Origin of the sequence: Tenacibaculum haliotis (genome assembly GCF_025215075.1) — a bacterium.
GTDB classification, from domain to species: Bacteria; Bacteroidota; Bacteroidia; order Flavobacteriales; family Flavobacteriaceae; genus Polaribacter; species Polaribacter haliotis_B.
This window is the reverse complement of sequence record NZ_JAOBTH010000026.1, coordinates 173,015-230,685: the sequence shown is the minus strand read 5'-3', so window position 1 is coordinate 230,685 and position 57,671 is coordinate 173,015. Positions and strand designations below refer to the sequence as shown.

Sequence of the window (57,671 nt, the reverse complement as noted above, 5' to 3'; positions counted from 1 at the left end):
TGTAATTACTCTTTAAGTCACTGTTTATTTTAAATGGGAAGACCAATTACAAGACGCAAGCCAGGAGACCTGCCTAGATTTTAAATAATTCAAACTTTCGGGATAAAGGTTTAATATATTTATGAAAACAATATTAAGTATCTTCTTGTTATTTTTTGTTAATACTCTTTTTTCTCAAAAAGACACAATTTCTGTCAATAAACTTAAAGAAGTTATTGTAAACGGAAAAATAAGAACAATTGGAAAACGTATTGGTGCAGAGTCAATTACAATTGATGAAAAACAAGTAGTTAAAAATCCAATTAATTTTACAAATCTTTTACGTTACAATAGCCCTATTTCATTTAGAGATTATGGTAATGGAGGAGTTAGTACAGCTAGATTTAGAGGAACTTCAGCTTCTAATACATTAGTGTTATGGAATGGGATACCGATTAATGCAATTGGTAGCGGACAAACAGATTTTAATTCTTTATCAGCCAATATTAGTGATAATATAATTGTTCAAAGTGGAGGAAATAGTACCGAATTTGGTTCGGGAGCTATTGGTGGAACAGTTCGTTTAAATGATGAGTTAAATTTTAAAAAGCATAAAAAGTTCCATTTATTTTCTTCTTTCGGAAGTTACAATACAACGTCTAATTTTTTTAAAAGCTCTTTTGGAGATGAAAAATGGAGTGTAAAATTAGCTTCTACAGTTAATTATTCTGATAATGATTATACTTTTATTGACGATAGATATAAAGATACTAATGGTAATTTATTAAAAAACGAAAACGGAACTTATAAAAATTATGGTGTTAGTTTTAATATAGCTCATAAATTTAGTTCAAAAAACACATTAGCCTTTTACACAACTGGCTATTATGGTAATCGTTTATTTTCAGACGGATTACCTAATCCATCAGCAGGTAGTGAAAGAAATGAAGATTTTAATCAACGTAATTTATTACAGTGGAATTATAGTTATTCATCACAATTTAAACAACTAATAAATATTGCCTATTTAACACAAGAGTATCGATATTATGATAATAAAAATGCTAACGATTTTAGCTTTGGGAAATCTAAAACCATCCACGCTAATTATTCATTAACCTACAAACCTTCTAACATAATATCTTTTAATTATAAAACAACTTTTGAAAATATAACAGGTAGTAACTCTCAAATAACTACTAAAAAAAGAAATTCAGTAGCTTTTATAGGAAATATAAAATATAAACCGTTTGAAAAGTTACTTACAAACTTACAAGTAAGAAAAGAATTAAACTCTGATTTTAATGTGCCAACTTCAATATTTATCGGAAGCGAATATAAAGTATCTCCAAAATTTACTGTTTTAAGTAATTTTTCTACAAATTATAGAACACCTACTTATAATGAGAGTTATTGGCCTATTGTAGGTAATTTAAATTTAAAACCAGAAAATTCACTTCAGGGAGAAATAGGTATTTCATATAAAAATAAAAACGTAGTATTAAAGTCAACAGCATTTTATATACATACAAATGATAAAATTTTGTGGTTACCAGCAGGAGGTAGCAATTTATGGATACCAAAAAATGTAAGTGACGTAATAAATAAAGGTGTAGAATCATTTATCAGTTATCAAAAAAAAATAGGAGAACATACTCTTAATATTTCATCTAATTACACTTATACAAAAGCAACAAATAAAGAAACGTCTAAAATATTACCATACGCTCCTTCGCACTTATTAAATTTTACAACTAATTATACATATAAAAAAGCAACTATTTTTTTACAAGGTTTATACCAAAGTAAAACATATACGAACGAAACAAATTTAAATTTTTACTCTTTAGATGCGCTTAGTGTACAAAATATAGGCTTTAACTATAATTTATCAACAAAAACAACAAAACTTCCAATATTAGGACTAACCGTAAATAATATATTTAACAAAGTGTATTATTTTTCAAATTTACGCCCTATGCCTGGTACAAACTTTAACATCAATATAAATTACAAATTTTAAACAAAATGAAAATTACAAAATTAATTTTACAACTTTTTTTAGTTAGTATACTTATTACTTCTTGTTCTGATAATGAAAAGATAGTAGAAGTACTAAAAGACGAATACACCAAAGGAATTATAATTAGCGCAGAGGGTGTTTTTAATGATAAAGATGGTTCAATTTCTTATATAAACAATGAATTAACTGAATCTCAAAATTTTATTTACGCAGGTAAAAATGGATCTTTATTAGGAGGTTTAATACAATCAATTACGTTTACAGATACAGATGCTTATATTATTTTAAATGATGTGAATACAATTGTAGTTGCAGATAGATATACTTTTGAGAAAAAAGGGCAAATTACTACTGACTTAAAAAATCCTAGATACATGACAATTGTTAATGGAAAAGGATATGTTACGAATTGGGGAGAAACAAAATGGGGAGATGATATAGATGATGATTATGTAACAGTTATTAATTTAAACACATTAGAAGTTGATTCTAAAATAGATGTAGCTATTGGTCCAGAACAAATATTAAATAAGAACAATAAATTATACATTTCACATAAAGGAGCTTATGGTTCAAACAATATTGTTTCTGTAGTAGATTTAAATGCTAATAATAGTATTTCAACGATTACTGTTGGTGATAATCCAGATGAAATGGTTTTTGACAATGCAGGTAATTTAATTGTTTTATCGGAAGGTAATACAACTTATGATGCAGATTGGAATGTTGTTGATAAAACAGCATCTGCTATTTCTTTTATTGATTTATCAAGTAATACTATTTCTAAGAAATTAGAATTTCCTTCAATGGAAAGCGCTGCTCTTATGACATACCAAAATGGAAAAGTATATTATTATAAAGGAGCAGATAGTAAAGTATATACAATTGATGAAAGTGCTACAGTTTTAGCAACCGAAGGTATAGATGTAGGAGGTATTTATGGAATGAATGTTAGAGATAATAATCTTTTTACTGTTAGTTACGAGTTTTCTACAACTACAACTTTATCTAAATTTAAAGTTCATGATTTAAATACAAAGTCAGAAGTTTATACTTCTTTAGTAGGTATTGGAGCCTCAAAAATTTATTTTAATAATTAATTACAAACAATATTACCAGTTTATAATTTAAGGGAGAATTGCAAGCATAAACATAGAAAAAGAAAAAAAGTCTACCAATTTTAAGGTAGACTTTTTTTATAAAAATTTTTCTCGTATTTCTTTTGATGGTACTGAGCACATATCTTTTTTACCAAACCATTTATAACGATTTTTAGCAATAAAATCATATACAACATTTCTGATAACTTCTGGGAAAATCCACAAAAGATAAGATGTTTTCCATAACCCATTAAACTGATTCATAATTTTTATAGCCGCAGTTGATTTTATATAATAAGCAATACCTGGTTTATATAAAATAATAGAATCAATTTTTAAAGTATCAATAGCTAAATTTGCTATAATTTCTTTACCTATATCAGATTGTAAAGACGCAAAAACAAACTTGTTTTCAGTATCGTGTTTAATAATCATTAATATCGATTTATTACAAAAATTACAAATTCCGTCAAATAAAATAAGTTGCTTATCCTTAGGTAAATCAATCATTTAAGTAGTTTAATTAAAATTAAAACAAAAATATAGATAATTAGTGTAACATTATCAAACAAGAAGCGTCTAGTAAGAAAGTAAATAAAGATTTCAAGAAAAAATCAATATTTATTTTGATATAAAAATTAACCAATACTATGATTAAAATAGAAAACCTACACAAATCTTATCCAATAGGAAAAGACTCACTTCATGTTTTAAAAGGATTAGATTTACATATAAAGGAAGGTGAATTTGTATCGATTATGGGATCATCAGGTTCTGGAAAATCTACCTTATTAAATATTGTAGGTTTATTAGATACTCATGATGAGGGAAAGTATTATTTAAATGGAGAGTTAATTGAAAATTTAAATGAGAAAAAAGCTGCCATCTTACGTAATAAATTCTTAGGATTCATTTTTCAATCATTTAACTTAATATCATACAAAACGGCGTTAGAAAATGTTGCTTTGCCATTATATTATAAAGGTGTTGCAAGAAAAGAACGTTTAGAAATTGCTTTAAATTACCTTGAAAAAGTAGGGTTAAAAGATTGGGCACATCATTTACCAAATGAACTTTCGGGTGGTCAAAAACAACGTGTAGCGATTGCAAGAGCATTAGCAACCAAGCCAAAAGTGGTATTAGCCGATGAGCCAACAGGAGCATTAGATTCTTCTACAACAGATTCTGTTATGGATTTGTTACAAGAAATTAATGATGAAGGAATGACCGTTTTTGTAATTACGCACGAAGAAGAAGTCGCAGAGCAAACCAATAGAATTGTTCGTTTAAAAGATGGTGTTATTATTAGTGACGAGTATACCAATGCTAAAGCAATATAATTATGTTTGATTTAGATACTTGGAGAGAAATTTTTCAAAGCATTAGCAAAAATAAACTACGATCTATATTGTCAGGTTTTACGGTTTCCTTTGCTATTTTATTATTTACCTTACTTTTTGGTATTGGTAACGGACTTCAAAATACGTTTAAAGAACAGTTTGCATCAGATGCAACAAATTCAATTTATATTAGTTCAAACAGAACTACTAAAGCTTATAAAGGGCATCAGGTAGGAAGAAAAGTTCAATTTAAAAATGATGATTTTGAATTTTTAAAAGAAAAGTACTCTGATAAAATTCAAATGATTAGTCCGCGTATCCAAAGAGGATCAAAAGTTGTATATAAAACAGAAGAAGACAATTATACAATTAGAGGCGTATATCCTGAATATGATATTTTAGAATCTGCAGAAATAACAGAAGGACGTTTTTTAAATTTTAGAGATTTAAAAGAAAGATCTAAAGTTATTGTTATTGGGCGTATGGTTGAAAAAGATTTATTCGGTCAATTAAGTGCTTTTGGTAAGCAGTTAAACATTGGCGGAATTATGTATAAAGTTATCGGTGTTTTTTCTGATCCAGGAGGTGATAGCGATGAACGATACATTTACACACCATTTACCACAATGCAACAAATTTATGGAAATAACGACCATATAGGTGATTTTGGATTAACATACGATCCTAAATTAAGTATTGATGAAGCTATTGCATTTGGAAGTCAAATGCTTCGTGAATTAAAAAAGAAACACGAAATAGATCCAAACGATCAAAGAGGAATTAGAGTAAACAATTATGCATCAGATAATAAACAAGTATCAAGTATGATGGTTGGTTTAGGTATTTTGATATTGATAATTGGTTTAGGAACTTTAATTGCAGGAGTGGTAGGTATTAGTAATATTATGGTATACGTTGTAAAAGAACGTACTAAGGAATTAGGAATTAGAAAAGCCATAGGAGCTAAACCAAGTTCTATTATAACAATGATTATGTTAGAATCAATTTTAATAACCGCTTTAGCAGGATATTTAGGATTGGTAATTGGAGTAGGTATTTTAGAACTCGTTGGACCAAGTTTAGAAAAGTATTTTATTTTAAACCCAGGAGTATCAAAACCAGTTGTAGTAGGAGCTACTATAACATTGATATTAGCAGGAGTTATTGCAGGGTATTTACCAGCAAAAAGAGCAGCACAAATTAAACCAATAGTAGCTTTAAGAGCAGATTAATTATGAAATTTCTATTTGATAAAGATGTATGGCAAGAAATTTACGAAAGTATTCGTAAAAATAAAACCAGAACTGCAATTACAATTTTTGGAGCTTTTTGGGGGATTCTACTTCTTGTAGGATTATTAGGAGCCGCCAAAGGAATTGAAAACGGTTTTAACAGCATGTTTGGTGATTTTGCAACCAATAGTGTTTTTATGGCGGGTGGTAGAACATCAAAAGCTTTTAAAGGTTTTCAGGAAGGAAGACAAATTCAGTTGACAATAGATGATGTTGAAAAAATTAAATCAGAAATTGAAGGAATAGAATTTGTAGTACCAAGAAATGCTACGGGTGGTTTAGTTGTTAAAGGGATAAGAACGGCAAATCTTACTATTTTTGGAGATTATCCTTTGTTAGATAAAGTTCAAAAGAAAAACTTAATTGAAGGTCGTTTTATCAATCAAAATGATATCAACGAAAACAAAAAAGTTTGTGTTATTAGTGATGATGTTTATGAACAATTATACGATAAAGAAGAAGAGGTTTTAGGTACTTATTTAAAAGTAAACAATATCGGTTATAAAGTCGTAGGTGTTTATAAACCAGGTAGAATTGGTGGTGGTGGTAACAACATACATATTCCGTTTAGTACCTTCCGTTTAGTCTATAATTCGGGTAACAAATTTCAATGGATGATGGTTACTGGTAAAGCAGGTTTTGATATTGAGCAAGTTGAAACAGATGTTAAAGGATTATTAAAAAACATTCATAAAATTCACCCAGATGATAGCCGCGCTTTTAACGGGTTTAACTTAGGTAAAGAAATCGCAAAAGTAACAGGGTTTTTAACTGGAATGCAGTTTTTAACATGGTTTGTTGGTATTGCAACATTAATTGCAGGAGTTTTTGCTATTGGTAATATTTTATTAATTACGGTAAAAGAACGTACCAAAGAAATAGGTATTCGTAGAGCATTAGGAGCAACACCTATAAAAATACGTCAACAAATTATATTAGAATCAATTTTCTTAACATTATTAGCAGGTTCATTAGGTATTATTGCTGGTGGGTTAATTTTAATGTTGATTGATTCAGCAGATATTTTAACAAATCCAACAGTAAATATTCCAATTGTATTAATAGCCTATGCAGTGTTAATAATATTAGGAACTTTTATTGGATTTATACCAGCATACATGGCTACAATTATACAACCAATTGAAGCATTAAGAGAAGAATAAAAAAGTCAATTAACAAGAATATAAATAAAAACAAATGAAAAAAGTAATCATCTTTGGCGGAATAGCGTTAGCATTAATCGTAGTGTTAATATGGTTTGGAAAGAAGAATAGCGCTTCACCAATAGAGTATAAAACAGAAAAAGCATTTAAAGCAACTATCGTTAAGAAAAGTGTAGCTACTGGTAAAGTAGTTCCTTTAGAAGAAGTTGAAATTAAGCCTCAAATAGCTGGAATTGTAGATAAGATTTTAGTTGAAGAAGGAGCAATTGTAAAAGCAGGAGATTTAATAGCAACTGTAAGAGTAGTACCAAATGTAGCTTCATTAAATAGAGCTAACGGAAGTGTTAAAAACGCAAGGCTATCTTTTAATAATGCAAAAGTTCAATTTGATAGAAATAAAAAACTTTTTGAAAAAGGAGTAATTTCTCGTCAAGCATTTGAAAACTCTGAATTGAGTTATAACAATGCAAACTTATCTTTATCGAACGCAAGATCTGATATGGATATCATCAAAAAAGGAACAACCTCTGGTTTAGGTAGTGCGGCAAATACAAGTATTAGAGCTACAACTTCTGGTATGATTGTTGAAATTCCTGTTAAAAAGGGATATCAGGTTACTCAAACAAATGATTTTAATGCAGGTACAACAATTGCTCGTATTGCAGACATGACTAAAATGATTTTTGAAGGTCAAGTTGATGAATCAGAAGTAGGTAAGTTGGTTAAAGGAACAAATATTGAAGTAGCTTTAGGAGCTATTGAAGATAAAAAATTCCCAGCTGTATTAAACTTTATCGCTCCAAAAGGAACAGATGAAGGAGGAGCAGTTCAATTTAAAATTAAAGCGGATGTTACTTTAGATGATTCTCATTTTATTAGAGCGGGTTATAGTGCAAATGCTGAAATAGTTTTAGCAAGAAGAGATAGTGTTTTATCTATAAAAGAAGCGTTATTACAATTTGATAGAAAAACTGAAAAGCCATATATTGAAATTAAAACGGGAGAACAGAAATTTGAAAGAAAAGATATCAAATTAGGATTATCTGATGGAGTAAATGTAGAAATACTTGAAGGTGTAACTGCAGAAGATGAAATAAAAGTTTGGAACAAAGTTTCTAAAGAAGAAGATAAAAAAGAGAATAACTAAAATTAGTTAGTATTCAAACATAAAAAAAGCAACTCATTTGAGTTGCTTTTTTTATATATAAAATATTTAATTATCCTTTATAAAAAGGTAATTTAACCACCTTTGCAGGAATTTGTTTTTTACGAACCTGAATAAAAATTTCAGAATCTACTTTCGAAAGTTCTTTAGTAACATATCCTAAACCAATCCCTTTTCCTAATGAAGGGCTCATTGTACCAGAGGTAACACGACCTATTTTAGTTCCATCAGCATTAACAATATCATAATCATGACGAGGAATACCACGTTCTGTTAATTCAAAAGCAACTAGTTTTTTAGTAACACCAGCTTCTTTTTGAGCTTTTAAAGCTTCAGCATTTACAAAGTCTTTCGTGAACTTTGTAATCCAACCTAAACCAGCTTCTAAAGGAGAAGTAGTATCATCAATATCATTACCATATAAACAATATCCCATTTCTAAACGCAAGGTATCACGAGCTGCTAAACCAATCGGTTTAATTCCCCAATCAGCACCAGCTTCAAAAACTTTTTTCCAAAGTTGTTCAACATCTTTGTTTTTAACATAAATCTCAAATCCTCCAGAACCTGTATAACCTGTTGCAGATACAACTACGTTTGGTATTCCAGCAAAATCAGTAATTTCAAATGTATAAAACTTAATAGTAGATAAGTTTACAGACGTTAAAGATTGCATTGCTTCAACAGCTTTTGGACCTTGAATAGCTAATAAAGACCAATCGTCAGAACGATCTTCCATTTCAACTTTTAAATCGTTGTGCTTAGAAATCCAATTCCAATCTTTTTCAATATTAGAAGCATTTACCACTAACATATACTCATTTTCGGCAATCATATAAATAATTAAATCATCTACAATTCCACCATCTGCATTTGGCATACAGCTATATTGTGCTTTACCAGGTACTAATTTAGAAGCATCGTTAGTCGCAATTTTCTGAATTAAAGCCAACGCATTTTCTCCTTTTAAGAAAAATTCTCCCATATGACTTACATCAAAAACACCAACTCCTTTTCTAACAGTTTCGTGTTCTATATTGATACCTTCATATTGTACAGGCATGTTGTAACCAGCAAACGGAACTATTTTAGCGCCTAAAGCTTCATGAATATGTGTTAATGCAGTATTTTTCATTTTAATGTTGTTTGTTTTATAAAAAGTACTGCTAAAATATTGAAAATATGACAAACAAATAGTGTCATTCAATTTAATATTTTAAGAAGTAAATAATCAAGAAGAGTAGTACATTTGAGGAGTCTTAAATAACTAGTAATGAAGTTTACCAAAAAAACGATTTCTAATATTGTATTTGTAATTATAATAGGTTTGCTATTGTATCCGCCAACCAAAGTATATTTTATAAGGTTGATTTCTTTTTCACCTTCGGTTATTACTGATGATAAACAAGAAAAATTAACGGATTACAAGTGGAACTTAAAAGGATTAAATACGGCGAATATTGATTTTAATGAAACCAAAAATAAGGTTGTTTTCATAAATTTTTGGGCAACTTGGTGTCCTCCTTGCATTGCAGAAATGCCAAGCATTCAAAAATTATATGATGATTATAAAGACAAAGTAACCTTTGTTTTTATAAGTAATGAAGATTGGAATACGATTAATGGTTTTTACATCAAAAATAATTATAACTTACCAACCTATAATACGTTGAGTAAAACTCCAGGGCAATTAAAAAGTAATTCGATTCCTGCTACTTTTATTATTGATAAAAAAGGAAACATTGTTACCGATAAAAAAGGTGCAGCAAATTGGAATAGTACTAAAGTTAGAGAATTATTAGACGAATTAATCAAGTAGAAACTTTACTTTTGTTGTTTTAAACATACTATGAGTCAAGAACAACCCAATAATCCGCTTCACGGAATAAAATTAGCAACCATGTTAGAAGAACTGTATTTAGAATATGGTTGGGAAGAATTAGGTGAAATTTTAAAGATTAATGCTTTTAAAAATAATCCTACTTACAAATCTGGTCTAAAGTTCTTAAGAACTACTCCTTGGGCTAGAACTAAAGTTGAAAACTTATATTTAGAATATATTAGTTAATTTAAGTCATACTATTATTTTTAAGCGTCATTCCGAATTTATTTCGGAATCACATCTGACAGGAAGCTTGTCATTTGTTATGAGAACCTGAAACAAGTTCAGGTTGACGTATTTGGTCTATCGTTAATAACGAATAATTAAGAATAATCTTCATTTAGAAGTGAGAAGTTAATTTAAGTCATAACTATTATTTTTAAGCGTCATTCCGAATTTATTTCGGAATCACATCAGATAGGAAGTTTGTTATTTGTTATGAGAACCTGAAACAAGTTCAGGTTGACGTATTTGGTCTATCGTTAATAACGGAATAATTAAGAATAATCTCCATTTAGAAGCTAAATAACTTCGTCTTTTAAAACCAATTCACTCCAATCTTTTGGATTTTCAAGCATCGGAAAATGTCCTGTGTTATCTAACCAAAACAATTCGTTATTAGGAATTTCGTTCTGTAATTGTGTAGCAATAGCTTTTACAGCAATAGGATCGTGTGTTGCCCAAACAATTTTTGTTGTAATATTAGTTTGTGTTAAAGCACCAATCCAACGATGCCAAAAATAATAACGTTCGTTAATGTAGTTACTTAATAAATGTATCACTTTTCGCCCGTTATTATGGTTAATTTGAAACCACATTTCGTTTAATTCCTCTTGAGAAACCTTAGATTTATCAAAATAAATATTCCTGACATTTCGATTAAAAAGAGCTTGATTCGCTAATTTAGCAACCCATTTCCCTGTGATTTTACTTTTTAATAATTTCTGAATTGTACGAAGTTTAGCTAATTCAATATGCATACTTCCGTTACATAAAATTAACTTGTCTATTGTAATTTTTAATTGATTTTGGTTGCTTCGTGCGATAATTTCGGTAGCAATACTTGTACCGTAATCGTGTGCTAATAAAGTAACATTTTGTAAGCCTAATTTTTCCCAAAGTAATAAAGCAATATCCGTTTGCTCAATTAAAGAATAGGAATAATCTAACGGTTTATCAGAAAAACCAAATCCTAAATGATCGTGAATAATCATTCGATATTTTTTAGTTAAATAAGGCAACGCCTTATAATAATCAAAAGAGGAAGTAGGGTACCCGTGTAAAATGATTAATGTTTTATCATGATTTCCTTCATCAATAACAAAAATATCTCGATTGTTAATTCTAATAATATTTCCTTTTGCTTTCCATTCTAATGAAGTCATAAATACCTTTATTTTTCTGTTTACAATGTAGTGATTTTTGTGTAGTTTTGATATTAGATGAAAAAGTTAAAAACGTATATAATACCTATCTTACTATTACTGATAGTTTCTTGTGCCAAAACTCCAAAAGAAAGAGTTTTAACAATGAAAGACGTTTTTCCTCCTCAGAAGAATACAGATTCTACTTTTGTTTTTTCTTTCGATACAATATATGGTTTTAATGATGTTCTTGAAAAGTGTAAGTATTATGAAAAGATAGTAAGTAGAAATCAATTTATTAGATTAAATAATAAAGATTTACCTATTAATCTAAATCGAGTTATTTCGTGTCATTTAACTACATTTTGTCCTAAATTGAAAAACACACTTTGGTTAGAAGGGAATTTTGAAGAGGATGAAACATCAGTTTTTTATGGTAAAGACCAGGTTTTGACAGTTGAAATTTTAGATGATTATTTACGGAAACAGTTATTAAATTGGGGTAAAGATTCAAGATATAGTGATAATCCTAATAAAAATTTAATCATTATTAGATATCGTAATTTTGAGAAAAAATCAAAAGATAGAATATCTAAAGTATTAGATACGATTTCAGTTTCATATTTTAATTTCATCAAGAGTTTTCACAAATTAAATATAGATTCTTTAAAGAGAGTTTATCCTCTTCAGATATTATTAGAACCAGATTTTAGGTCTTTTGATATAGAAGGAAATATTATTCATCATAAACCACCTCCACCAGCACCTATAGAAATAGTAGAATAATGACATATTTCATCGACGTTATATTACCAATTCCGTTAAAAAAAACATTTACTTATTCGGTAAATGAGGCAGAGTTTTCATTCCTTAAAAAAGGAATGCGCGTGGCTGTTTCTTTTGGTAAAAGTAAAATTTATACAGCGTTGGTGTTTAATATTCATGAAAATGCACCAGAATTATACGAGGCAAAAGACATTCATCAAATTTTAGATGAAAAACCTATTGTAACAGAGCCTCAATTAAAACATTGGGAATGGATTTCTAGTTATTATATGTGTTCTTTAGGAGACGTGTATAGAGCAGCATTGCCATCGGCTTTTTTATTAGAAAGTGAAACGATTATTTATAAAAACGAAACTTTTACTGATGAAACAAGTTTAACTGATGAAGAATTTTTAATTTTTGAAGCGTTACATAATCATTCACAATTAACTATTCACCAAGTATCGGATATTTTAGGTAAGAAAACGGTGTTACCTATTATTGATGGATTGATAAACAAAGAAGCTGCTTTTATTAAAGAAGAAATTTACGAAACCTATAAACCCAAATTGGTGAAATATGTTCGTTTAAATTCGAAATACACCTCAAACGAAGCTTTGCAGAGTTTGTTAGAAGCGCTTTCTAGAGCAAAAAAACAACGAGAGGCAGTATTGACTTATTTTCAGTTATCAGTTTCTAAAAAACCAATAAAGAGTAAGGAATTAGAAGACAAATCAAGCACTTCATCCGCAGTTTTAAAAGCGTTGGTTGACAAAGATATTTTTGAGTTTTATGAAATTCAAACAGATCGAATTAATTTTAAAGGTGAAACTAATGAAATAAAAGAATTAAACGAATTTCAGCAGCAATCTTTTAATGAAATAAAAACATCTTTTGAAACTCAAAATGTAACGCTTTTGCACGGAGTTACCGGTTCTGGTAAAACAGAAATTTATGTAAAACTGATAAAAGAAGTCATTGCAGAAGGAAGGCAAGTATTGTTTTTATTACCCGAAATAGTTTTAACAACACAAATAATTACCCGTTTACAACGTTATTTCGGAAGCTTTATATCAGTGTTTCACTCAAAATATTCGATGAATGAGCGTGTAGAAGTTTGGAATAATGTATTAGAAAACAAACCCAAAGCGCAAATTATTTTAGGAGCTCGTTCTTCAGGTTTTTTACCTTTTAATAACTTAGGATTAATAGTTGTTGATGAAGAGCACGAAAGTTCGTATAAACAATTTGAGCCTTCGCCTCGTTATAATGCACGAGATTCTGCCATCGTTTTAGGGCATTTACATCAAGCAAAAGTATTATTAGGTTCTGCAACACCATCCTTAGAAAGTTATTTTAATGCAAAACAAAATAAATATGGTTTTGTTGAACTAAATAGGCGTTTTGGTAATATTCAATTGCCAAAAATTGAGTTGATTGATGTAAAAGAAAAACATCGAAAAAAGGAAATGAAAGGTCATTTTTCTGATCGTTTATTAAAAATGATTACCGAAGCATTGGATGAAAAAGAACAGGTTATTTTGTTTCAAAATCGTCGCGGATTTTCACCTGTTGTAGAGTGTACCACTTGTGGAGTTTCTCCCGAATGCCCAAATTGTGACGTGAGTTTAACGTTTCATAAGTTCCGACGTGAATTAAAATGCCATTATTGTAGTTATCAACGATCAATGCCTAATAGTTGTGGAGCTTGCGGTAGCGCGACACTAGACACGAAAGGTTTTGGAACCGAACAGATTGAATTAGAACTAAAAGAACTTTTTCCGAAGTATAAAATTGGAAGAATGGATTTAGATACTACTCGTGGTAAATATGGATATCAAAAAATAATTGGCGCTTTTGAAGCGCAGGAAATTGATATTTTGGTAGGAACACAAATGTTATCAAAAGGACTAGATTTTGAAAACGTATCGTTAGTAGGTATTTTAAGTGCCGACTCTATGCTTAATTTTCCAGATTTTAGAGCGCATGAAAGAGCTTATCAATTAATGGTACAAGTATCAGGCAGGGCAGGGCGAAGTAAAAAACAAGGTAAAGTAGCCATACAAACATATAATCCGTATCATCAAATATTACAACAGGTTTCTACGACAAATTATACAGAAATGTATAAAGAACAGTTACAAGAACGTTGGCAATTTCAATATCCACCGTATTATAGAGTAATAAAAATTACATTAAAACACAAAGATTACAATCGAGTAGAAAATGGGGTGAATTGGCTAGCAAAGTCGTTACAAAATGTGTTTCAAGAAAATGTTTTGGGTCCAACAGCTCCGGCTGTTTCTCGTGTTCGAAACTTATATATTAAAAACTTAGTAATTAAAATTCCGCCAAAACAATCGTTAGGAAAAACCAAAGAGCAAATAACTAAAATTAGAAATACTTTTGAAGCGGTTAAAGATTTTAGACCAATCCGTTTTATTATTGATGTTGATGCGTATTAAAAACCAATTTAAGTAATTTTATAACATTTCAACAAGTTGGATGTTATTACCACAAGTGTCATTTAAAATTGCATATTTTACAGTTCCGGCCTCGGTTGGTTTTACACTAAATTCAACTCCAAGTTTTATTAATTGTTCGTATTCCTCATCAAGATTGTCAACATTAAACTGAGTGTACGGAATTCCTGCTTCCATTAACGCATCTTGAAAAACTTCAGAAGGTTTAAAGTGAATTGGAGCAGGCTCTAATGATAATTCTGGTCCCTCTAACGCATCTTTAGAAACTACAGTTAACCACCTGTTTTCACCACCTACTGGGATGTCGTGTTTTTTTACAAAACCCAATTTTTCGGTATAAAATTTTAAAGCTTTTTCTTGATTACGAACGGGAATACTAATTAGCGCTATTTTCATTTTTTATTGTTTTTTATCCTAATTTTTTCTCAAAAATTCGATACTTTTTATAAATTGTATGTTCCATGCGCTCCATAACAGCGCGCATTTTTTTGTTATCTTCTAAAATTAAATGACTGTCTAAAATAGTCAATCCATTTTCTTTAGCCGATTTATACATTGATTGCGCCATTAAAGCAATTAATCCGGAGTTTTGTAATTCTTCACTGACACAACCTAACAATAAATTAAGTTGATTGGTTTGTTTAAAAGCTCTGAGGATATGAATAAATCTGAAGGGAAATAACTTTCCATTTGCCTTTTTAAATCCGTTACTTATATCTGGCATCGCCACAACAAAAGCAACTACTTTACTGTTAGTGTCAACAACAACTTTTATATACTGAGGTTTAAGTAAAGGTAAAAAACGTTCAGAAAACTCTTTAGATTCTATATCTTCTAACGGAGCAAAGCCATAAATGTTTTTATAGGTTGAATTTATTAAATCAAACACTGGTTTTACATACGGACGAACATGTTTCGATTTTTTAAACTCTAATACTTTAAAACCTCTTTTTATAACTCTTTCAGCTATTTTAGTATAGATTTCAGGTGTTTTTTCAGGAATTTGAGCTCTGTATTGAAAAATATCTAGTTTTTTATTAAATCCATTTTGTTCGGTAAAACCTACCATATATTGATAATTATGATTGGTAACCATAACTGTTACCGGATCTTTAAAACCTTCAATTAAAAACCCTTGGGGATCTTTATCAGAAAAACCTAAGGGTCCAATAATTGTGTCCATTTTTTTTTGTTTCCCCCAATCTTCAACTGCTTTTATTAACGCATTATAAACAATTGAGTCGTTATAACATTCTAAGCTGAAAAAGCGAACATTTTTTACGTTACTTCCTTTGTTGTAAGTATGGTTTATAATCCCCATAATTCTACCAACAACCTCATTATTTTTAAAAGCCAACAACATTATGGTATCACAATGCTCAAAAGAATGATTTTTGTTTTTATCAAATACCTTCCATTCATCTGAAATTAAAGGAGGTAACCATTCTTTATGCTCTTTATGAATTTTAAAAGGTAAGTGTATAAACGTTTTTAAATCCTTTTTAGAGGTAACTTCTTTAAGTTGAATCATAAATTGGTTAAAATTTGGGTTTCTTATTGTAAATGGGAATTTTATATAAGACTGATGCTAAATATAACATAATTGGTGCAAATATAATTCCGCCAATAACATCAATAGCATAATGGGCTTTTATGTATACTGTAGATAAAATTAAAAGAATAACAAAAGGGATGGTTATTCTAAAAAATAAAGGAACCTTTTTTCTTAGAAGTATTAAAATAATGATTGAAATTCCGACATGTGAACTTGGAAAAGCTGCCGTAGGTTGTTCTGCATTAGCTTGTATAAAATGCATTATTTTATCGAAAATAAAAGCGACAGGTAAGTCTTTTTCTGGAGAGGATAAATAAAACTGAGGTCCAGCAGAGGGCACTACTCCGAAGAATAAATAAAATAAAAGCATAGCAGCTGAAAACTTAAAAATTAACTCGGTTGTTTCTTCTTTAAGCTTGTAATATGCAATAATTACAAATGCTGTGATTAATAAATAGAATGAGAAATAACCAAAATACATTAGTTCACTAAAAAACTTGTGTGATAGTATTTCAGAGAATGCTACACTTGGTTGAAATCCGAATATTAACTGATCTAAATCTATTAATTTTTGATCTAAGTTCTGCCAAATAAATTTATTATAAAAAACAGTTTCAGAGTAAAAATAACCACCAATAATTATAGGGTAGATATTTCTAAGTAATTCTAATATATTCGATTTTATTTTTGAATTTAAAAAGAGTAAGCTGATAACTCCTAAAACAATGAATCCTCTAACCAGTAACAAATTAAAAGAGTTTGTAGATTGATTCCATGAGAAAAATAAGAGGATAGTGGTTATAAACACATATCCGAAGAAAAGGAAATCAATTTTTTTGAGCACGTAATTAATTTTAGACTAAACTAATATATTATATTTTTTAGAAGTTTCTAAAAATACAACTACTTTATTCCCATCCAAGAATTAAATGCAGCTGTATTTTTTTGACTCGTTTTTAAAGAATGAGATTTTAGCTGAATAGCGACAGTGTTTTTAGTATAACGATTTATTTTTTCAATAAAAACCCTATTAACAATCTCACTCCTATTAATCTTAAAGAATAGTGTAGGGTTAAATATTTCATGTATTTCTTTAAGAGAAGTTTGGTTTAATAAGTGTTTTTTATTGGCTGAATCATAAGCAAAAAGAACTCCGTAATCTGATTGAATAAAAACAATATTTTCTACTTTTAAAAAGTAAATACCATTATTAGATTTTACAGGAATAAAATCTTTATAAACGGGTTTTAACTCTAACTTACTCTGATAATAGGCATCTAATTTATTAAAGATATCAGTCTGTTTAATTTCCATTTTGTTTTTCAAAGACATATACTTGTACCATGCTTTTTCAAAGCGAGCAAACGAATAAGGTTTTAGTAAGTATTCGATACCGCTAGTTTCAAAAGCATTCATCCAAAAAGTATCATAAGCTGATATGAAAATAATTGGTGCATTAATTTTAATTTGGTTATAGATTTCAAAAACATTACCGTCACGTAATTCAATATCTGAAAAAATTAGATCAACATCAGGATTTGTTTCAAAAAAAGAAAGAGTTTCTTTTGTAGTTTCAATTTCTTTTACAATTTTATATGATACTTCAATTTTATCTAAATAGTTTTTAAGTTTCTTTCTAGCAGGAACTTCATCTTCTATAATTACTATTTTAAGCATCGTTATTTATTTTAATAAGTGGTAATATAATAGTGAAATAATCATCAGAATCTTTAATAGTAATAGGGTTATTTGTGAGTAGTTTAAATTGTTCATTTAGGTTTTTTAAGGCTATACCATTATTTCTTTTATTTCTACTTTCTTTATCTATTTTGTTATTAGTAATTTTAATTCCGTTTTCTATTGAAATATTTATAATTACAGGCTTCTTAAATGTCCCTAGGTTGTGTACAATAGCATTTTCTACCAATATTTGAAGGCAAAATGGAGGAACGATGAGAGTTGAATTTTTTATATCATTTTGGATAATTAATTGATAATATCCTTGGTATTTTTTCTCCATTAACTCAAAATAATTTTGAATAAATATTAATTCTTCTTTAATATAAATAAGTTCTCTGGTTGAGTTTTTAAGAACATAACGATATAATTCTGAAAAATGGTTTAAAAAATTAGATGCTTTTTCTTGGTTTTCTTCGATAAGTTGATCTAAAATATTTAAATTATTAAAAAGAAAATGTGGATTTAATTGTGCTTTAAGTTGCTGTATTTTACTTTTAGAATTGCTAATTTCATAGGCATTTAGTCTCTTTTTATAATTCTTATTTTCTTTAAAATATAAATAAGCTAAAGAAAAACCTCCAAAAACTATAAAGTCAATAATTTGTGTAAAAATTCTATAAGTTATTTGATAGGAAGAGCTATAGTTTCTTGGAATAGTATTAAAAATGAACGAAATAAAAATGCCAAAGATATTTATGATAAATATATAACAGATAAAACTTATACCAAAAAATCTTAAATAACTCCATACAGACGGCGTTTCTTTTTTTATGTTATTTTTAGTTTTTCTTTTAATAAAATCGGTAAAAATAAAAATAATAAAACCGTCTATAAAAACCCAAAAAGGAGCATCAGGATGAAAAACAAAATTATTCCAAGAGGTCGCAAAACCTATTTTGTTTTTAAGAGTTAATACCCAGCTAAAAATAAACAAGAAAACAATTAAAGTTTGATTTTTTTGTAGGTATTGAATTGTTTTTTTCATAATTATACTGGTAAATATATAAAGTTTTGGTAAATATTTTAGTGAAAATATTTACCAAAATTATAAGCTTTATTTTTTTGTTGGCCATGAGTTTATCATATTACCTTTTTGATCAAACATTTCTAAGCGAACATTATTTTCAGAATCAATACAAAACATTGCTCTCATTTGTCCTTGATCATCATAAAGAAACAATCCGTTCGGACGACCTTTACCACGGTTACCAAGCTCAAGTCTTTTGGTAATACCAACCAAGCCTTTTTTTACATATTCATTATATTTTTTTCTCCTTATTTTTTTATCTTTTATTGCATTTAATTCTGCCCAAACTTTAGCTGTGTTTGTTTGGTTTGAGTTTTCTGGTAAATCGTTAAAAACTAATGAACTTTTAATACTTCTTTTTCCATTTCGTTTTACATCAGTATTTAACAGTTGTATTGCTTGATCACCATCATATTTGTCAAAAGTAAGTGATAAACCAGCACTATGTCCGTTTTCCTTTTTATTTCCATCATAAATAAACCCTCCACATTCAATACCGTCTTCATTAAAGAAAAGCATACCTGCGCGTTTTTTACGTTTATTATTTGTTGCTCTGTTATTTATAGAATCCTTTCCATTCGGAAATTCTTGTACATTCGTAATAATCATCTTTGTAGTACCATCTTTTTCTACAATATTAATACGTTCTACGTCAATAGTGCCAAATTTTTGATTCTTAGAATGTTTAAAAGAAACAAAAACAAACATAAGAATACCTATTGCTAGAATAAATGAAAATGTTCGTAAAAAAATTAATTCTCTTTTTATGTTTTTCATGATAATTAGTTTTTAAATTATATCACAAAACTAAAGGAGAGGTAACGTTCTGTAAAACTGTTTCTGATGAATGCAGGAAAAACGGAATTAAACTAAGGAATAATAGAAATAAAGGGAATGAGAAGTGTGACAAGACTTAGCCAAAATGTGTAATGTTTATAATAATTTACTGATAAATTATCACCTCAAAAAATTGAGGTAAGACATATTTTTTCTTTTTTTTTAAATTAATGTGTTATTAAAAATTTCTAATATCAACAATATCTCCGCTTTTTAATTGGTTTTCAGTATCTACTTTGTAAATAGTTTTAGCTACAAATTCAGGCGTATATAATTCGTTATTTTCTTTTAAATCAACAAAACGTTGCAAGCTCTTAAAGTCAGTTTTATTAGTACTTCTAATTTCAGATTGCATATTGGTATCTACAACGCCAGGATATATAGCATTACATTTTACACCATTTTCTACTTCAATCTGTTCCGTAGCAATAGCTTTAGTCATCATGTCTATGGCAGCTTTTGACGTACAATATATAGACCAACCTTGATACGGACTTTTCGCAGCTCCCGATGAAATATTAATAATCTGTTTTTTACAACTTAGCTGCTCTGTTAGTTTGATAAATAAACTAGATAATATAAGCGGAGTAGTAGTGTTTAATTGAATTGTTTTAGAAATATCGTTTGGATTTAAATTTTCTAGATTTGATATTTTTCCTAAACGTCCAGCATTATTAATTAAAGTAATTGAGGAAACATTGGTGCTAACAATTTCTTTTAAAAGAGCAGTGAAAGTGTTTTCTGTTTCAGTAAGATTCGATAAGTCTATAGCAATATTAGTTATATTTTCTAAACCAGAAAATGTTCTAGCTAAAGAGTATACTTTGTAGTTTTCTGTGGTATATTTATTTGCCAATGCTTTTCCGATTCCTTTACTTCCGCCTGTAATAATTATGATGTTCATAAAGTAAAAATACAAAATGATATGTTATTACAAGGAAGAATAACGAAGTAATCTTTTTACTAGAGAAGGTTAAATAGCAGTTTAAGGAAGTTTATTTTGTTGATATAAAGAGATTGCTTCACTGCGTTCGCAATAACAAAGTGTTATCTGAAAAATTCTTTCGAGTTTTCCCAATGAACATCCATTTCACCTAAAGTCATGTCAGAAAGTTCTTTGCCTTCTTTTTTAGCTGCTGCTTCTAAATACTGAAAACGATTGATGAATTTCTTATTCGTTTTTTCTAAAGCATTTTCGGGATTCACTTTAATAAAGCGTGCGTAGTTAATCATAGAAAATAAGACATCTCCAAATTCCTTTTCGATGTTTTCTTTATTTCCTGCTTTTATCTCTTCGTTGAGTTCAGAGATTTCTTCTTGTACCTTTTCCCAAACCTGTTGTGGTTCTTCCCAGTCAAAACCAACACCGGCAACTTTTTCTTGAATTCGGCTTGCTTTTACCAATGCAGGTAAACTTTTAGGAACACCTTCTAAAACCGAAGTTTTACCTTCTTTTAACTTGAGTTTTTCCCAGTTTTGTTTTACTTCTTCTTCATTTTTTACTTCAACATCACCATAAATATGTGGATGACGGTGTATTAATTTATCAGCAATAGAATTGGCAACATCGGCAATATCAAAAGCTTGTTTTTCGCTACCTATTTTAGCATAAAAGACGATGTGTAGTAACACATCGCCTAATTCTTTTTTTATTTCTTGTAAATCATTGTCTAGAATTGCATCTCCTAGTTCGTAAGTTTCTTCAATAGTTAAATGACGGAGACTTTCTAAGGTTTGTTTTTTATCCCACGGACACTTCTCACGAAGTTCATCCATAATATCTAACAAACGGTTAAAGGCGTCTAATTGCTGCTTACGAGTATTCATGATTTATTTTTCTTCTTCGGTAGTTGCTACTTTATCTAAAGAACTAAAGTCAAAATCAGACTGTGCTAAAGTATTATACCATTGAATTACCTTTTTAATGTTAGAAGCATACACACGTTCTTCATCATAACCTGGTAAAATTTCACTAAAATAAGCTGTTAATTTAGCAGCACTTTCTTTGTGAGAAATTCCTTCTTTACCATCTTCTTTATCAGCCATGTTTTTAAGAACTTTCGCTAAAGGTACTTCTTCTTCGTAGGTATAAATAGCAATGTTTTCTAATAAACTTACATTATGAGTAGCTGTAATAGGAAAACGTTTTCCGTCTACAATAGATTTTACGATTACCCCTGTTTTTGTTTGAGATAAAATTTGAAATAATCCTGGTTTACCAGTAACTGCAATAATTTTGTTAAATTCCATATTATAATATTTTAATGTCTTATTAGACTATTTTCTTTTGGCATTAGGAAAACGCATTCTGTAACCAGCTTGTACTTTTCCTTTTGATATGTTTTCTAATTTCTTTTTAATCAATCTCTTCTTTAAAGAAGAAAGTTTATCTGTAAATAAAACACCATCAATATGATCGTATTCATGCTGAAAAACACGCGCAGCTAAACCGCCTAAAACTTCAGTATGCTTTTCGAAATTTTCATCTTGATATTCAATCGTAATTGTTTCTTGACGAAAAACATCTTCACGAACATCAGGAATACTTAAGCAGCCTTCGCTAAAAGCCCATTCTTCACCTTCTTCTTTAATTATTTTTGCGTTTATAAAAACACGATTAAAGGTTTCTAAAACTTTTCTGTCTTCTTCTGATAAATCTTCATCATCTGCAAAAGGAGAAGCATCAATTAAAAACAAACGAATGTCTTTTCCTATTTGCGGAGCAGCTAAACCTACACCTTGTGCATTGTACATTGTTTCTTTCATATCGGCAATTAGTTTTTCTAACTGCGGATAATCTTTATCGATCTCTTTTCCTACTTTACGTAATACGGGATCTCCGTAAGCAACAATGGGTAAAATCATGTTTTTATTTTTTTTAACGAATGCGAAAATACAAAGAATCGTTTTGCAATAAAATTATTTGTTGTACAAATATGACTGTAAAATGATTGTAGCACTTATTTCGTCTACTAAAGCTTTGTTTTGACGTTGTTTTTTATTCAGTCCGCTATCAATCATAGTTTGAAAAGCCATTTTAGAAGTAAAACGTTCATCTTCTCTTTTTATTGATATATCAGGAATAGCTTTTACTAATTTCTGTAAAAAAGGTAAAATTAAAGCTTCACTTTCACTATCAGAATTGTCCATTTGTTTTGGCTTTCCAATAATAAATAGCTCAACGTTTTCTTTTTTAATGTACTCTTTTAAAAACGGAATTAACTCTTTCGTGTTAATAGTTGTTAATCCTGAAGCAATAATTTGTAATTCATCGGTAACAGCAATACCTGTTCTTTTTTTTCCGAAATCTATAGCTAAAACTCTTCCCAAATTAGTTTGTTTTTATGCAAAAATACAGATTTTAAACATGCTACAAGCATCTGTTTAAAAAATGTATCTTCGCATTATATTGAATTAGAGATTTTATATTTGTAAAAAATTATAGAAATGACAGAATTACAAGATATTATAGAAAAAGCATGGGATAATCGTGATTTATTAAAAGAAGAAAACACGATTAATGCAATTAGAAAAGTTGTTGATTTATTAGATGCTGGTGAGTTACGTGTAGCAGAACCAAAAGCCAATGGATGGCAAGTAAACGAATGGGTTAAAAAAGGAGTGGTATTGTATTTTCCTATTCAAAAAATGGAAACTTTAGAAGCTGGTATTTTTGAGTATCATGATAAAATTCCGTTAAAAAGAAATTATAAAGCAAAAGGTATACGTGTTGTGCCAAATGCAGTTGCAAGACATGGAGCTTATATTTCTGCAGGAACGATTTTAATGCCTAGTTATGTAAATATTGGTGCTTATGTGGATGAAGGAACGATGGTGGATACATGGGCAACAGTAGGTTCTTGCGCTCAGATTGGTAAAAACGTACATTTATCTGGCGGAGTAGGAATTGGTGGTGTTTTAGAGCCATTACAAGCGGCACCGGTAATTATAGAAGATGGAGCTTTTATAGGTTCTCGTTGTATTGTTGTTGAGGGAGTAAGAGTAGAAAAAGAAGCTGTTTTAGGAGCCAATGTTGTATTAACAATGAGTACTAAAATTATTGATGTAACTGGTGGTGAGCCTATTGAAACAAAAGGAGTTGTTCCAGCACGGTCAGTAGTAATACCTGGTAGTTATACAAAGAAATTTGCTGCAGGTGAGTACCAAGTACCTTGTGCATTAATTATAGGTAAGCGTAAAGAAAGTACCAATAAAAAAACTTCTTTAAACGATGCTCTTAGAGAGTATGATGTAGCGGTTTAAAAATATATTTTATGCAAATAGATGCAGTTTTAACTTGGGTTGATAGTTCAGACGAAGTATGGAGGAATAAGATAAATCAATATTTAGACAAAAAAATTGATTGGAAAAATAAAAAAGAGTCAACAAGATACAACTCTATAAATGAAATAGAAATATCTATTACTTCTATACTTAAATTTGCAAATTTCATAAAAAACATATATGTAGTTACTGATAATCAAAAGCCGGTAAATTTTGATAAATTAAAAATAAAAGCTTTAGCTTTAAATGTTAATTTAGAACTTATAGATCATAAAACTATTTTTAGAGGTTATGAAGAGTACCTACCTACTTTTAATTCTCAGACGATAGAAACAATGCTTTATAGGATCCCAAATCTTTCAGAGCATTTTATATATTTTAATGATGATTTTTTCTTAATAAATAAAACTCAATCTAATGATTTTTTTAAAAATTCTTTCCCTGTATTAAGAGGTAGGTGGAAGGATTTTGATGAAAATGTATGGTACCAAAAAATGTTATATTATAGAAAAAAGAAAAGGGTGTTTAGTTACAGGCATGTAAAGGAAGATTCTGCAAAATTAATAGGATTTGATAAGTATTTTGATATTAATCACACACCATACCCTTTAAGAAAATCTACAATTGAAAAATTATTTGATAAAAAGCCAGAATTACTAGAAAGAAACCTAAAATATAAGTTTAGACATAAAAATCAATTTTTGCTTCAAGGTATAGTAAATCACATAGAGCTAAAAAATAATTCTTGTTTTTTGAAAAGTGATTTGGCTTTGTTCTACACGCATAGGTATAGTTGGTTTAGTATATTAAAAAAAGTATTTAAATCTGAATTAAGAGGTGAAAAAGTATTATTCTTATGTTTGCAAAATTTAGAAAATGCTAGTAGTATTAAATTGAAGTTTTTATTAAAATGGATAGATAAAAAATTAGATTCAAATTTTGTACAAGAACTTTAAAAAATGGAAGTAGCTGTTAAAAACATTTCAACAACGTATTATTGTTACTATAAAGTAAATAATTAGATGTTTTATTCTAATTCATAGAGTGAAATCTTTTTTATATTGAATGCTACTGGAAATACTAGGAGTAATGTAACAATTAGAAATAACTAATACTTTATTAATTATTAAGTTTTATAGAGAGCAAGATAAAACTATAAATTTTTCAATTGAAAAACCAAAAAGTTGGAATACTATTAGATCAAAAAAAAATAATTCGTACAGTTTTTATTGTTTGTGTGACTAAGAAGTTAAAAAAAGCAAAAAACATATTTATTCGTTTCCTTTCTTGGAATTGATATAAATTATTATAAATTGGTTTTTAGTTCTTTTAGAAGGCCCCCTAATAATTAAAAAGAAGGTTTTTTATAATGATAAAAATATAATGTAACAGTTGATATCCAATTTACTGGTGTATTAATTATTGGAAAAAGTAAAAGTAACAACAAGAAAACGTAGTGGAATAATGCTCTTAAAAGAGTATTATATAACGGTAAAATTTTATGTAGATAATTGCAATTATTTATAGAAAACTAAAACCTATTTTAAATTTATGATAAGTATAATAGTACCTGTATATAATACAGAAAAATATTTAAGAAAGTGTTTAGAGTCAATAGAGAACCAAACATATAAAAATTTTGAAGTCATTTTGATTAATGATGGTTCTAAGGATAATTCATTAAATATATGTAAAGAGTTTATAAGTGGTAAATTTAATTATAAATTGTTGTCTCAAGAAAACAAAGGCCTTTCTAGTGCAAGAAATGAAGGGCTCAAGATTGCTACAGGTGAATATGTAACTTTCTTAGATTCTGATGATTGGTTGGAATCACAGTATTTAGAGCGATTATATTCTGTTTTAAAAAAATATAATGCAGATATTTCTATTTGTGAATTTAATATTACTTATGAAAGTAAATCTGTTGCTAGACATAAAAAAGCTAGAACAAAATATAATTCTGGGAAAATAAAAGCCTTTAGTAAATATGAAGCTCTATCAAACTTATTTATGGATAAGAATATAAGGAGTTATGCCTGGGGGAAGTTATTTAAAATAGAATGTTTTAAGGACTTAAAATTTCCACTAGGAAAGAAATATGAAGACATGTATACTATGTTTAAAGTTTTTGAAAAAACGGATGTTATTGTTAAAATAGATTTGTGGTTACTTAATTATTTGCAACATGATAATAATATAACAGCAAAAAATAAGAAAAGTATAGATTTAGAATTAGATTTAATCGGAGGTATTCATGAACAAACAATTTTTATAAATTTAAATAAGGAAAACTTAATAAATTTTAATAAAATACAAATTTTAAACACTAAAAAACTTTTTAAATCGAAGAAAGAAATGATACGGTTATTTGATATGAATGACGATGAGTATAAATTTTATGAGAGTAAAGTAAATGAATACTTAAAAGAAACTTTAACTAAAATTAAACCATTAAGTTTTGGAGTACTTTTATATCTTCCAGTTTTATTAATTCTACATAAACCAAAAATTTTTAAAAAATTTTTAAAGTTAACAGGATTATAATAAACATTAGTTGATGTTTTTTTTATAGTAGATTAAGTAAAGATAAAAATAAATGAAAAATGTATTTTGGATACATAGTAATATAACGTTTCTATTGTCAAATTTAATAATAAAGAATCTAAATATTGACAGTAATAAATGTGTTTTTATTTTATTTAGAGGTTATATTTTACCAAATAATATTTATAAAATAAAAGAAATCAGGATTGAAGATAATATTATGACTAATGAATTCAATTATGAAGAATTTTATAATAAATGGTTAAATATTTTAAATTTTGAATATAAATTGTTTATACCTCAGTCAAAAGAAAAAAGAATATTAGCTTTAATTAGTAGTGGTAATTGTAAAGAATACAATTACATAGAAGAAGGACTGTTAGCTTACAATTTTTCTAGTTCAATTTTTAAAATAAAATTTTATTCTTTGTTAAGATGTTTAAAATTAAGAAAAAAGTTACAATGGTTAGATTTCAAGCATAAAAAATTTAAAAGCTGTTATACAATAAGTGATAAAGCCTTTTTAAATAGTCCTTCGACTATAATTTTACCAATCAAACCTGATGAAATAAAATGTAATTATATTATCGAAAAAAAGAGTGTAATTATAATTTTGGATGGTTTAGTTTCTTTTAATAAAATTAGTTTAGACGAGTCAATTTCTTTACTTAAAGTTATTATAGAAGATGTAAAAAAGGAAGATAAAAATAAAATTTATTTTAAATGGCACCCTGAACATTTAAGGCTTAAGAACATAAAAGAGAAAAAAAGAATTTTAAATATTTTTAATAATGAGAAAGAATTAGAGTTTATAGAAATACCACAAGCTATTATTCTAGAAAATGTTTTTTTTACACATAAAAATATCTTAGTTTATGTTTATCTTTCTTCTTTAGGCTTTTATGCAAGTATGACAGGGCAAGTTGTTAAGTCCTTGAGTAGTAGAATTGATTTAAAATTAGATAAAAAGATTACCGAAAAGTGGATTCAGATTTAGAATTAAGAAATTTATTGTTTAATTTAAATAAAGGAAAAACAATTTTATACCCAACAGATACTGTTTGGGGAATTGGATGTGATGCAACAAATTTTCATGCTGTTCAAAAAATATATAAAATAAAGAAAAGAGAAGAGTCTAAGAGTTTAATTATTTTGGTTTCTTCTATAGAAATGCTAAAGGAGTATATTAAAATTGTTCCTAAAATAGCTATAGATATATTAGAACAATCAATAAAACCAACCACAATAATATATAATAACCCTAAAAATCTAGCAAAAAATACAATTGCTATAGATAATACGATTGCTATTAGAATACCAAATAATGATTTTTGTATACAATTAATAAAGGAATTTGGAAAACCAATTGTATCTACTTCAGCTAATATTAGTGGGGGAGAGACCCCGAAATCTTTTAATTATATTTCTGATGAAATTAAAAAAAATGTAGATTATATAGTTAATATTAGTGAAGTAAATTTAAACAATAAGCCGTCTACCATATTAAAAATTACGGAAGACAACGTGATAATTACGTTGAGAAAATAAATTATTCAAAATGCTCTTTTTTAAGAGCTGTTCCTTTCTCAAAATCATTATTAAATTTTGCACCTAAAATTTCTCTATAATATTTAGGGTGTAAGCCAAACCCAGGCCTGATAGAACGTACATTTTTTTCTGTTAAAATATCTCCTTTTTTCACATCAGAAGTAATATATAAAGAACGAGAAAATTCTCTTCCACTTTTCATTTTATCAGTTAAATGATAACTAATTTTTCCATTAGCTTTTTCTGCAGCTCTAACAGCACTTACCATTTCAGTAAATTCAGTTTCATCTAGAGAAAAAGAAGCATCAGGTCCTCCAATTTTTTTATTTAAAATAAAATGTTTTTCTATTACAGTAGCTCCTAATGTAACAGCAACTATGGGCGTAATAATACCCATAGTATGGTCAGAAAGTCCAGCTTTTACATTAAAACGTTCTTTCAAGTCTTTTATCATTACCAAATTAGCTTCTTCTATTGGTGCAGGGTATGAAGATGTGCATTTTAATAAAGTAATATCTTTATTACCAACATTTCTACAAGTGTTAACGGCTAACTGAATATCTTCATCTGTAGCTATCCCTGTAGAAATTATAATAGGTTTCATTGTTTTTGCTGCATATTCAATTAAAGGAATATCTGTAATTTCAAAAGAAGCTATTTTGTAAATAGGATTATCTAGAGATTCTAATAAATCTACTGCCGATTTATCAAAAGGAGAAGAAAAAACAACAAGACCTTCTTCTCTAGCAATAGTATATAGGTCTTTAAACCATTCCCAGGGAGTATATGCTTGTTGGTATAAATCATGTAAAAACATCCCATCCCAAATGGTTCCTTGTTTTAATTTGAAATCTTCTTTTTTAGAATCTAAAGTGATGGTATCAGCAGTGTAAGTTTGAAATTTAATAGCGTCAGCACCAGTTCTTTTTGCAGCTCTAATAGTTTCTATAGCAACTTCCTTACTTCCGTTATGGTTTGCTGAGAGTTCAGCAATTATAAAACATTTATCTGTTGGAATCATATTTTCTCTAATTTATATATATAACTGTCTATCTCGTTAAATGACTCTTCTTTATAAAGTTGATAACCAGCTTTTTTGAAAGATTTAATAGAAGGAGTATTTTCTTTTTTTATGTAAGCAAGAATAGGTTTTTCAAATTTATGAAAATATTTTTTAGCTGTTTTTATTAAAAATAAAGGAGCCAATTTTCGGCCTCTAAACTCTTCAGCGATTGTAATGCCTACAACAGAATGGTGCTCTTCTCTTTCATATCGTACCATTCCAGCCGGAATAGAATTATATTCAATGATATAAAATAAAGTCTTTTCATTCTTTATTTTAGAAGTAAACCATTTTTTATGATTTTCTAATATTAAAGGTTTAGAATCATAAGAGTTTTTTCTTACTATAGAATCATTTGACCAGTTATAAACTTGTAACATATCATTTTTTGATGCTTTTCTAATCGATAGATGAGCATAATTTAATAATTGAAGAAAACGATTACTAATTTGACTGTCAAATAGTTCTTGTTGAATTTTTAAAGAAGAATTGTACTCCTTTAGTTTTGTTATTTTTTGAATTGATTCAAAGAAATCTTGAATACTATAATTTGAAAAATCGCCACAACCATATATTGCTCCTTTCTTTAAAAAAGAATTGTAGATGTTTAGCTGATTTTTTACAAAATAACCTGATAAAATAGGCATTTGAATAGCGCATAATTCATATAATGTTGTGCTAGCAGGGGCAATTGCTAAATTACATTGCTCCATTATTGACACAATTTCTTTTTCTTGTAAATTTTGGTGAATATAAATATTAGAATTATTTTCTTGTAACTCAAATATATGTTTGTGCTTATAAGCACCACCCAATAGAATATGTATTTTTTTAAATTTAGAAAAAAGAAGTAATGCTTTTGTCGCTTTACAGCTTAAATCATACATATCTGCACCTCCAAAACAAACAAAAACGGTGTCTATATTATATATTAATCTTTTCTTTCTTGTAGCTTCTAAAAAAGAAGGCCTTAATATGGCATATTGAGTTCCTAAAGCGAATAAACTATAATATTCGGCGGTATAACTTTCTTCTTGCAAACCTTCAGAATGATTAACAATAATATCTGCATATTGATGATTTGTGATTAAATCATCTATATACATAATAGTATAGCCCAAGGATTTTAATTTTTTTTGGTAATCTTGTGTAAATTGATAACCATCTATTATTATTATATATTCATTAGGGAGGTATTTTTTAGAAAGCCAATTGGGTTCATTTATTATATCAATATTATTAATAATGGTATCAACTTCATAGTCTTCAGGTATTACTTTTATGGTAGAATTTTCCTTAGTAACGAAAACAAAATCTATTTTTTCTTTATAGAGTTCTACTAGCGCAAAAAGCCGATATAAATGACCCAGCCCAATTTTTGGATTTCCATCTGCTCTAAAAAGAAGTTTCTTCATCATTTTGAATTTTATATTTTAATTCAGCAAGCTTCCAATCTGTTTCTGTATCAATATCTTGAGCTTGTAACTCATTAATTTCTATAATACCAGAATTATCGGTCCAAATTTTTTTCTTTTCTAGAACTATTTTAGGTCTAAAAAAATAGAACTGACCAGCATCTTGATACGCAGTTTCCAGATCTTGAGATCTAGTATTTAAGTGCTCTGGTTGAAATAAAGCCATCTTTCCATTATGATTAATCATTTTAATTGCTCTTTGAATAGGGAAGCTAAAACGAATTACAGGAAAAACAGTATCAAATTCATTGTTAATTAAATTTTGATAAGCTTTTAAAAGTAAATTACTTGTAATAAAAGGAGCAGTGGCATATATGCAACTAGCAGTTTCTATATTAAATCCTTTATTATTATACCAGTTTAAAACTTCTTGAATAACATCGAACGTTGTTGCAAAATCATCAGAATTTTTTTGACTTCTTAAAAATGGAATTACAGCTCCGTATTGCTTAGCTATTTTTGCAATATCAGAATCATCAGTAGAAACAATGACTTCATCAAATAAATTACTATTTATAGCAGCTTCTATCGAATACGCTATAATAGGTTTTCCTAAAAAAGGTTTAATGTTTTTTTTAGGAATTCGTTTACTTCCACCTCGTGCGGGTATAATAGCGATTCTAGTCATTAATAAATTCCAAAACTTTATTGATTACAAATTGTTGTTCCTCTTCAGTTAAACTAGGGAACATAGGTAAGCTAATACATTTTGAATAATAATTTTCAGCATTAGATAAATCTGCATTACTATAGCCTATTTTCTGATAATAAGGTAGTTTGTGTACAGGTATATAATGTATTTGAGCAAAAACAGTATGACTTCTTAAATAATCATATAACCCTTTTCTATCCTCAACTTCGATAATAAATAAGTGGTGCGCATTATAAGTTCCTTGAGGTAAAGATTGAAACTTTATTTTTCCTTGAAAGGCGTTTTTATAAGCATCCGAAATTTTATTTCTTTTTATAACACCGACCTTATTTTTAGACAATTGAGTTATTCCTAATGCAGATTGAAAATCAGTTAAACGATAATTAAAGCCTAGTTCTTGCATTTCATAAAACCAACCACCATGATTTTCTTTCATGTTTTCTTTAGTAATTCCATGGGTTCTAAGAAGTGATAGTTTTTTATAAATTTCTTCAGAGTTAGTAGTTAGCATTCCTCCTTCACCACAAGCAATATGTTTTACAGGATGAAATGAAAAAACGCCAATATCTGCATAACTTCCATTACCACAATGTTGTTTTTTATTATTAGAATCTGTAAAATATCCTCCAGGGGCATGGCAAGCATCTTCAATAATCCATAAATTATGTTCATAAGCTAGTTTCTTAAACGCTTCTAGATTAATAGGTAACCCTGCAAAATCAACAGGAATAATTCCTTTAAAAAAACCTTTAGGCTTACTTTCAATTAACTTGCGAACACTTTTTATTGATAATAAATAGGTATTTGGGTCAATATCTGCAAACCAAACTTCTCCCTTAGCAAAACGTACACAGTTTGCAGATGCAGCAAAAGTAATAGGTGTTGTAATAACACGATCTCCTTCTTTTAAACCCATAGTTAAAACTGATAAATGCAAACCAGAAGTAGCATTATTTACAGCTAAAGCATATTTTGCACCCACATATTTAGCAAACTTATCTTCGAATTCTTTAACTTTTGGACCTTGGGTTAAAAAATCTGCTTGTAAGGTTTCTACAACAGCAGCAATATCATCTTTCTCTATACTTTGTCGTCCGTAAGGAATATTAAATGCCATTTTTATATTTTAAAATTAGGGTCTACATGCTCTTTAACTAATAATCTTAAACTTTCAACAGTTTCCCATTGAGTATTATTATTTGAATTGTAAGAAAAACCTTTGGGTACTAGACTTCCATTAAAAGCTTTTTGATATTCTTCTATAGTATAAGTTGAATACGGAGAGTTTTGTGGTAATATAACATAGTATTTCCCTAAGTCTAGTGTAGTAAATGAGTCTGATGAAGTAATCATTTCTTCATGCAATTTCTCACCGGGCCTAATACCTATTATTTTCTGTTCTAATTCTGGTGCAATAGCGGTTGCTACATCTACAATGTTGTAAGATGGTATCTTAGGTATAAAAACTTCTCCTCCCCATGCTTTTTCGATAGCATAAAAAACCATTTCACAACCGTCTTCTAATGATATATTAAAACGTGTCATACTCTTATCAGTAATTGGTAAAAAAGACGCGCCCCCTTTTTTCTTATTTAAGAAAAAGGGCATTACAGAACCATTTGACCCCATTACATTTCCATATCTAACTACAGAAAATTTAATATCTCTTTTTCCTTTAATGTTATTAGCAGCTATAAATAATTTATCAGAAGTTAACTTTGTAGCTCCGTATAAGTTTATAGGTGCGGCGGCTTTATCAGTAGATAAAGCAACTACGTTTTTAACACCACATCTTAATGCGGCATCAATAACGTTTTCAGCACCATTTATATTTGTTTTAATACATTCCATTGGGTTGTATTCAGCTAAATGAACATGTTTCATTGCCGCAGCATGAATTACAATGTCAATATCTTCAAAAGCACTTTCTAACCTTTTAACATCTCTTACATCACCAATAAAATAACGGATTTGAGGGTATTCTATTTCAGGAAATTCTTGAGCCATTTGAAAATGTTTTTGCTCATCTCTTGATAAAATTACAAGTCGCTTTACGTCAGGAAATCTACTTAAAATTAATTTAGTAAACATTTTACCAAAAGAGCCTGTACCACCAGTGATTAATATGGATTGATTATTTAAGTTTAGCATAAAATTATTTATTCAAAAATGTAAATTTGATAGTTGGTAAAAATACATATTTTATAACTTTTAAATGTACGTAATTTAAGAAATAGCCAAATCAATTTTTGTATAATTTAAATTATGGTAAATTTGCCGGCAAAACTTGTTATATAACAAGTTTAGATAAATGAGAATAATTAGATGCAAGAACAATATTTTAAAGAAGCAATTTCTGCTGAAATATTTCAATATATAAACAAAGCAGCCGAAGAATTACAATTAGAAAGTTATGTGATTGGTGGTTTTGTACGAGATTTTATTTTAAAAAGAGGTACTGCAAAAGATATTGATGTAGTTGCAGTTGGTAGCGGGATTGAACTTGCAGAAAAAGTAGCATCCTTATTACCAAACAAACCTAAAGTTCAGGTCTTTAAGACATACGGAACAGCAATGTTGCGTTTTAAAGATGTTGAAATTGAGTTTGTAGGTGCTCGTAAAGAATCGTATACTGAAGATAGTAGAAACCCGGAAGTAATACCAGGCACACTTAAAGACGATCAGAACAGGCGTGATTTTACCATCAACGCATTAGCTTTAAGTTTAAATAAAGAATCATTTGGTTTATTGTTAGATCCTTTTGATGGAATGTCAGATTTAGAAGCTAAAATAATTAAAACACCTTTAGATCCTGATATCACCTATTCTGATGATCCACTTCGTATGATGCGTGCTATTCGCTTTGCTTCTCAATTAAACTTTGTAATTGAAGCAGAGTCTTTAAGCGCTATTGCGAAGAATGCTAAAAGAATAAACATTATTACCAAAGAACGAATAATTGTTGAGTTAAATAAAATATTAGAATCATCTAAACCATCTGTAGGGTTTTTGCTTTTAGAGCAAACAGGACTTTTAGAACAAATTATTCCTGAATTAACAGCATTAAAAGGAGTAGAAGAGGTAGAAGGACAAAAGCATAAAGATAATTTTTACCATACTTTAGAGGTTGTTGATAATATATCAGAAAATACTCAAGATGTTTGGTTACGTTGGGCTGCTTTATTACATGATATTGGTAAGGCACCAACAAAGCGTTATCATAAAAAACAAGGTTGGACTTTTCATGCACATGAATTTGTAGGTTCTAAAATGGTTTTTAAATTATTTAAGCGCTTAAAAATGCCATTGAATAACAAAATGAAATTTGTTCAGAAAATGGTAATGTTAAGTTCACGACCAATTGTTTTAGCAAGCGATGTAACAGATTCGGCTGTTCGAAGATTAGTTTTTGATGCCGGCGAAGATGTTGATAGTTTAATGACATTATGTGAGGCTGATATTACTACTAAAAACCCTAAGAAGTTTAATCGCTACCATAAAAATTTTCAACTTGTTCGTGAAAAAATTAAGGAAGTAGAAGAAAGAGATAAAGTTCGTAATTTTCAACCTCCAATTACTGGAGAAGAAATTATGAAAGAGTTTAATTTATCACCTTGTAGAGAGATTGGCCAGATTAAAGAAGCAATAAAAGAAGCTATTTTAGAAGGTGAAATCCCTAATGAACATGAAGCTTGTTATCAATATATGATAGAAAAAGGTAAGAAGCTCGGTTTAAAAAATAATTAAGAAATTATAAATAAAAAAGGGAAGTTTTTAAAAACTTCCCTTTTTTATTTATGCTAATGATTGCATAGTAACAAGTTTAAAATACTCTCCTTTTTTAGTAAGTAATTCTTCATGTTTACCTTGTTCAACAATTTTTCCTTTTTTCATTACAACAATTTTATCTGCCTTTTGAATAGTAGATAAACGATGTGCAATAATTAAAGACGTTCTGTTTTTCATCATTTTTTCTAAAGCTACCTGAACTAATTGCTCTGATTCGGTATCTAAGGCAGAAGTAGCTTCATCTAAAATCATAATAGGAGGATTTTTTAAAACAGCTCTGGCAATTGCTATTCTTTGTTGTTGTCCTCCAGAAAGTGAGCTACCACGATCACCTATTATTGTATTATATTTTAAAGGTAAATCTTTAATAAATTCTTCAGCATTTGCTATAATAGCTGCATCTTTAATTTCTTTTTCTGTCGCAGAAGGTTTACTTAATTTTATATTATTAGCTATAGTATCATTAAATAAGGTTGAATCTTGTGCAACAATACCTGTTAAGCCTCTTAAAGATTTTTTAGAAATATTTTTTATATTATTTCCGTCTATAAGTATATCCCCTTTATTAACATCATAAAAACGAGTAATTAGGTTTGCCAGTGTAGATTTTCCACTTCCAGATTGTCCTACTAACGCAACTGTTTTACCTTTAGGTATTGTTAATGAAAAGTTCTCTAGCACATAAGAGTTATCATACATAAAAGAGATGTTCTTAAATTCAACTGTATTATTAAAATCAGTTAATTCTTTAGCGTTATTAATATCTATTAATTCGTTTTCAGTATCTATAACATCAAATATTCTTTGTGCTGCAGCATTTCCTATTTTAATATTATTATTAGCTTTAGCCATTGCCTTAGCTGGCGTGAGTATGTTATATGCAGCAGCCATAAAACCGATAAAAGTACCTCCCAATAACGTTTCATCAATCAAAACCATTTTACCACCATACCAAAGAAGGCCAGCAATAGTAATTACCCCTAAAAATTCACTCATAGGACTTGCCAGCGTTTCTTTTTTACTCATTTTATTAGACAATAATCGAATGTCTTCTGTTTGAGTATTAAATTTTGAAGAAAATAATTCTTCAGCGTTAAATGCTTTGATAATTTTTAAACCAGAAATACTTTCTTCTAGAATACTTAAAAGACCTCCAATTTTTTCAGAAATTTCACCAGATTGTTGTTTTATTTTTTTACTTATAAATGAAATAGCTAAACCAGAAATAGGAATGAACGTAAAAATAAAAATAGACAACTCCCAACTTGTCGAAATCATAAAAAATAATGTAAAAACAATATTTAATGGTTCTCTAATAAAAGTTATAATTAAATTAAGGTATGAGTTGTTAATTGTATTAACATCATTTGTACTACGAGCTATAATGTCTCCTTTGTTTTGATTTGAGAAAAAAGCTAATGGAAGCGTTATTATTTTATTGTAAATAATTACTCTTAGATCTTTTAATACATTATTTTTTAGAAAAACCATAGCTAATTGCCCCAAGTAGCCAAACAAATTTTTTAGCAAGAAAACCGCAACTACAGCTATTACTACATATAGTAATGTTGTTTCTTGTCCATAATTCTCATTAGTATAAGTAACGTAATAATTTAATAAGTCACTTAGGTAGTCTTTGTTTAATGATTCACTAAAACCCTTATAAATGGGCTTTAAATATATTTTAGGCGTTGCTCCAAATAATATATTTAAAGTAGGCATTAATATAACGTAAGACAATGTAGTAAATAAAGCATACAAAACATTAAGGATAATACTTAATATTCCTAATGATTTATAGGGTTTTGCGTATTTAAAAAAACGTTTTAAATAATTCATTTATAAATTTAATTCTTTTATAATTCGTTGAATTTTTACATCTAGTGTTTTTTCAATAGCTACAGCATTTTCTAACGTATCTAATTTTGATTTTACACTAAAATAAAACTTAATTTTAGGTTCTGTTCCACTAGGGCGAGCAGCTATTTTTGTGCCATCTGTAGTTTGATAAATCAACACGTTAGATTTCGGAATATCCATAACTGTTTCTTCACCTGTAATTAAATTCTTTTTTATAGATGATTCATAATCGTATAAAAACTCCACTTTAGCATTGTCTATTTCAGTAAACGGATTCTTACGTAAATCAACCATCATTTGTTTGATTTGTTGCGCACCATCCATTCCTTTTTTAACAATAGCAATTAAGTGTTCTTTATAAAAATGATGACGTGTATATAACGCCAACAATTCTTCATAAAAAGAACTATTATTTGCTTTTGCATTTGAGGCTATTTCACAAGCCAATAGGGCAGAGGTAACTGCATCTTTATCGCGAACAAAATCACCAACCATATAACCAAAACTTTCTTCACCACCACCAATAAAATCTAACTCAGGGTAATCTTTAATCATTTTAGCAATCCACTTAAAACCAGTTAAACCAACTTTGGTTTCAACATCGTAAGAAGCAGTAATTTCGTTTACTAAATTGGTAGAAACGATCGTAGAACCTACAAATTGTTTTCCGTTTAATTTGCCTTTATTTTTCCAATCATTAATTAAAAAATCGGTCATCATACTCATGGTCTGATTTCCGTTTAATAATTTCATGTTTCCATCTAAATCACGCACAGCAATACCAATTCTATCAGAATCAGGATCGGTTCCTAAAACAATATCGGCATCAACTTCATTTGCTAAATCAACAGCCATTTTTAAAGCTTCAGGCTCTTCAGGGTTTGGTGATTTTACCGTAGGGAAACTTCCGTTAGGTTCTGCTTGTTCTTTAACTATATGAACTTGTGTATAACCGGCACGTTTTAAAACTTCAGGAATTAACTTAATCGCCGTTCCATGTAAATTGGTGAAAACAATTTTTAAATCTTCACGTCCTTTTACATCAAAGGTCCCGTTTTTAATTGATGCTTGCCAAAAAGCTTCATCAACTTCATTACCGATAGTTGAAATTAAATCTTCATTGGCGTTAAAATTAACATCAGTATAAGCTAATGAATTTACTTCATCAATAATACCTGTGTCTTGTGGCGGTACAATTTGTCCTCCGTCAGACCAATATACTTTATAACCGTTATATTCTGGCGGATTATGAGATGCTGTTAATACAATACCAACATCGCAACCTAAATGATTTACCGCAAATGATAATTCGGGAGTAGGGCGTAAGTCTTCAAAAAGAAATACCTTAATATTATTTGCCGAAAATACATCAGCAACTACTTTTGATAGCCATTTACTATCGTGGCGACAATCGTAGCCAATAGCTACTTTTATCTCTTTATTAGGATACGTTTGATGTAAGTAATTACTTAATCCTTGTGTTGCTTTACCTAAGGTATATTTGTTTATTCGGTTAACTCCTGCGCCAACAATTCCGCGCATTCCGCCTGTGCCGAATTCTAAATTTTTATAAAAACGATCTGCTAAATCATTAGAATTAGTATCGATTAGTTGTTGAATTTCTTTTCTAGTTTCTGAATCGAACGTATCAGATAACCATAATTTTGCTTTGTTTAAAATCTCTTGCATATGTTAAATTAAAACGTACAAAGATACGCGTTTTAAAAATTTATTTTTTCTTTAATGGTGTAATGCTTTTGTTGCGGATTACTTTTAATAATTAACTCCCCTAAAAAGCCTGCTAAGAATAATAAGGTTCCTAAAACCATAGAAGTTAAAGCAATATAAAACCAAGGATTGTTGGTAACTAAAATTGTTTTTATACCTGTTGATAAGCGGTATATTTTCATTACTCCGATAAAAAAAGCACTAAAAAAGCCGAATATAAACATTAAGCTTCCCCAAAGACCAAAAAAGTGCATTGGTCGTTTTCCGAATTTCGATAAAAATGAGATGGTGATTAAATCTAAAAATCCGTTTATGAAACGATCCATTCCAAATTTAGTAACGCCGTATTTTCGTGCTTGATGTTGTACTACTTTTTCGCCAATATTATTAAAACCTTCGTTTTTTGCTAAAACAGGAATGTAACGGTGCATTTCACCACTTACTTTTACTGTTTTTATAACTTCTTTTTTATAGGCTTTTAATCCGCAGTTAAAATCATTTAATTCTAGTCCAGATGTTTTACGAGCTGCCCAATTAAATAATTTTGATGGTATGTTTTTGGTTACCACATTGTCGTAACGTTTCTTTTTCCAGCCAGAAATTAAATCGAAATTTTTGGCAATAATTAAATCATACAATTCAGGAATTTCATCAGGGCTGTCTTGTAAATCAGCATCCATAGTAATAACAACATTCCCTTCGGCTAAACCAAAACCAGCGTCTAAAGCTTGCGATTTACCGTAGTTACGTTGAAAACGAATTCCTTTTACCGAGTTGTTTTTTACAGATAATTGTTCAATTACTTGCCAAGAAGTATCGGTACTACCATCATCAATAAAAATAATTTCATATAAATAAGTATTGGATTGCATAACTTTTGCAATCCAATCGTGTAATTCTTGTAAAGATTCTTCTTCGTTAAGAAGTGGTATTACTACCGATATATCCATAATATTTGGTAAGAGAATTAAAAAGGTAAAGTTACAAAGTCTTTCGTAAACTTTATAGCTTTACCTTTTTAAAGTATTCTTAATATTGTTCTTCTTCATTATTTTTCATGATTGCACCACTAATTGCAGAAAATATAAAACCAAAGAATGCAGAAACTACAATTGATACAGGAATAGTAATAGCAGGACCTCCAAACTTTTTAGCCATTGATTCAGAAGCTTCTATTTGTTCGTCGTTCATACCAGAATCCATCCAAGCTTGTTTTTGTACTTCCATCATTTGAGCTTGAAAATCAGGTTCTATAAAACTTGTAAAAATTAAAGTATAAACAGCACTAATAACAGCACTAAATACAGCAATCCCTACACCAACTTTTAAAGCTTGTCCGAAACTTAAAAAACCGCCATTATCTGCTTTAAATTTTTTAATACCTAAAACAATTAAAGTAATCATGGCTGCAAAACCTAAAATACCAGTTAACCAACCTAATGAAATTAAGTTACCTGTAGCATAAAATACTAAGTGAATAAATATTCCGATTAAACCTAAGTATAATCCGTAATTTAAAATAATGTTTTTACTGTTAGCTTGATTTTCCATGTTTGTGTAATTGATTTTTTAGTTAGTTTAACAAATATATTATTTTGTTTTCGAATCGAGTTGTGTAAAAAAAAAGATTCTCAACAATGTATTAGTATTCAAATAGTTAAAAATGTTACAAAAAAAAGCGTTTTTTTTTCATTGTTTTTATCAAAAAAGGCTGTAGATTTGCAGCGGCAAGTCCTACACAACTAGCTCCCTTTGAATCCCCCAGGGCGGGAACGCAGCAAGGGTATTAGGTTGTAGCAGTGTGATGTAGGTAGCTTGCCTTTTTTTATGCCCTTTATTTTTTTAAATAAAGGGCATAATTATTTTTAGGTATTCCTGATACGTATAGAATTTATTAGATGAATGCAATAAATAATTCTCTTTATTTATCATTTATATTAATGTCACTTCTTGGGTGATGCAATTCCACAACTTCCTTTAAAAAACTAGTATCTAAATGCACATAAATTTCGGTGGTTGTAATACTTTCATGCCCTAATAGTTGTTGTATAACTCGTAAGTCGGCACCATGTTTTAATAAGTAGGTAGCAAAAGAGTGGCGTAAAGTATGTGGACCAATACTTTTCTTTAAATTTGTTTTTATAGCCAATTCTTTTAATATAATAAAAATCATTTGGCGGGTTAATCGTTTGCCACGTCGGTTTAAAAAAACAATATCCTCTTCTTCTTTCTTCGGATTAATTTTAGAACGGATATCATCAATATAAAAATTTAAACGTTTTATGGTAGTATGATGTATGGGTACAAAACGGAATTTATTCCCTTTTCCTAAAATTCGGATGTAGCCGTCATCAAAAAATAAATCAGATAATTGTAAGTTAATTAATTCGCTTACACGCAAACCACAGCTAAAAATGGTTTCAATAATGGTTTTATTTCTTTCGCCCTGCGGATGACTTAAATCGATCGCGGCAATTAAAGCGTCAACTTCTTCTTTTTCTAACGTATCGGGGAGTTTACGCGTAATATTCGGACTTTCAATTAAATCGGTAGGATTGTCTTTCCTATAATCTTCAAAAATTAAATAATCAAAAAAACTTCGCAATCCCGAAATTAAACGTGCCTGACTTCTGGGGTTTATACTTTTACTAGCTTCGTATATAAATTGCTGAACAGTTATGGTAGTAATACTTATAGGAAGATGACTGTTTTTTTGTGTATCAAGAAACGAAACAAGCTTTTTAATGTCTCTAGTATAACTATCAATAGAGTTTTTAGAGAGGCCTCTTTCTATTTTTAAATAGTTTGTATAATCTGATGTTGCTTGTTGCCAGTTCATTAACAGTAAGTGTGATTAATTTTTATAAAGCCAAAGTTAGAACTAATATATTTAGCTGATAATTTTTAATTTATATTATGCAGACGTATTTTACTTTCAGCTTGTTGATTCTAAAATAATTAGGAAGTATTCTTTTTTTTAAGAATTTTTTAGTTAAAAAATTTGTGCATATTAAAAAAAGAGATACTTTTACTAAACAAAATTAATAAATATTAAAATTTAAATTATGAAAAAAGTATTATTGACAATTGCTATCGTTGCTGCAGGATTTACTGTAAATGCACAAGAAGTAACTTTTGGAGCAAAAGCAGGTTTAAACATTGCTAACGTATCTGGAGATGGTATTGATGATAACGATGCTAGAACTTCATTTCATATTGGAGCTGTTGCAGAAATTGAAATTTCTGATAAATTTTCTGTTCAACCAGAATTAGTATATTCTGCTCAAGGAGCGAAAACAAAAATGGAAGGCATTGATGTAACTATGGCATTAGATTATTTAAATGTTCCTGTTATGGCTAAGTATTATGTCGCTGAGGGGTTTAGCTTGGAGTTAGGGCCTCAAATTGGTTTTTTAATGTCTGCAAAAATGAAAGCTGAAGTAGGTGGTGAGTCAGTTGAAGAAGATATTAAAGATGATTATAAAATGAAAAGTGTTGATTTTGGATTAAACTTTGGTGCTGGTTATAAGTTAGAAAGTGGTTTAAATTTTTCTGCTCGTTATAACTTAGGTTTATCTAAAATTTCTGATATAGAGGACTCTACAGGTAAAAATGGAGTTTTTCAAGTATCTGTTGGATATAATTTCTAAGAGGTAAGTAAACTAATTACTAAAAAGGGAAGCATAATTGCTTCCCTTTTTTTTATGCTTAATAATTAAAAAAAACGGTTGCAGCTAGGCTACTTAATATTTTCTTGATACTATTTTTTTTGTAAAATTAAGATATTGAAAGAGTTATAAAAAAGGTGGTTTTTTTTATTGATTTTTTGTGTTAAAAAAATTGTACATATTAAAAAAAGAGATATTTTTGCCCTCGAAAATTAATAAATATTAAAATTTAAATTATGAAAAAAGTATTATTAGTAATTGCAATGGTTGCTGCAGGATTTACAGCTAACGCACAAGAAGAAAAAGCAAAAGGAGGTTTTGCTAAAGAAGATGTTTATATATCTGGTACAGTAGGTTACAATAGTGCTACAGGAGATGTAAGTAATTATACTGTTTCTCCATCTGTAGGGTATTTCGTATCTGAAAATATTGCTTTAGAATTAGGTTTAGTTATTGGTGGTGGTAATAATGTTGCTTTACCTGGTGGAATTATCGGTGATACAAACTCTTTTGGGGCTACTTTAGGAGCTAACTACTTTTTTACACCTGAAAGCGATTTTTCTTTTGTTGTAGGAGCTGGGTTTTCTTATGTTAATACTGGATATGAAGTTGGTGGTGTTAAAGGAAATGATGTAAATACTTTTGGTATTGCTATTGCACCAGGAATTAACTACTTCGTTTCTGAATCTATCGCATTAAGAGCTTCAGTTGGAGCTTTATCTTATGCTAGTTCTAAAGTTGATGTTGATGGAGCTGAATCTGTTAATTCTTTTGGTTTAAACTTAGATTTCTCTGCTATCCAATTCGGATTAACTTACAAGTTTTAATTATAACATTCTTTAATGTTAAAAAAGGAAGCAAGAAATTGCTTCCTTTTTTATGCTTAAAAATTAAAAACTTACTTTTACTTTTCTGAAAAAAGATGCAATGAAAAAACTAATTATAATCAACGGACCAAACTTAAATTTATTAGGAAAACGTGAGCCAGAAATATATGGAGCTAATTCTTTTGAAGATTTTTTTAAAACCTTAAAAAAAGAATATAAAGTAGTAGCGTTAAGTTATTATCAATCTAACATAGAAGGCGAAATAATAGATAAACTTCACGAAGTTGGTTTTGAATATGATGGTGTTATTTTAAATGCAGCCGCTTATACACATACCTCAATTGGTATTGCAGATGCTGTAAAAGGTATTGAAACTCCGGTTGTAGAAGTACACATTTCAAACGTGCATTCTCGCGAAAATTTTCGTCATGTAAGCTATATTGCGCCCAATGCAAAAGGAGTAATTACTGGTTTTGGTTTACAGAGTTATAAGTTAGCGATTCAGAGTTTTTTGTAAAAACCAATATCTAACTCCCAATAAAATTAATAACGGAATTATAGTAATAGAGAACAACTGAGTTTTAGTAATCCAAATAATAGTTGCGATTACTAAAAAAATGAGTAGCACTAAACAATACTTTGCAATCCATTGTGGTGTGGTTTTTTTTATCAAAAAGAAAGCAATAATTAAGTTTGGAAAAAACGCCCATAGAAAATTAAAATTATTAGGCGCGGTAGAGTGGTTGGTGAAAAACCATAAGTATACAATTAATAATCCTATGATTCCTGTTGTAAAAAACAAAGAAAAATCTAACCACTTAGTTCTTTTTTTCTTTTTATAATCGTTATAAGTAATAAATAAGCCAATTAAAGAAAGTAGTAAAATTATTAAAAACGGACTAACAACATCACTTTCTGATTTTTTCTCATCAAAATCTAATAAAATAGTTGTTTTTGATACTAAATTCTCTTCTTTTCCTTCTTTTAAAACTTTGGAATAATTTAAAGCTTCAAAAACATAATCAGGCAAATATAAATATTCGCTTGCAGTAGCAATTTTATCTAATCTGCTACCTAAAGCAACATTAATACCTAAACTTCCCCAAGTATTTTGATGAATTTCTTTATTCATTAATTGTCTTAATGATAAATTTTCAGCAACAAAACTATCTTTAAAAATTAAATGATCTCCTAACACTTTTTTTATAATATCACGAGGTTTGGTAGCGCAATTATCAAAATAAGGATCGTATAAATAACCTGCATTTTTTGGAAGTGCATTTGTTTCTAAAATAGTAAAAAATTGATTCTTCTGATTTTGGGTTAAATTTAAAATTTGCTCTTTTACCCAACGTTTATCTTGTTGACTGCTTTTTAAAGCTAAATAAAACGGGTATTTAGCTAATTTGTATTTCATATATCCTTTGGTAAAATCTACATAAAAAGTGGGATTGTCAAAATCAAAAATTCCATAATTATATATTAAATCTAGTTGCGTAGCAGGATCTTTAACGCGTATTGCGGTGTGCCCAAATTTTTCATATAAAACCTCTCCAGGTCCTGAGGTAATAATACTTATATGTGATAATTCAGATAAAGTTGTTGGCTTAGATACTTGCGATAAAACAGTATTCAAGCAACATAAAAGGAGGAAAGTAGTAGCGTATTTTTTTATCATAACTAGTATCAAAAAAGAGATCATTAAGTTTTACAAATATCTTAATTATGATTAAAATAATTGCTAATTATAAAAGTACTGTTTTAAGAACTAATTCCGAGATTTTCTTCAATAAAACGAGTAATATTTTTCTCTAGCCATTTACCTTCTTTATCATTAAATGAACTTATAAAACCAACATGACCACCGTAATTTGGTGTTAATAAATGAAAATTAGTGGAATTTTTAGCTTCAGCAAAAGGGTAACATTCTTTTGATAAAAAACTATCATCTAATGAGTTTATCAATAAAGAAGGTACTTTTATTTTGGGTATATAAGGTTTTGCGCTGGCTTTTATCCAATAATCTTCCGAACTTTCAAATCCGAAGACAGGCACTGTGTATTGTTTTTCTAAATGACGAAACTTTGTCGCTTTGAATAGTAATTCTTTTTTTAACTCAAAATCAGGGAACTTTTCTGCTTTCTCCAATATTTTGAGTTTTAAAGTTTTCAGGAACTCATTTAAATAAATTTTGTTCTTTAATTTTAATAATTCTGCCTGTGAACTTGTTAAATCAATAGGAACAGAAACTGCAATTCCGCCTTTAACTTTACTAGGAATAGTATCATATTCCCCTAAATATTTTAACGTTAAATTTCCGCCAAGACTAAAACCTACAATAATTATATTTTCGTACTCGTAATGGGTTGTAAGATGTTTAATAATAAAAGCTACATCATCTGTTTTTCCGCTATGATAGGTTTCTAATATCAAATTATCTTCACCACTACAGCTACGTAAATTCATACAAACCGTATCGAAACCAGTTTTGTTTAAGTGGTTAGAAGTTGTAATCATATAATTAGACTGAGCACTTCCTTCTAAGCCATGAATTAATAAAACCAATGTTTTTGAACCGATACAAGAAAAATCTAAATCTATAAAGTCGGCATCCCAAGTTGTAATTCTTTTTCGTTTGTATTTAATAGTATCCTTCATAAATAAAGGGCGATACATCGTATTAAAATGTGCACTTTTAAAAGGTAAACTAGGATTGAAATCCGAAGTAAGAATAGGCATGTTTTTTAGTTTATAACGAGTACTAACAAATATGATAAAAAAAAAGTAAAACATAAAACTGATAAAAGGATTTCTTATTTTTGTTATAAATATTGATAAGAATGAAAAGACATATTCCGAATTTATTAACTTTAGGAAATTTATTATGTGGTAGCATAGCAACTATTTTTGCAGTTAAAGGCGATTTTGTAGGAGCGGCAATTTTAGTGGTTACAGGAATTATTTTTGATTTTTTTGATGGCTTTGCAGCTCGAATGTTAAATGTTCAGGGTGAATTAGGGAAGCAGTTAGATAGTTTAGCAGATATGGTAACAAGTGGTGTAGTACCTGGTATTGTGATGTTACAACTTTTAATAAGTGCTTTAAATGTAGATGCTGCAAGTTATTTTGGAATAGATACGTACGGAGCTACAGGGAGTAATTTACCATATATCGGTTTGTTTTTAACTTTAGGTGCGTGTTATAGGTTGGCAAAATTTAATATAGATACACGTCAGTCAGACTCGTTTATTGGATTACCAACACCTGCAATGACATTATTTGTAATTTCTTTACCAATAATAGCAGAATATTCGAATCAATTATTTTTTGTTGAGCTTATAAATAATCAGTACTTTTTAATCGTAATTACGTTATTATTAACTTATTTAATGAATGCTGAAATTCCGTTATTTGCCTTAAAATTTAAAACCTTCGGATTAAAAGAAAATGCATTAAAATATATTTTCTTACTACTAGCTGTTATATTATTAGTTGTATTAAAATTTGTGGCAGTTCCTTTAGTTATAATATTATATGTGGGATTATCAGTATTTAATAATTTAAAGAAAGTGTAATTTATTTAAAATAAAGAACAATAAAAAGGAGCTATTAAGCTCCTTTTTCTGTATAGATTATTCTTGTGTAGAATTATTTTTTAGTGTCATTCCGAATTTATTTAGGAATTACATCTAACGATAAAAGTTGTTAATTATAATGAGAACCTGAAACGAGTTCAGGTTGATGAATTTATTTTAAAACTTCTTCTTTTTTAACTCAAAATCTTTCCCCAAATATACCCTACGTACAGTTTCATCTTCTGCTAATTCTTCGGGAGTACCTTCTTTTAAAATACTTCCGTTGTACATTAAATAAGTTCTATCGGTAATGGCAAGTGTAGCTTGTACATCATGATCGGTAATTAAAATACCAATATTTTTCGTTTTAAGTTTGGCTACAATTCCCTGAATATCTTCAACAGCAATAGGATCTACACCTGCAAAAGGTTCATCTAATAAAATGAATTTAGGGTCAGAAGCTAAACAACGCGCAATTTCAGTTCTACGACGTTCTCCTCCAGAAAGTAAATCTCCACGGTTTTTACGAACGTGATCTAAACTAAATTCATCAATTAATTCTTCTAAGCGTTTTTTTCTTTCTGTTTTAGATCTATCAGTAAATTCTAAAACCGACATGATATTGTCTTCTACAGATAGTTTTCTAAAAACTGAGGCTTCTTGCGCTAAATACCCAATTCCTTTTTGAGCACGTTTGTACATTGCATCGTCAGTAATTTCTTCATCATCTAAATAAATATTCCCAAAATTTGGTTTTACCATTCCAACAATCATGTAAAAAGAAGTTGTTTTTCCAGCGCCATTTGGCCCAAGTAAACCAATGATTTCTCCTTGTTCTACCTCTAACGAAATACCTTTTACAACTTTTCTACTACCGTAAAGCTTTTGTATGTTATCTGCTCTTAATTTCATTGATGATTATTACTTTTTTTGATAAATGATTCCACTAAAATACAGGAAAACTACAAACCGATTCCTTAATAGTTTGTTAACTATTTTCTTCTAATGATTCCCAGAATTCAACAGCACGACGTAAATGCGGAATTAAAATGGTTCCGCCAACTAACGTAGCAATACTCATCGTTTCCATCATTTCTTCTTTGGTTACACCATTTTTATGTGCCGTTTCTAAATGATATGCAATACAGTCATCACAACGTAAAACAGCAGAGGCAACTAAACCTAATAGTTCTTTTGTTTTTTTAGGCAAATGACCTTCGTTAAATGCATTGGTATCTAAATTAAAAATACGCTTGATAATTTTATTATCACCGGCTAAAATTTTATCATTCATTTTAGCACGGTAGTCGTTAAACTCTTGGACTTTTTGAGACATTCTTTTTATTTTGTTTTTTTAAGACATATTGAGAAACATAAATACTTATTTCATAAAGTATCATAATTGGTACCGAAACGATTACTTGACTAGCAACGTCTGGGGGAGTTATAATTGCAGATAAAACTAAAACAACAACTAACGCGTGTTTACGATATTTACGTAAAAACTCTGGAGTTATCAATCCTATTTTAGTAAGAAAAAAGATAACTACAGGTAGTTCGAAAAATATAGCAACCCCTAACAACGTATTTGTTATTAAACTGATATAAGCACCTAATTTAAAGTTTTTTACAATAGCATCACCAATCGAAAAGTTGTAAAAGAAAAATACTGACATTGGTAAAATAACGTAATAACTAAAAACTATTCCTAAAAAGAATAAGAAAGAAGAGGTAAAAATAAATCCTCTTGATTTTTTTCTTTCACTACTATGTAATCCGGGAGCTATAAATCTCCAAAATTCCCATAATATATAAGGAAAAGAAATAATAAATCCTAAAATCAATGAAGACCAAATTCCTGTCATTAATTCTTCTGTAGGGTTTAGTACTTGTAATTCTCTTGCAAACTCAATATTACAAAAACTGCTATCTATACCGATTGCTGTAAAGACGTTACAAAAAAATTGATAAGTACTAAAATTTGGTTTTAAATGCGCTAATAAAAACTCATCAAAAACAAAATTTATATTAGCGAAAACGATTATAGCTACTAAAAAAATAGCAGCAAAACTTCTCACTAAATGCCACCTTAATTCTTCAAGATGGTCTAAAAAAGACATTTCTTTTACAGCCATCTTAAAATACTTTTTGTTTAGTTAAACCATGAAAATGAGCAATTCCAATATAATTATTCGAATTGAGTATAAAATTTACAGCATCAACAAACAAACTATCTAATAATTTTGTTAAATTAGCAATAGCATTACTTTCTAAAAGTATAGTTTCTTTTGCTGTTGAGAGAATTGCGCTTGCGTCTTTCAAGTTAAAAAAGTTTTAAGTAAATTTAAAGTGTAAAAATAAGAATATTTAAGAAGAAAAACTTTTTAATAAAAATAAAGTTTACGTCAGTTTGTGTAAAGTTTTTTAGTAAATTAGTTTACATTTTTAATTTTTGATATTAGAAGATGAATATGGAGCAGTCAGAATTGTATGAGGCATTAAAAAAAATATTTGGTTTTAACCAATTTAAAGGCCTACAAGAAGAAGTTGTAAAAAGTATTTTAAACAACGAGAATACTTTTGTTATAATGCCTACGGGTGGAGGAAAATCTCTTTGTTATCAGTTACCAGCTTTAATGAAAGAAGGTACAGCGATTGTAGTGTCGCCATTAATTGCATTGATGAAAAATCAGGTAGATGCAATTAGAGGTATCTCTGAGGAACATGGAATAGCCCATGTATTAAACTCTTCGTTAAACAAATCTGAAGTAGCGCAAGTGAAATCAGATATCGAAAACGGTATAACAAAGTTATTATACGTAGCCCCAGAGTCATTAGTGAAAGAAGAATATGCCTCGTTTTTAAGAGAACAAACAATTTCTTTTGTAGCTATTGATGAAGCGCATTGTATTTCTGAATGGGGACACGATTTTAGACCAGAATATAGAAATTTACGTACTATTATCAAACAAATTGATAATGTACCTATTATTGGTTTAACAGCTACAGCCACAGAAAAAGTACAGGAAGATATTCTTAAAACTTTAGGTATGAGTGATGCAAATGTTTTTAAAGCATCCTTTAATAGACCTAATTTATTTTATGAAGTACGACCGAAAACAAAAGAGATAGAAAAAGATATCATTCGTTTTATAAAACAACGAATGGAAAAAACAGGAATTATCTACTGTTTAAGTCGTAAAAAAGTAGAAGAAATAGCACAAGTTTTACAAGTTAACGGCATTAATGCACTTCCTTATCATGCAGGATTAGATGCAAAAAAACGCGCAAAACATCAAGACATGTTTTTGATGGAAGATTGCGATGTTATTGTTGCAACAATAGCTTTCGGGATGGGGATTGATAAACCAGATGTTCGTTATGTTATTCACCATGATATTCCAAAAAGTTTAGAAAGTTATTATCAAGAAACAGGTAGAGCAGGACGTGATGGAGGAGAAGGATATTGCTTAACTTTTTATTCATATAAAGATATTGAGAAGTTAGAGAAATTCATGGCAAACAAACCTGTAGCTGAACAGGAAGTGGGACATGCATTATTACAAGAAGTTGTTGGTTATGCCGAAACGTCAATGAATAGACGAAAGTATATTCTACACTATTTTGGTGAAGAGTTTGATGCAAAAACAGGAGAAGGCGCAATGTTAGATGATAACATGCAAAACCCTAAAAAACAACACGAAGCAAAAGACGAAGTAAAAACATTACTATCTGTTATTAAAGATACTAATGAAATGTATAAGCCTAAAGAAGTTGTAAATACTATAATAGGAGCTGAAAATGCCTTATTAAAATCTCATAAAACCACAGCACAACCTTTTTTCGGAATAGGAAAAGATAAAATAAACCATTATTGGATGGCGTTAATTCGTCAAATATTAGTAGTCGATTTAATTAAGAAAGAGATTGAACAATATGGTGTTTTAAAACTAACAGAAAAAGGTAAAGAATTTATAAAAAAACCTGTATCTTTTATGATGACTGAAAACCATGTGTATGCTACAGATGATGACGGAATAATTATAGCAAACACGAAGTCAACAGGTGGTGGAGTAGATACGAAGTTGGTTGCCATGTTAAAAGATTTACGTAAAAGTGTTGGTAAGCGTTTAGGTGTACCTCCTTTTGCCGTATTTCAAGATCCTTCTTTAGATGATATGGCGTTAAAATACCCTGTAAATTTAGAAGAATTATCTAAAGTTCATGGTGTTGGAGAAGGGAAATCTAAAAAATTTGGTAAAGATTTTGTTAAACTGATAAGTAGTTACGTAACTGAAAATGATATTACACGACCAGATGATTTAATTGTTAAAAGTACAGGTGTAAATTCAGGATTAAAGTTATTTATTATTCAAAATACAGATAGAAAATTACCGTTAGAAGATATATCAAAATCAAAAGGATTAAACATTTCTGAATTAATTAAAGAGATGGAGGCAATTGTATTTTCTGGTACAAAATTAAATATTGATTATGCGGTTGAAGACTTGTTAGATGAAGATCAACAGGAAGAAATACATGATTATTTTATGGAATCTGAAACAGATAAAATTCAAGAAGCATTAGATGAATTTGATGGTGATTATGACGAAGATGAACTGCGTTTAATGCGTATTAAATTTACGAGCGAAATAGCAAATTAAGATAATTCGTTAATGAACGCAAAAGTATTAGATTATATTACTACAAAGAATAAATGGACGCAAGAGTTAAAGCTCTTGCGTTCTGTTTTATTAGAACTTCCTTTAGAAGAAACTATAAAATGGGGAGCGCCAGTTTATGTTTACAATAATAAAAACATCGTGGGGTTATCTGCATTTAAAAATTACTGCGGACTTTGGTTTTTTCAAGGAATATTTTTAAATGATGATAAAAAAAAGTTGCAAAATGCTCAAGAAGAAAAAACACATGCAATGCGCCAATGGCGATTTTATGCATTAAATGATATTGATATCGTTTTAGTTAGAGAATATATTTTAGAAGCTATTCAGAATTCTGAAAACGGAAAAGAATTAAAACCTGTTAAAAACATAGAACCTTTAATAACTCCAACGGAACTACAATCTGAATTAGATAGTAATGAAGCTTTAAGAGAAAGTTTTACTCAGTTTTCACTCAGTAAAAAAAGAGAATACGCTAATTATATTTCTGAAGCAAAAAGAGAAGCAACCAAGTATAAAAGAGTGCAAAAAATTATCCCGATGATTACAAAAGGAATAGGACTTTACGATAAGTATAAAAATTGCTAGTTAATAATAATTTTATCAATAGTTGTGGTAGAATCACATCTAACAACATATAAATCGATATGTTTTAAACTGTCTTTTCCTGTAATAAAATATTCAGGACAAGGTTTTATACGGGGTTTACTTTTTCCGAAATCAACATCGCCATTATTTAAAATTGCAGATACCGTTGCAGTATCAATAGCCGAATTTGTTAAAACTTGTTTAGCAGTATCAGAAAATAACCTTTCTCTAACTCTAATTGTTTTTAAGGTACGCGCATCCATTCCGTAATCAAAAGAAACATCTTTACCTTTCCATATAAATAATACAATTAAAGAACCGAAACCTAATCCGATTGCATAATACCCAAAACGTTTTAAAAACTGCATAGTGAAATTTTGTGATGGCAAAAGTAAGTAAAAAACAGCTTATAAAATCAATAAATTTATATCTCTATAAGGTAAGTCAAACCAATCAGCCACCGTTTTGTTTGTTAGAATTCCGTGGTAAAAATACATTCCGTTACGCAGGCTTCTATCAAAACGCGCCGCATTTTCAAATCCGCCTTCTTCTGCAATATTCAATAGGTATGGAGTAAATATATTACTAATAGAAACGGAAGCAGTACGTGCATATCGCGAAGGAATGTTTGGTACACAATAATGAATTACACCGTGTTCTGTAAAAGTAGGTTTGCTATGTGTGGTAACTTTAGAAGTTTCGAAACATCCACCACGATCAATACTCACATCAACAATAACAGCACCATCTTTCATTTGTTCAATCATGCCTTCTGTAACAATTACAGGAGAACGATCTTTACCTCTAATAGCCCCGATAACAACATCACAGCGCATTAAGGCTTTTGTTAATGTTTTGGGCTGAACAGTAGAGGTGTATATAGGCGATTGCACGCAGTGTTGTAGTTTTCTTAGTTTGGTAATCGAATTGTCAAAAACCTTTACACGAGCTCCTAATCCGATGGCAGAACGTGCAGCGAACTCACCAACAGTACCCGCGCCTAATATTACCACATCACTTGGGGGCACACCACCAATATTACCAAGTAATAATCCATTACCGCCGTTAGATGTTGTCATTAATTCGGCTGCGATATGCATAGAAGCAATTCCTGCAATTTCACTTAATGATTTTACAATTGGGTATACTCCGTGTTCATCTTTTATATAATCAAAAGCAACGGCAGTAATTCGTTTTCTTGCCAATGCTTCGAAATACTTTTTATCCTGAGTTTTTAGTTGTAATGCTGATATTAAAACTGTTTGCGGATTTAACATTTTAATTTCATCTAAAGAAGGTGGTGCAACTTTTAAAACAATGGTACACCCAAAAGCTTCTTTGGTATTGTAGGCTATTTTTGCACCTGCATCAGAATATTCTTTATCACTATAATTAGCACCATCACCTGCACCTGTTTCAACAACCACTCTATGGCCATTTTCAACCAAGGCAGAAACAGCATCGGGAGATAAACTAATACGTTTTTCTTCAAAATGAGTTTCTTTAGGTAAACCGATAAATAATTCGCCTTTTTGTCTTTTTATTTCAAGCATTTCAGGTTGTGGCATTAATTGCTCTTTGGTAAAAGGCGAAATAGAACTCATTATAACTAGTTGTTTGTTAGTTGAATATTACGTTGACCGTTCTCTAAAAGATTAATTTTTACAGCAACAGCATCTAAAGGTAGTAAATTTTTAACATTTTCGGGCCATTCAATTAAGCACCAATTATTGCTATATAAATAATCTTCAACGCCCATATCGTAAGCTTCTTCTTCATGTTCGATTCGATAAAAATCAAAATGATAAACAATATCACTATTGGTTGTTTGATACTCATTTACCAAAGAAAAAGTAGGTGAGTGCGCTACATCTTCAACACCCAAAACTTTGCAAATTTCTTTGATTAAAGTTGTTTTTCCAACACCCATATCGCCATAAAAAAGCAATACTTTATTCTGAGCATTTTTAACAATGTCTTCAGCTATTTGTGTTAATTCGTCTAAAGAATAATTTTTGTTCATAGAAAGCAAAAATAGAAAACTATAATATGTTTATGAAATTATTTCGGACTATAAACAGCGCATGGAATAATAACTTCTTCTAGCGATACACCGCCATGTTGATACGTGTTTTTATAATATTTTACAAAATGATTATAGTTGTTAGGATACGCAAAAAACAAATCTTCTTTTGCAAAAATAAATGGACTATTTATAGCAATACTAGGTAGAAATATATCCTTTGGATTTTTAACAGCAAACACATCTTTATCTTCATAACTTAAACTTCTACCAGTTTTGTAACGTAAATTAGAACTGATATTTTTGTCGCCAACTACTTTTGTTGGGTTTTTAGCATTAATAGTACCATGATCGGTAGTAATAATCAATTTTTGTCCCAGTTTTTGTGCTTTCTTAATAATATCATATAAAGGCGAATTTTTAAACCAACTAACAGATAATGATCTATATGCCTTGTCATCACCAGCAAGCTCTTTAATAACTTCCATTTCGGTTTTAGCATGCGATAACATATCAACAAAATTATAAACCACTACTGTTAAATCGTTTTGCTTTGTACCGTTATAATTATCGGCTAATTCTTTACCACTTTTAAGTGAAACTATTTTATAATATTCGTGTTTAATGTTTAATTTTAATCTTTTTATTTGAGCATCTAAAAAATCGGTTTCAAATAAATTTTTTCCACCTTCATCTGTATCATTTCTCCAAAAATCAGGATGTTTTTTTTCCATTTCTAAAGGCATTAATCCAGAAAAAATAGCATTTCGAGCATATTGTGTTGCAGTAGGTAAAATACTATAATAAGAATGTTCCTCTTCTTTTTTATAATAATTATTGATAAAAGGCTCTAAAACACGATATTGATCGTAACGAAGGTTATCAATAACCACCAATAAAACTCCTTGCTCTTTTGATAGCGTAGGAACTACATAATCTTTAAATAGAGTGTGCGAAAAAGTAGGTTTATCATCACTAGTAAGCCATTTTTGATAGTTTTTTTTGATGAATTTATAAAACTGAGAATTTGCTTCGGATTTTTGAGATTCTAAAATCTCTAACATTCCCGTATCATTAATATTTTCTAACTCTAATTCCCAATGCACAAGTTTTTTATATAAGTCAGCCCATTCTTCATACGAATTTACCATGGCTAAATCCATTGCTATTTTCCTAAATTCTTGTTGATAATTAGCCGTGGTTTTTTCAGAAATTAAACGAGAATGATCTAAGTTTTTCTTTAAACTTAATAATATTTGATTTGGGTTTACAGGTTTTATTAAATAATCGGCTATTTTAGATCCAATAGCTTCTTCCATTATATATTCTTCTTCACTTTTGGTAATCATTACCACAGGAAGATTTGCATTTTTTTGTTTGATAGCAGCCAGGGTTTCTAAACCAGTAATTCCGGGCATGTTTTCATCTAAAAAGACAATATCGAAATTTTGTTCAGTAACTAAATCTATTGCATCAGCACCATTTGTAGAGGTAGTTACGACATAATTTTTCTTTTCTAAAAATAAAATGTGTGGTTTTAATAAATCTATTTCATCATCAACCCAAAGTATATCTATATTTCTCATATTAATTTCACGTGTTTACACTAAAAATAACGTTCAAAAATGTATTTGTTGTATCTCTAAAAGCTAAAAATACGTTAATAAAGCTTTTGTTAATTTGGTTTTGTAGATAAATTATGATTATTTTGTTTAGAATTGAAGTATTTATACATTTTGAACAATCAAAAAACGAATAAATTAAAGATTATAAATGATCCTATTTACGGATTTATAACCATCCCGAATTCTTTAATATTTGATATTATAGAGCATCCATATTTTCAAAGATTAAGAAGGGTTGCACAAATGGGATTGTCTAATATGGTGTATCCTGGTGCTAATCACACCCGTTTTCATCATGCAATTGGTTGTATGCATTTAATGCAAAAAGCGGTTTATGTTTTAAGAAATAAAAATGTGGTTATTTCTGATGAAGAAGCAAATGCATTGTATGTTGCAATTTTATTGCATGATATTGGGCATGGAGCTTTTTCTCATGCATTAGAACATAGTATTGTAAATGGAGTTTCACATGAGGAGATTTCATTAAAATTTATGCGTGCTTTAAATGATGAATTTGGCGGGCAATTAAGTTTAGCTATCCAAATTTTTGAAGGAAAATATCACAGAGAATTTTTATATCAATTAATATCAAGTCAATTGGATATTGATCGGTTAGATTACTTAAAAAGAGATAGTTTTTACACAGGTGTTACCGAAGGTAATATTTCGTCAGATCGTTTAATAGCGATGATGAATGTTGTAAATGATGAATTAGTAATTGAACAAAAAGGAATTTATTCTGTCGAAAAATTTATTATTGCGCGTCGTTTAATGTATTGGCAAGTTTACTTGCATAAAACAGGTTTGGTTGCCGAAAACACGTTGGTTAATGTATTAAAAAGAGCAAAAGAACTAGCGCAAAAAGGCGTTGCTTTACCAGCAGGAAAGGCATTAAAATATTTTCTATACAACCCCATTACTGAAAATAATTTTACAGACGATACCTTAAAAACATTTTCTGAACTAGATGATTATGATGTAATGTCAGCAATAAAAGAATGGATACATCATGAAGATTTTGTACTTTCTTCTTTGGCAAAAATGATTATCCATAGAAACCTTTTAAAGATTGAAATTCAGGATGAACCTTTTACGGAGTTTTATAAAAATGAAATTTATAAAAAAACTTCAGTAGAGAATACTATAAAAAAAGAGGAGTTAAATTATTTTGTTTTATCAAACAGCATTAAACATCAGGCATATAACACAAATAAACCAATTAAAATTTATACAAAAAAGGGAGAGTTAGAAGATATAGCAAAGGCTTCAGATCAATTAAATTTGAAAGCATTATCTAAACCAGTTATAAAATATTATTTGTGTTACCCTAAAAAAATAGTTTAATTTAATTGTTAAGTAATTCTAACAAGAGGTAATTAAACAAAAATAATTACTTTTGCATTCAATGAAATTTACAGCAGAACAAATAGCAGATATTTTAGAAGGAGAAATTGTAGGTGATTCTAATGCAGAAGTATCTAAACTTTCAAAGATAGAAGAAGGTACAGAAGGTTCTCTTACTTTTTTATCTAATCCTAAATATAATTCATACATATATACTACTAATGCAAGTATTGCAATAGTAAACAAAAACTTTGAATTAGAAAGCGAAATAACTACAACCTTAATTAAGGTTGATGATGCTTATGCTTCATTTTCTAAATTATTAGAGTTTTACAATGAAGTAAAAAACAACAAACAAGGTAGAGAAAATCCGCATTTCATAGCTGATTCTGCATCTGTAGGAGAAAATGAATACATTGGAGCCTTTGCTTATATTGGAGAAAATGTTGTTTTAGGAGAGAATGTGAAAATTTACCCGAATTCGTATATTGGAGACAATACTAAAATAGGAGATAACACGACTATTTTTGCAGGAGTAAAAATTTATTCAGAAACAATAATAGGATCGAATTGTAAAATTCATTCAGGAAGTGTTATTGGTTCTGACGGATTTGGATTTGCACCTACAGAAAGCGGAGAATATACAACGATACCTCAAATTGGAAATGTTATTATTGAAGA

At 29.1% G+C, this 57,671-nt stretch carries 58 protein-coding genes, 1 other RNA gene and 1 riboswitch (2 of these 60 running past the window's edge); of the genes, 25 read left to right on the top strand and 34 right to left on the bottom strand.

The genetic code is table 11. The annotated features are described in order from the left end of the window. Positions 1 to 91: riboswitch (cobalamin riboswitch) on the top strand; it begins 106 nt to the left of the window's first position. 30 nt (positions 92 to 121) lie between these two features. Beyond that, positions 122 to 2,002: a TonB-dependent receptor plug domain-containing protein gene (locus tag N2251_RS07185; RefSeq protein WP_260586068.1), complete on the top strand. Its 1,881-nt coding sequence runs from the start codon at positions 122 to 124 to the stop codon at positions 2,000 to 2,002. A 5-nt stretch (positions 2,003 to 2,007) separates the two neighbouring features. Further along, positions 2,008 to 3,102, top strand: coding sequence for a YncE family protein (locus N2251_RS07180; protein ID WP_260586067.1), 1,095 nt, complete (start codon positions 2,008 to 2,010; stop codon positions 3,100 to 3,102). A gap of 96 nt (positions 3,103 to 3,198) precedes the next feature. On the opposite strand, the gene N2251_RS07175 is transcribed toward N2251_RS07180, so the two are convergent. Then, a complete protein-coding gene (locus tag N2251_RS07175; protein WP_260586066.1) occupies positions 3,199 to 3,612 on the bottom strand; it encodes a thiol-disulfide oxidoreductase DCC family protein in 414 nt (137 codons plus the stop codon). Positions 3,613 to 3,752: 140 nt separating this feature from the next. Between N2251_RS07175 and N2251_RS07170 the strand changes: the two genes are divergently transcribed. Genes N2251_RS07170 through N2251_RS07155 form a run of 4 tightly spaced genes read left to right on the top strand, consistent with a single transcriptional unit; the run spans position 3,753 to position 8,044 of the window. Then, positions 3,753 to 4,442 (top strand): ABC transporter ATP-binding protein, encoded by a 690-nt coding sequence (locus N2251_RS07170; RefSeq protein ID WP_260586065.1) that lies wholly within the window; start codon positions 3,753 to 3,755, stop codon positions 4,440 to 4,442. A gap of 2 nt (positions 4,443 to 4,444) precedes the next feature. Then, a complete protein-coding gene (locus N2251_RS07165) occupies positions 4,445 to 5,674 on the top strand; it encodes an ABC transporter permease (protein WP_260586064.1) in 1,230 nt (409 codons plus the stop codon). Between the two features lie 2 nt (positions 5,675 to 5,676). Continuing rightward, a complete protein-coding gene (locus N2251_RS07160; RefSeq protein ID WP_260586063.1) occupies positions 5,677 to 6,897 on the top strand; it encodes an ABC transporter permease in 1,221 nt (406 codons plus the stop codon). Between the two features lie 34 nt (positions 6,898 to 6,931). Further along, positions 6,932 to 8,044 carry an efflux RND transporter periplasmic adaptor subunit gene (locus tag N2251_RS07155; RefSeq protein ID WP_260586062.1) on the top strand — a complete coding sequence of 371 codons (1,113 nt, stop codon included), beginning with the start codon at positions 6,932 to 6,934 and terminating at the stop codon, positions 8,042 to 8,044. A gap of 70 nt (positions 8,045 to 8,114) precedes the next feature. Here the strand turns inward: N2251_RS07155 and gcvT are convergent, their stop codons facing one another. Further along, positions 8,115 to 9,197 carry a glycine cleavage system aminomethyltransferase GcvT gene (gene gcvT, locus N2251_RS07150; protein WP_260586061.1) on the bottom strand — a complete coding sequence of 361 codons (1,083 nt, stop codon included), beginning with the start codon at positions 9,195 to 9,197 and terminating at the stop codon, positions 8,115 to 8,117. A 138-nt stretch (positions 9,198 to 9,335) separates the two neighbouring features. On the opposite strand from gcvT, the gene N2251_RS07145 reads away from it, so the two are divergent. Together N2251_RS07145 and N2251_RS07140 are read left to right on the top strand one after the other, a co-directional pair. Further along, positions 9,336 to 9,881 (top strand): TlpA family protein disulfide reductase, encoded by a 546-nt coding sequence (locus N2251_RS07145; RefSeq protein ID WP_260586060.1) that lies wholly within the window; start codon positions 9,336 to 9,338, stop codon positions 9,879 to 9,881. A gap of 30 nt (positions 9,882 to 9,911) precedes the next feature. Further along, positions 9,912 to 10,130: a VF530 family protein gene (locus N2251_RS07140; RefSeq protein WP_260586059.1), complete on the top strand. Its 219-nt coding sequence runs from the start codon at positions 9,912 to 9,914 to the stop codon at positions 10,128 to 10,130. Positions 10,131 to 10,465: 335 nt separating this feature from the next. Here the strand turns inward: N2251_RS07140 and N2251_RS07135 are convergent, their stop codons facing one another. After that, positions 10,466 to 11,329, bottom strand: coding sequence for an alpha/beta fold hydrolase (locus N2251_RS07135; RefSeq protein ID WP_260586058.1), 864 nt, complete (start codon positions 11,327 to 11,329; stop codon positions 10,466 to 10,468). 57 nt (positions 11,330 to 11,386) lie between these two features. Here N2251_RS07135 and N2251_RS07130 point away from each other — a divergent pair, with 57 nt between their 5' ends. Then, on the top strand, positions 11,387 to 12,094 hold the full coding sequence (locus N2251_RS07130; RefSeq protein WP_260586057.1) for a hypothetical protein: 708 nt from the start codon (positions 11,387 to 11,389) through the stop codon (positions 12,092 to 12,094). Beyond that, positions 12,094 to 14,538 carry a replication restart helicase PriA gene (priA, locus tag N2251_RS07125; RefSeq protein ID WP_260586056.1) on the top strand — a complete coding sequence of 815 codons (2,445 nt, stop codon included), beginning with the start codon at positions 12,094 to 12,096 and terminating at the stop codon, positions 14,536 to 14,538. Before N2251_RS07130 ends, priA begins: the two co-directional genes overlap by 1 nt. An 18-nt stretch (positions 14,539 to 14,556) precedes the next feature. Here priA and N2251_RS07120 read toward each other — a convergent pair whose 3' ends face one another. The 11 genes from N2251_RS07120 to ruvX all read right to left on the bottom strand — a co-directional run bounded on the left by N2251_RS07120 (position 14,557) and on the right by ruvX (position 23,045). After that, entirely contained in the window at positions 14,557 to 14,952 is a 396-nt protein-coding gene (locus tag N2251_RS07120; protein ID WP_260586055.1) for a VOC family protein, read from the bottom strand. Between the two features lie 13 nt (positions 14,953 to 14,965). Further along, a complete protein-coding gene (locus N2251_RS07115) occupies positions 14,966 to 16,087 on the bottom strand; it encodes a hypothetical protein (RefSeq protein WP_260586054.1) in 1,122 nt (373 codons plus the stop codon). 7 nt (positions 16,088 to 16,094) lie between these two features. Then, positions 16,095 to 16,955, bottom strand: coding sequence for a phosphatase PAP2 family protein (locus N2251_RS07110; protein ID WP_260586053.1), 861 nt, complete (start codon positions 16,953 to 16,955; stop codon positions 16,095 to 16,097). 59 nt (positions 16,956 to 17,014) lie between these two features. Further along, a complete protein-coding gene (locus N2251_RS07105; RefSeq protein WP_260586052.1) occupies positions 17,015 to 17,788 on the bottom strand; it encodes a LytR/AlgR family response regulator transcription factor in 774 nt (257 codons plus the stop codon). Continuing rightward, entirely contained in the window at positions 17,781 to 18,836 is a 1,056-nt protein-coding gene (locus N2251_RS07100; RefSeq protein WP_260586051.1) for a sensor histidine kinase, read from the bottom strand. Before N2251_RS07100 ends, N2251_RS07105 begins: the two co-directional genes overlap by 8 nt. A gap of 69 nt (positions 18,837 to 18,905) precedes the next feature. After that, complete coding sequence (locus N2251_RS07095) at positions 18,906 to 19,655, bottom strand: hypothetical protein (protein WP_260586050.1); 750 nt, start codon at positions 19,653 to 19,655, stop codon at positions 18,906 to 18,908. A 238-nt stretch (positions 19,656 to 19,893) separates the two neighbouring features. Further along, positions 19,894 to 20,619 (bottom strand): (S)-benzoin forming benzil reductase, encoded by a 726-nt coding sequence (locus N2251_RS07090; RefSeq protein ID WP_260586049.1) that lies wholly within the window; start codon positions 20,617 to 20,619, stop codon positions 19,894 to 19,896. A 143-nt stretch (positions 20,620 to 20,762) separates the two neighbouring features. Beyond that, positions 20,763 to 21,542 (bottom strand): nucleoside triphosphate pyrophosphohydrolase, encoded by a 780-nt coding sequence (gene mazG / locus N2251_RS07085; protein WP_260586048.1) that lies wholly within the window; start codon positions 21,540 to 21,542, stop codon positions 20,763 to 20,765. A gap of 3 nt (positions 21,543 to 21,545) precedes the next feature. After that, entirely contained in the window at positions 21,546 to 21,965 is a 420-nt protein-coding gene (locus N2251_RS07080) for a DUF5606 family protein (protein ID WP_260586047.1), read from the bottom strand. Positions 21,966 to 21,992: 27 nt separating this feature from the next. After that, a complete protein-coding gene (gene def / locus N2251_RS07075; protein ID WP_260586046.1) occupies positions 21,993 to 22,580 on the bottom strand; it encodes a peptide deformylase in 588 nt (195 codons plus the stop codon). 54 nt (positions 22,581 to 22,634) lie between these two features. Further along, positions 22,635 to 23,045 (bottom strand): Holliday junction resolvase RuvX, encoded by a 411-nt coding sequence (gene ruvX, locus N2251_RS07070; RefSeq protein ID WP_260586045.1) that lies wholly within the window; start codon positions 23,043 to 23,045, stop codon positions 22,635 to 22,637. 117 nt (positions 23,046 to 23,162) lie between these two features. On the opposite strand from ruvX, the gene N2251_RS07065 reads away from it, so the two are divergent. From N2251_RS07065 to N2251_RS07045, 5 genes are all read left to right on the top strand, one after another. Then, positions 23,163 to 23,978: a 2,3,4,5-tetrahydropyridine-2,6-dicarboxylate N-succinyltransferase gene (locus N2251_RS07065; RefSeq protein WP_260586044.1), complete on the top strand. Its 816-nt coding sequence runs from the start codon at positions 23,163 to 23,165 to the stop codon at positions 23,976 to 23,978. A gap of 11 nt (positions 23,979 to 23,989) precedes the next feature. Further along, a complete protein-coding gene (locus N2251_RS07060; RefSeq protein ID WP_260586043.1) occupies positions 23,990 to 24,955 on the top strand; it encodes a stealth family protein in 966 nt (321 codons plus the stop codon). Positions 24,956 to 25,550: 595 nt separating this feature from the next. Beyond that, positions 25,551 to 26,543 (top strand): glycosyltransferase family 2 protein, encoded by a 993-nt coding sequence (locus tag N2251_RS07055; protein WP_260586042.1) that lies wholly within the window; start codon positions 25,551 to 25,553, stop codon positions 26,541 to 26,543. 52 nt (positions 26,544 to 26,595) lie between these two features. Beyond that, positions 26,596 to 27,540 carry a polysialyltransferase family glycosyltransferase gene (locus tag N2251_RS07050; protein ID WP_260586041.1) on the top strand — a complete coding sequence of 315 codons (945 nt, stop codon included), beginning with the start codon at positions 26,596 to 26,598 and terminating at the stop codon, positions 27,538 to 27,540. Next, on the top strand, positions 27,525 to 28,091 hold the full coding sequence (locus tag N2251_RS07045; protein WP_260586040.1) for an L-threonylcarbamoyladenylate synthase: 567 nt from the start codon (positions 27,525 to 27,527) through the stop codon (positions 28,089 to 28,091). Before N2251_RS07050 ends, N2251_RS07045 begins: the two co-directional genes overlap by 16 nt. A gap of 1 nt (position 28,092) precedes the next feature. Here the strand turns inward: N2251_RS07045 and pseI are convergent, their stop codons facing one another. Genes pseI through pseB form a run of 5 tightly spaced genes read right to left on the bottom strand, consistent with a single transcriptional unit; the run spans position 28,093 to position 33,432 of the window. Next, positions 28,093 to 29,112: a pseudaminic acid synthase gene (pseI, locus tag N2251_RS07040; RefSeq protein WP_260586039.1), complete on the bottom strand. Its 1,020-nt coding sequence runs from the start codon at positions 29,110 to 29,112 to the stop codon at positions 28,093 to 28,095. Next, the gene (gene pseG / locus N2251_RS07035; protein WP_260586038.1) at positions 29,109 to 30,572 is read right to left on the bottom strand and encodes a UDP-2,4-diacetamido-2,4,6-trideoxy-beta-L-altropyranose hydrolase; all 1,464 of its coding nucleotides are present in this window, start codon (positions 30,570 to 30,572) and stop codon (positions 29,109 to 29,111) included. Before pseG ends, pseI begins: the two co-directional genes overlap by 4 nt. Further along, positions 30,550 to 31,257, bottom strand: a complete 708-nt coding sequence (gene pseF, locus N2251_RS07030; protein ID WP_260586037.1) for a pseudaminic acid cytidylyltransferase — start codon at positions 31,255 to 31,257, stop codon at positions 30,550 to 30,552. The genes pseG and pseF overlap by 23 nt, the downstream gene beginning before the upstream one ends. Continuing rightward, positions 31,250 to 32,398, bottom strand: a complete 1,149-nt coding sequence (gene pseC, locus N2251_RS07025) for a UDP-4-amino-4,6-dideoxy-N-acetyl-beta-L-altrosamine transaminase (RefSeq protein WP_260586036.1) — start codon at positions 32,396 to 32,398, stop codon at positions 31,250 to 31,252. Before pseC ends, pseF begins: the two co-directional genes overlap by 8 nt. A 2-nt stretch (positions 32,399 to 32,400) precedes the next feature. Continuing rightward, positions 32,401 to 33,432, bottom strand: coding sequence for a UDP-N-acetylglucosamine 4,6-dehydratase (inverting) (gene pseB / locus N2251_RS07020; protein ID WP_260586035.1), 1,032 nt, complete (start codon positions 33,430 to 33,432; stop codon positions 32,401 to 32,403). A 174-nt stretch (positions 33,433 to 33,606) separates the two neighbouring features. On the opposite strand from pseB, the gene N2251_RS07015 reads away from it, so the two are divergent. Next, positions 33,607 to 35,028, top strand: coding sequence for a CCA tRNA nucleotidyltransferase (locus tag N2251_RS07015; RefSeq protein ID WP_260586034.1), 1,422 nt, complete (start codon positions 33,607 to 33,609; stop codon positions 35,026 to 35,028). A gap of 48 nt (positions 35,029 to 35,076) precedes the next feature. Here the strand turns inward: N2251_RS07015 and N2251_RS07010 are convergent, their stop codons facing one another. The 4 genes from N2251_RS07010 to N2251_RS06995 form a co-directional block, all read right to left on the bottom strand. Then, positions 35,077 to 36,909, bottom strand: a complete 1,833-nt coding sequence (locus N2251_RS07010; protein WP_260586033.1) for an ABC transporter ATP-binding protein — start codon at positions 36,907 to 36,909, stop codon at positions 35,077 to 35,079. Beyond that, positions 36,910 to 38,619: a phospho-sugar mutase gene (locus N2251_RS07005; protein ID WP_260586032.1), complete on the bottom strand. Its 1,710-nt coding sequence runs from the start codon at positions 38,617 to 38,619 to the stop codon at positions 36,910 to 36,912. Between the two features lie 32 nt (positions 38,620 to 38,651). Beyond that, positions 38,652 to 39,608, bottom strand: coding sequence for a glycosyltransferase family 2 protein (locus tag N2251_RS07000; RefSeq protein ID WP_260586031.1), 957 nt, complete (start codon positions 39,606 to 39,608; stop codon positions 38,652 to 38,654). Positions 39,609 to 39,687: 79 nt separating this feature from the next. After that, entirely contained in the window at positions 39,688 to 40,209 is a 522-nt protein-coding gene (locus N2251_RS06995) for a DUF4199 domain-containing protein (RefSeq protein ID WP_260586030.1), read from the bottom strand. Positions 40,210 to 40,383: 174 nt separating this feature from the next. Between N2251_RS06995 and ffs the strand changes: the two genes are divergently transcribed. Continuing rightward, positions 40,384 to 40,482: signal recognition particle sRNA small type (gene ffs / locus N2251_RS06990), an RNA gene on the top strand. Between the two features lie 97 nt (positions 40,483 to 40,579). On the opposite strand, the gene N2251_RS06985 is transcribed toward ffs, so the two are convergent. Further along, entirely contained in the window at positions 40,580 to 41,497 is a 918-nt protein-coding gene (locus N2251_RS06985; protein WP_260586029.1) for a site-specific tyrosine recombinase, read from the bottom strand. A gap of 226 nt (positions 41,498 to 41,723) precedes the next feature. On the opposite strand from N2251_RS06985, the gene N2251_RS06980 reads away from it, so the two are divergent. The 3 genes from N2251_RS06980 to aroQ all read left to right on the top strand — a co-directional run bounded on the left by N2251_RS06980 (position 41,724) and on the right by aroQ (position 43,670). Beyond that, positions 41,724 to 42,308, top strand: a complete 585-nt coding sequence (locus N2251_RS06980) for a porin family protein (protein WP_260586028.1) — start codon at positions 41,724 to 41,726, stop codon at positions 42,306 to 42,308. Positions 42,309 to 42,562: 254 nt separating this feature from the next. Then, complete coding sequence (locus N2251_RS06975) at positions 42,563 to 43,153, top strand: OmpW family outer membrane protein (protein ID WP_260586027.1); 591 nt, start codon at positions 42,563 to 42,565, stop codon at positions 43,151 to 43,153. Between the two features lie 100 nt (positions 43,154 to 43,253). Beyond that, a complete protein-coding gene (gene aroQ, locus N2251_RS06970) occupies positions 43,254 to 43,670 on the top strand; it encodes a type II 3-dehydroquinate dehydratase (protein ID WP_260586026.1) in 417 nt (138 codons plus the stop codon). Here aroQ and N2251_RS06965 read toward each other — a convergent pair. Both N2251_RS06965 and N2251_RS06960 read right to left on the bottom strand, forming a co-directional pair. After that, positions 43,647 to 44,831, bottom strand: coding sequence for a lipoprotein N-acyltransferase Lnb domain-containing protein (locus N2251_RS06965; protein ID WP_260586025.1), 1,185 nt, complete (start codon positions 44,829 to 44,831; stop codon positions 43,647 to 43,649). The genes aroQ and N2251_RS06965 overlap by 24 nt on opposite strands. An 83-nt stretch (positions 44,832 to 44,914) precedes the next feature. Next, positions 44,915 to 45,892 (bottom strand): YheT family hydrolase, encoded by a 978-nt coding sequence (locus tag N2251_RS06960; RefSeq protein ID WP_260586024.1) that lies wholly within the window; start codon positions 45,890 to 45,892, stop codon positions 44,915 to 44,917. 101 nt (positions 45,893 to 45,993) lie between these two features. Between N2251_RS06960 and N2251_RS06955 the strand changes: the two genes are divergently transcribed. Next, the gene (locus N2251_RS06955; protein WP_260586023.1) at positions 45,994 to 46,728 is read left to right on the top strand and encodes a CDP-alcohol phosphatidyltransferase family protein; all 735 of its coding nucleotides are present in this window, start codon (positions 45,994 to 45,996) and stop codon (positions 46,726 to 46,728) included. A gap of 177 nt (positions 46,729 to 46,905) precedes the next feature. Here the strand turns inward: N2251_RS06955 and lptB are convergent, their stop codons facing one another. The 4 genes from lptB to N2251_RS06935 all read right to left on the bottom strand — a co-directional run bounded on the left by lptB (position 46,906) and on the right by N2251_RS06935 (position 49,050). Then, the gene (gene lptB, locus N2251_RS06950) at positions 46,906 to 47,640 is read right to left on the bottom strand and encodes an LPS export ABC transporter ATP-binding protein (protein WP_260586022.1); all 735 of its coding nucleotides are present in this window, start codon (positions 47,638 to 47,640) and stop codon (positions 46,906 to 46,908) included. A gap of 76 nt (positions 47,641 to 47,716) precedes the next feature. Continuing rightward, positions 47,717 to 48,064, bottom strand: coding sequence for a carboxymuconolactone decarboxylase family protein (locus tag N2251_RS06945; protein WP_260586021.1), 348 nt, complete (start codon positions 48,062 to 48,064; stop codon positions 47,717 to 47,719). Next, complete coding sequence (gene tatC / locus N2251_RS06940; RefSeq protein ID WP_260586020.1) at positions 48,039 to 48,863, bottom strand: twin-arginine translocase subunit TatC; 825 nt, start codon at positions 48,861 to 48,863, stop codon at positions 48,039 to 48,041. The genes N2251_RS06945 and tatC overlap by 26 nt, the downstream gene beginning before the upstream one ends. A gap of 1 nt (position 48,864) precedes the next feature. Then, on the bottom strand, positions 48,865 to 49,050 hold the full coding sequence (locus N2251_RS06935; protein WP_260586019.1) for a hypothetical protein: 186 nt from the start codon (positions 49,048 to 49,050) through the stop codon (positions 48,865 to 48,867). Between the two features lie 149 nt (positions 49,051 to 49,199). On the opposite strand from N2251_RS06935, the gene recQ reads away from it, so the two are divergent. Then, on the top strand, positions 49,200 to 51,392 hold the full coding sequence (recQ, locus tag N2251_RS06930) for a DNA helicase RecQ (RefSeq protein ID WP_376741001.1): 2,193 nt from the start codon (positions 49,200 to 49,202) through the stop codon (positions 51,390 to 51,392). A 12-nt stretch (positions 51,393 to 51,404) separates the two neighbouring features. Further along, the gene (locus N2251_RS06925) at positions 51,405 to 51,998 is read left to right on the top strand and encodes a YdeI/OmpD-associated family protein (RefSeq protein WP_260586017.1); all 594 of its coding nucleotides are present in this window, start codon (positions 51,405 to 51,407) and stop codon (positions 51,996 to 51,998) included. Here the strand turns inward: N2251_RS06925 and N2251_RS06920 are convergent. Genes N2251_RS06920 through porX form a run of 4 tightly spaced genes read right to left on the bottom strand, consistent with a single transcriptional unit; the run spans position 51,995 to position 55,607 of the window. Beyond that, positions 51,995 to 52,366 carry a DUF4258 domain-containing protein gene (locus tag N2251_RS06920; protein ID WP_260586016.1) on the bottom strand — a complete coding sequence of 124 codons (372 nt, stop codon included), beginning with the start codon at positions 52,364 to 52,366 and terminating at the stop codon, positions 51,995 to 51,997. The genes N2251_RS06925 and N2251_RS06920 overlap by 4 nt on opposite strands. Before the next feature lie 39 nt (positions 52,367 to 52,405). Beyond that, positions 52,406 to 53,602: an alanine dehydrogenase gene (locus tag N2251_RS06915; protein WP_260586015.1), complete on the bottom strand. Its 1,197-nt coding sequence runs from the start codon at positions 53,600 to 53,602 to the stop codon at positions 52,406 to 52,408. 5 nt (positions 53,603 to 53,607) lie between these two features. Beyond that, positions 53,608 to 54,021 carry a tRNA (adenosine(37)-N6)-threonylcarbamoyltransferase complex ATPase subunit type 1 TsaE gene (tsaE, locus tag N2251_RS06910; protein WP_260586014.1) on the bottom strand — a complete coding sequence of 138 codons (414 nt, stop codon included), beginning with the start codon at positions 54,019 to 54,021 and terminating at the stop codon, positions 53,608 to 53,610. A 38-nt stretch (positions 54,022 to 54,059) separates the two neighbouring features. Then, complete coding sequence (gene porX, locus N2251_RS06905) at positions 54,060 to 55,607, bottom strand: T9SS response regulator signal transducer PorX (RefSeq protein ID WP_260586013.1); 1,548 nt, start codon at positions 55,605 to 55,607, stop codon at positions 54,060 to 54,062. A gap of 150 nt (positions 55,608 to 55,757) precedes the next feature. Between porX and N2251_RS06900 the strand changes: the two genes are divergently transcribed. Both N2251_RS06900 and lpxD read left to right on the top strand, forming a co-directional pair. Then, entirely contained in the window at positions 55,758 to 56,990 is a 1,233-nt protein-coding gene (locus tag N2251_RS06900; protein WP_260586012.1) for an HD domain-containing protein, read from the top strand. Positions 56,991 to 57,051: 61 nt separating this feature from the next. After that, on the top strand, positions 57,052 to 57,671 hold the 5' portion of the coding sequence (gene lpxD, locus N2251_RS06895) for a UDP-3-O-(3-hydroxymyristoyl)glucosamine N-acyltransferase (protein ID WP_260586011.1). The gene runs 421 nt beyond the window's last position; 620 of the gene's 1,041 nt are visible here — the first part of the coding sequence; it begins with the start codon at positions 57,052 to 57,054; its stop codon lies beyond the right edge, outside the window.

Bases quoted from the DNA above. Each gene is read 5' to 3' on its own strand.
- tsaE (WP_260586014.1), bottom strand. From the start codon at position 54,021: ATGAACAAAAATTATTCTTTAGACGAATTAACACAAATAGCTGAAGAC.
- N2251_RS06975 (WP_260586027.1), top strand. From the start codon at position 42,563: ATGAAAAAAGTATTATTAGTAATTGCAATGGTTGCTGCAGGATTTACA.
- N2251_RS07130 (WP_260586057.1), top strand. From the start codon at position 11,387: ATGAAAAAGTTAAAAACGTATATAATACCTATCTTACTATTACTGATA.
- recQ (WP_376741001.1), top strand. From the start codon at position 49,200: ATGGAGCAGTCAGAATTGTATGAGGCATTAAAAAAAATATTTGGTTTT.
- aroQ (WP_260586026.1), top strand. From the start codon at position 43,254: ATGAAAAAACTAATTATAATCAACGGACCAAACTTAAATTTATTAGGA.
- N2251_RS07160 (WP_260586063.1), top strand. From the start codon at position 5,677: ATGAAATTTCTATTTGATAAAGATGTATGGCAAGAAATTTACGAAAGT.
- N2251_RS07010 (WP_260586033.1), bottom strand. From the start codon at position 36,909: ATGAATTATTTAAAACGTTTTTTTAAATACGCAAAACCCTATAAATCA.
- N2251_RS07005 (WP_260586032.1), bottom strand. From the start codon at position 38,619: ATGCAAGAGATTTTAAACAAAGCAAAATTATGGTTATCTGATACGTTC.
- N2251_RS07100 (WP_260586051.1), bottom strand. From the start codon at position 18,836: ATGAAAAAAACAATTCAATACCTACAAAAAAATCAAACTTTAATTGTT.
- N2251_RS07145 (WP_260586060.1), top strand. From the start codon at position 9,336: ATGAAGTTTACCAAAAAAACGATTTCTAATATTGTATTTGTAATTATA.
- N2251_RS07080 (WP_260586047.1), bottom strand. From the start codon at position 21,965: ATGGAATTTAACAAAATTATTGCAGTTACTGGTAAACCAGGATTATTT.
- N2251_RS07140 (WP_260586059.1), top strand. From the start codon at position 9,912: ATGAGTCAAGAACAACCCAATAATCCGCTTCACGGAATAAAATTAGCA.
- N2251_RS07165 (WP_260586064.1), top strand. From the start codon at position 4,445: ATGTTTGATTTAGATACTTGGAGAGAAATTTTTCAAAGCATTAGCAAA.
- pseF (WP_260586037.1), bottom strand. From the start codon at position 31,257: ATGACTAGAATCGCTATTATACCCGCACGAGGTGGAAGTAAACGAATT.
- N2251_RS06945 (WP_260586021.1), bottom strand. From the start codon at position 48,064: ATGTCTCAAAAAGTCCAAGAGTTTAACGACTACCGTGCTAAAATGAAT.
- mazG (WP_260586048.1), bottom strand. From the start codon at position 21,542: ATGAATACTCGTAAGCAGCAATTAGACGCCTTTAACCGTTTGTTAGAT.
- N2251_RS07155 (WP_260586062.1), top strand. From the start codon at position 6,932: ATGAAAAAAGTAATCATCTTTGGCGGAATAGCGTTAGCATTAATCGTA.
- tatC (WP_260586020.1), bottom strand. From the start codon at position 48,863: ATGGCTGTAAAAGAAATGTCTTTTTTAGACCATCTTGAAGAATTAAGG.
- N2251_RS06925 (WP_260586017.1), top strand. From the start codon at position 51,405: ATGAACGCAAAAGTATTAGATTATATTACTACAAAGAATAAATGGACG.
- priA (WP_260586056.1), top strand. From the start codon at position 12,094: ATGACATATTTCATCGACGTTATATTACCAATTCCGTTAAAAAAAACA.
- N2251_RS07180 (WP_260586067.1), top strand. From the start codon at position 2,008: ATGAAAATTACAAAATTAATTTTACAACTTTTTTTAGTTAGTATACTT.
- N2251_RS07090 (WP_260586049.1), bottom strand. From the start codon at position 20,619: ATGAACATCATAATTATTACAGGCGGAAGTAAAGGAATCGGAAAAGCA.
- pseC (WP_260586036.1), bottom strand. From the start codon at position 32,398: ATGGCATTTAATATTCCTTACGGACGACAAAGTATAGAGAAAGATGAT.
- N2251_RS07050 (WP_260586041.1), top strand. From the start codon at position 26,596: ATGAAAAATGTATTTTGGATACATAGTAATATAACGTTTCTATTGTCA.
- N2251_RS06985 (WP_260586029.1), bottom strand. From the start codon at position 41,497: ATGAACTGGCAACAAGCAACATCAGATTATACAAACTATTTAAAAATA.
- N2251_RS06915 (WP_260586015.1), bottom strand. From the start codon at position 53,602: ATGAGTTCTATTTCGCCTTTTACCAAAGAGCAATTAATGCCACAACCT.
- pseG (WP_260586038.1), bottom strand. From the start codon at position 30,572: ATGATGAAGAAACTTCTTTTTAGAGCAGATGGAAATCCAAAAATTGGG.
- N2251_RS07120 (WP_260586055.1), bottom strand. From the start codon at position 14,952: ATGAAAATAGCGCTAATTAGTATTCCCGTTCGTAATCAAGAAAAAGCT.
- N2251_RS06995 (WP_260586030.1), bottom strand. From the start codon at position 40,209: ATGGAAAATCAAGCTAACAGTAAAAACATTATTTTAAATTACGGATTA.
- pseB (WP_260586035.1), bottom strand. From the start codon at position 33,432: ATGCTAAACTTAAATAATCAATCCATATTAATCACTGGTGGTACAGGC.
- N2251_RS06920 (WP_260586016.1), bottom strand. From the start codon at position 52,366: ATGCAGTTTTTAAAACGTTTTGGGTATTATGCAATCGGATTAGGTTTC.
- N2251_RS06960 (WP_260586024.1), bottom strand. From the start codon at position 45,892: ATGCCTATTCTTACTTCGGATTTCAATCCTAGTTTACCTTTTAAAAGT.
- gcvT (WP_260586061.1), bottom strand. From the start codon at position 9,197: ATGAAAAATACTGCATTAACACATATTCATGAAGCTTTAGGCGCTAAA.
- N2251_RS07095 (WP_260586050.1), bottom strand. From the start codon at position 19,655: ATGAAAAACATAAAAAGAGAATTAATTTTTTTACGAACATTTTCATTT.
- lptB (WP_260586022.1), bottom strand. From the start codon at position 47,640: ATGAAATTAAGAGCAGATAACATACAAAAGCTTTACGGTAGTAGAAAA.
- N2251_RS07170 (WP_260586065.1), top strand. From the start codon at position 3,753: ATGATTAAAATAGAAAACCTACACAAATCTTATCCAATAGGAAAAGAC.
- N2251_RS06955 (WP_260586023.1), top strand. From the start codon at position 45,994: ATGAAAAGACATATTCCGAATTTATTAACTTTAGGAAATTTATTATGT.
- N2251_RS06980 (WP_260586028.1), top strand. From the start codon at position 41,724: ATGAAAAAAGTATTATTGACAATTGCTATCGTTGCTGCAGGATTTACT.
- N2251_RS07115 (WP_260586054.1), bottom strand. From the start codon at position 16,087: ATGATTCAACTTAAAGAAGTTACCTCTAAAAAGGATTTAAAAACGTTT.
- N2251_RS07065 (WP_260586044.1), top strand. From the start codon at position 23,163: ATGACAGAATTACAAGATATTATAGAAAAAGCATGGGATAATCGTGAT.
- def (WP_260586046.1), bottom strand. From the start codon at position 22,580: ATGATTTTACCCATTGTTGCTTACGGAGATCCCGTATTACGTAAAGTA.
- pseI (WP_260586039.1), bottom strand. From the start codon at position 29,112: ATGATTCCAACAGATAAATGTTTTATAATTGCTGAACTCTCAGCAAAC.
- N2251_RS06965 (WP_260586025.1), bottom strand. From the start codon at position 44,831: ATGATAAAAAAATACGCTACTACTTTCCTCCTTTTATGTTGCTTGAAT.
- N2251_RS07135 (WP_260586058.1), bottom strand. From the start codon at position 11,329: ATGACTTCATTAGAATGGAAAGCAAAAGGAAATATTATTAGAATTAAC.
- N2251_RS07060 (WP_260586043.1), top strand. From the start codon at position 23,990: ATGCAAATAGATGCAGTTTTAACTTGGGTTGATAGTTCAGACGAAGTA.
- N2251_RS07055 (WP_260586042.1), top strand. From the start codon at position 25,551: ATGATAAGTATAATAGTACCTGTATATAATACAGAAAAATATTTAAGA.
- N2251_RS07015 (WP_260586034.1), top strand. From the start codon at position 33,607: ATGCAAGAACAATATTTTAAAGAAGCAATTTCTGCTGAAATATTTCAA.
- N2251_RS07000 (WP_260586031.1), bottom strand. From the start codon at position 39,608: ATGGATATATCGGTAGTAATACCACTTCTTAACGAAGAAGAATCTTTA.
- N2251_RS07185 (WP_260586068.1), top strand. From the start codon at position 122: ATGAAAACAATATTAAGTATCTTCTTGTTATTTTTTGTTAATACTCTT.
- porX (WP_260586013.1), bottom strand. From the start codon at position 55,607: ATGAGAAATATAGATATACTTTGGGTTGATGATGAAATAGATTTATTA.
- N2251_RS07105 (WP_260586052.1), bottom strand. From the start codon at position 17,788: ATGCTTAAAATAGTAATTATAGAAGATGAAGTTCCTGCTAGAAAGAAA.
- N2251_RS07175 (WP_260586066.1), bottom strand. From the start codon at position 3,612: ATGATTGATTTACCTAAGGATAAGCAACTTATTTTATTTGACGGAATT.